The organism is Roseateles microcysteis, from assembly GCF_036880965.1.
Lineage (GTDB): Bacteria > Pseudomonadota > Gammaproteobacteria > Burkholderiales > Burkholderiaceae_C > JAUASW01.
In genome coordinates, this window is record NZ_JBAJMV010000005.1 from 453175 (window position 1) to 508708 (window position 55534).

The following is a 55534-nucleotide window of genomic DNA, read 5'->3' on the forward strand; positions in this document are numbered from 1 at the left end:
TCTTGCTCACTTCCACCAGCTTCACCAGCTTGTCTTCCTTGGCGTCGACCACGGCAATCTTGTTGCTCTGGTTGGCGGCCACCATGAAATAGCGCTTGGAGCTGTCCCAGCCGCCGTCGTGCAGGAAGCGGGCGGTGCCGATCTCGGTGGTCTTGAGCGCATTCAGGTCGGTGTAGTCGACCATCAGCGTCTTGCCGGTCTCCTTCACGTTGACAATGAACTCGGGCCGGAAGTGGCTGGCCACGATGGAGGCCACGCGCGGCTCGGGGTGGTACTCCTGCTTGTCCACGGTGTTGCCGCGGGTGGAGACGATCTTCAGCGGCTCCAGCGTGTCGCCCTTCATGATCACGTACTGCGGCGGCCAGTAGGAGCCGGCGATCACCAGCTTGTCCTCATAGCCCTTGTACTTGCTGGCCTCGACCGAGCGGGCCTCCAGGCCGACGCGGATCTCGGCCACGTTGTCGGGCTTCTCCATCCACAGGTCGATCATGTTGACCTTGGCATCGCGGCCGATCACGAACAGGTAGCGGCCCGAGGCCGAGGTGCGCGAGATGTGCACCGCATAGCCGGTCTTGACGATGCTGATGATCTGCTTGGTGTCGCCGTCGATCAGGGCCACCTCACCGGTGTCGCGCAGCGTGGTCGAGAAGATGTTCTCGATGTTGTAGCTGTTCATCTTCCTGGTCGGGCGTTTCTCGGGCGGCACCAGCACCTTCCAGGTGCCCTTCATGTCGGCCATGCCGAACTCGGGTGGCGTGGGGGCGTCATGCTGGATGTAGCGCGCCATCAGGTCGACCTGCTGCTCGCTCATCTCGCCCGAGGTCTGCCAGTTGGGCATGCCGGCCGGCGAGCCGTAGGCGATGAAGACCTTCAGGTAGTCGGTGCCCTTGCCGACGGTGATGTCGGGCGTCAGCGGCTTGCCCGTGGCGCCCTTGCGCAGCACGCCATGGCAGCCGGCGCAGCGCTCGAAATAGATCTTGCGTGCGGCGTCGAACTCGGCCTGCGTCATCGGCGGTGCCTTGGGGTTGGTGCTTTGCACCATGGGCACGTCGGTGAGAGCGGACGGCGCAGCGTGGTACTTGACGTCGCCTGGGCTGACGTCCTTCTTCTCCTGGGCCAGCGCGGCCAGCGGCAGGGCGGCCAGCAGCAATGCCAGGCGGGTGAGCCGGCGGGTGGTGGGGATGCGCTTCATGACGAACTCCTTGCTCGTGGTTTGTTCTTGGTGCTGGCTGCATGGTCCCGCCATGCGCGGGGTCAAGTCCTTGAACTGGTTCAAGGTCTTGCGCGCTGGCCGGGCTGTGCTGCGGCGAACACGAACTGGATCAAGGCGACGCGCGCCCGACTCCGGGATGCTTGATCTCAGTCACACAGCCATGGAGCAAGCAAGTGAAGAACAAGATGCATCGCGGATTCCCACCGAGCCTGCTGAGCCTGGCGCTGGCCGCCAGCGGCGGCGCCTGGGCCGAGGCCGAACCGGTGCCGGTGCCCGCACCCGCGCCTGAACAACTGCCTATGGTCGTGGTCTCGGCCACCCGCCACGCCATGCTGCTGGTGGACGCGCCGGCGGCCATCAGCGTGGTCAGCGCCCAGCAGATCGCCGCACGCGGCGCCGACAACGTGCTGGAAGCGGTGCGCGGCGAGACCGGCGTTTCCGTCTTCGGCCGCACCATCAGCGGCCGCAAGACGCTCAGCCTGCGGGGCATGGATGCGCGGCACACGCTGATCCTGGTGGACGGCAAGCGCATCGGCGCGAGCGATGGCGTCATCGGCCACAGCGACTTCCAGATCGACTGGCTGAACATGGGCGACGTGGACCGCATCGAGGTGCTGCGCGGGCCGCTCTCGGTGCTCTATGGCGCCGAGGCCCTGGGTGGCGTGGTGCAGCTGTTCAGCAAGGCACCGGCGCGCCAATGGGAGGGCAGTGCGCTGCTGGAGGGCTCGCAGGCCGCAGGCGACCGGGGTGGCGACGGGCGTCGCGCCGCGGTGCGCCTGTCCGGCCCGCTGAGTGAACAGCTGCGTGGCACGCTGAGTGCGTCGGACAGCCGGCGCGATGCGGTGGTGTCGCCGCTGGATGCCCGCATCTCCGACATCGAGGGCCGGCACAAGAAGGAAGCCAGCCTGCGCCTGCAATGGGAGCCGCTGCGCGATCAGGTGTTCGACCTCGAGCACCGCGCCGGCCGCGAGGACCGCGAGGCCTTCGCCGTCGAGAAGAGCGGCAAGAAGCGCGTCTATGAGTCCGACACCGACATCCGGCGCGAACACACGAGCTTCGGCTGGAGCGCCGATTGGGGCGGGGCGAACGAATGGCGCAGCCTTTTGCGCTACTACCAGAGCCGCTTCGAGATGCAGAACAGCCGCGGCAACGGCGTCACGGCGCTGCGCCCGAACACCCTGCTTGATCGGGTGCTGGAAACGCAGGCTTCGATGCGCTGGGACGCCGCGCAGCTGCTGAGTGCCGGCGCCGAGCTGCGCAGCGAGCGGCTCGACAACGTCGGCCTGCCCGGTGGGAGCAGCAGTGCCAGCCATCGCTCGCTGCATCTGCAGGACGAGATCGAGCTGGCGCGCTCGCTGACCCTGACCGCCGGCCTGCGCCATGACCATCACGAACGTTTCGGCAGCCACCTGAGCCCGCGGCTCTATGCCGTCTGGCATCCGGCCGAGGGCTGGACGCTCAAGGGTGGCTACTCGACCGGCTTCAAGCCACCGACCCTCAAGCAGATCACGCCGGGCTACCAGGAGGACGAGGGCCCTTACACCTATGTGTCGCAGCCGGCCCTGCGCCCCGAGACCAACCGGGCGCAGGAGCTGGGCCTGGGCTTCGAGCGCGGCGGCCGGTCGGTGCAGCTGATGGTGTTCGACAACCGGCTGCGCGACCTGATCGTGCCGCAGCTCATCGGCATCGTCGCGGGCCGCCAGACCTATCGCTTCGAGAACATCGACCGCGCGCACCTGCGTGGCGCCGAGCTCAGCGGCCGCAGCGAGCTGGGCGGAGGGTTCTCGGCGCAACTCGGCTATCAGTACCTCGATGCCAGGGATGGCAATGGCCAGCGCCTTGAGAAGCGGCCGCGTCACAGCCTGGGTGCGGCGCTGGATTGGGCCAGCGGGCCCTGGCGCGCCGGCCTGCGCGTCGATCGGGTCATGGACCAGACCATCGCCAGCCCGGTCGTCGGCCAGGCACCATTGCCCCTGCCAGACCTGACCCAGATCAGTGCCCAGCTGTCTCGCAAGCTGAGCCGGCAACTGGACTTGAGCCTGGGCGTCAACAATGCCGGAAACACCATCCTCGCCCAGAAGAGCCCGCTGTTCACCTGGGCCGAAGCGCCGCGCACCTGGCGCCTGAGCCTGCGCGGCCAGTGGTGAACATCGCCGCCAGGCCGGCGGCACTTTGAGGGCATGGCCGCGAGCCAATGAAAAAGGGCCTGACTTGCGTCAGGCCCTTCTTGCTGTTTTGGTGCCGGAGAGATGAATCGAACACCCGACCTTCTCATTACGAATGAGCTGCTCTACCGACTGAGCTACACCGGCTTTTCGAAGCAGCACTTCTGCGCCGCTGCGAGCCCGCGACTATAGCAGAGATTTTCAGCCCTTCGCAAGCGCTTCGAGGTGATAGCTGGTGACGCGCTCGACTTCGTTCTTGGAACCCAGCACCACCGCCACACGCTCATGCAGCAGCGTGGGCTGCAGGTCGAGGATGCGCTCGCGTGCATTGGTGGCCGCGCCGCCGGCCTGCTCGACCAGGAAGGCCATGGGGTTGGCTTCGTACATCAGGCGCAGCTTGCCGGCCTTGTTGGGCTCGCGCTTGTCCCAGGGGTAGAGGAATACGCCACCGCGGGTCAGGATGCGATGCACGTCGGCCACCATGGCGGCGATCCAGCGCATGTTGAAGTCTTTGCCGCGCGGGCCGGTGCTGCCGGCCAGGCATTCGTCGATATAGCGCGTGACCGGTTCGTCCCAGTGGCGCATGTTCGACATGTTGATCGCGAACTCCTTGGTGTCCTCCGGGATCTTCACCTCTTCCTGCGTCAGCACGAAGCTGCCTTGCTCGCGGTCCAGCGTGAACATGGCGACGCCGTCGCCCAGGGTCAGCACCAGCGTGGTCTGCGGGCCGTAGATGCAATAGCCGGCCGCCACCTGCTGCTTGCCGGGCTGCAGGAAATCTTCCTCGCCGACGCCGCGGTGGTTCGTGACCTTGCGCAGCACCGAGAAGATGGTGCCGATGGACACATTCACGTCGATGTTGGACGAGCCGTCGAGCGGATCGAACAGCAAGAGGTATTCGCCCTGCGGATAGCGGTTCGGCACCACATAGATGCCTTCCATCTCTTCCGAGGCCATGGCCGCCAAGTGGCCGCCCCATTCATTGGCTTCGATCAGCACCTCGTTGGCGATGATGTCCAGCTTCTTCTGGATCTCGCCCTGCACGTTCTCGCTGTGGGCCGTGCCCAGCACATCACCCAGCGCGCCCTTGTTGACGCTGATGGAGATGCGCTTGCAGGCGCGCGCCACGATCTCGATCAGCAGCCGCAGCTCCTGCGGAATGTGGCCGTGCTGGCGCTGCTGTTCGATCAGGTACTGCGTGAGGCTGACGCGGCGGGTCATGCAGGCTCCTTCTGTTCGGCCTTGTCGGAAGCCAGGGCGCGCTCGATGATCTCGCGCACATCGCTCGACAGCTCGGCCTTGGCGGCCACGCGCACGATGGCTTCGCGGGCGGCGCTGCGGTAAGGCTCGGCCAGCTTGGTCCAGCGGTCCATCACGCGGGCCAGGCGGCCAGCGATCTGCGGGTTGATCGCATCCAGCGCCAGCAACTGGTCGGCCCAGAACACGTAGCCGGCGGCGTCGGTGCGATGGAAGGCAGCCGGGTTGAACATGCACAGCGAGAAGATCAGGCTGCGCGCGCGGTTCGGGTTCTTCAAGCTGAAGTCAGGGTGCTGCAGAAGCTGGCGCACGCGCGCAAAGGTCTTGCCATCACGCTCGGCGGCGCGGCCTTGCAGCGCGAACCATTTGTCCACCACCAGCGCTTCGTCCTTGAACTGCTGATGGAAGCGGGCGAGCGCGGGCTCGGCCAGTTCGGCATGGGCATTCACGAGGGCCGAGAGGGCGCCCAGGCGGTCGGTCATGTTGCCGGCGTCCTTGAAGCGCTGGTAGGCGCGGCCCGGCCACACCGTGTCGCCACTGCGCTTGGCATCGAGCACCAGCATGGCGAGCGCCAGATTGGCCAGCGAGCGTTTGCCGCTTTGCACCGGGTCGGGCTGATAGCCGCCGCTGACCTGGTTGCCCTCGAAGGCCGCAACCCAGTCGTCGCGCAGCGCGTGGGCCAGCTGGTTCTGTGCAGCATCGACGGCAGCGTGGATCGCCTGCGGGTCGATCACTTCCAGCTGTTCGGCGATATAGGCTTCGCCCGGCAATGTGAGCGCCAGTTCCTTGAAGGCTGAATCGAGCTGGGGATGGCGCAGCAAGCTGCGCATCGCCTCGATGTAGGCGCCATCCAGCACCAGCGGCTTGCCCGAGCGCACCGCGGCGAGGATGCGGTTCAGCGACAGGCGTTGGCCGGCTTCCCAGCGGTTGAAGGCATCGGTGTCGTGCTTGAGCAGCACCAGCAGCTCGGCGTCCGTCAGACCGTCGTCCAGCAGTACCGGGGCCGAGAAACCACGCAAGAGCGAGGGCACCGGGTCGGCGGTGACGTTGACGAAGACGAAGGACTGCGCAGACTGGTCCAGCACCAGCACGCGGTCCGTGCCTGCTGGCTCGGTTTCGCCCTGCAGTTGCAAAGGCAAGACCTGGCCCTCGTGGGAGAGCAGCCCCATGGCGACCGGGATCACCTGCGCGAGCTTGCTGTCCTGGCCGGGGCTGGGCGGGTTGGTTTGCGACAGCGTCAGCGTGTAGGTTTGCGCCGTGGCGTCGTAGGTGCCGCGCGCCTTCAGGTGTGGCGTGCCGGCTTGCGAGTACCAGCGCTTGAAGGCTTCCAGGCGGGTCGCCAGGGCCGAGCCGGGGTTGGCGTCGGCAATGGCCTGCGCGAAGTCGTCGCAGGTCACGGCCTGGCCGTCATGGCGCTCGAAGTAGAGCTTCATGCCCGCCTCGAAGCCGGCGCGGCCGACCAGGGTCTGGTACATGCGCACCACTTCCGAGCCCTTGTCGTAGACCGTGGCGGTGTAGAAGTTGTTGATCTCGACGTAGGAATCGGGGCGCACCGGGTGGGCCATGGCGCCCGAGTCTTCCGGGAACTGCATGGCGCGCAGCTGGCGCACATCCTGGATGCGGCAGACGGCGCGGGCACTCGGCGCGGCCGCCATGTCCATCGAGAACTCCTGGTCGCGGAAGACGGTCAGGCCTTCCTTCAAGGAGAGCTGGAACCAGTCGCGGCAGGTCACGCGGTTGCCGGTCCAGTTGTGGAAATACTCGTGGGCCACGATGGCCTCGATGCGCGCGAAGTCGGCATCGGTCGCCGTGGCCGGCGAAGCGAGCAGGGCGCTCGTGTTGAAGATGTTGAGGCCCTTGTTCTCCATCGCGCCCATGTTGAAGTCGGACACGCCGACGATCATGAATCGCTCAAGGTCCAGCGGCAGCTTGAAGCGCGCTTCGTCCCAGACGATCGAGGCGACCAGCGAGTTCATCGCATGCTCGGTCTTCTCCAGGTCGCCGCGGCGCACGAAGACCTGCAGCAGATGGTCGCGGCCGGCGCGGGTCGTGATGCGCTGCTCGCGCGCCACCAGGTCGCCCGCCACCAGGGCGAACAGGTACGAAGGCTTGGGGAAGGGGTCGTGCCAGACGGCGAAGTGGCGGGTCGCGTCGAGCTCGCCGCTGTCTGCCAGGTTTCCGTTGGACAGCAGCACCGGGTACTTGGTCTTGTCGGCGCGCAGCGTCACGGTGTAGACCGCCATCACGTCTGGGCGGTCCAGGAAATAGGTGATGCGGCGGAAGCCCTCGGCCTCGCATTGCGTGAAGAAGCTGCCGCCCGAGGTGTAGAGGCCCGACAGCGCGGTGTTCTTCTCCGGTGCGCAGGTGTTGCGCACTTCGAGCGTGAAGTCGGCGTCCGGCGCGGCTTCGATCACCAGCTCATGGCCCTCCTGGCGGAAGGAGACGCTTTCGCCATTGATCAGCACGCGCAGCAGCTGCAGCTCCTCGCCATGCAGGCGCAGCGGGCCGTGCGGCACGGCGGTGTTGCGCTCGACCTTCATCTTGCTGATGACCAGGGTCTTGGCCGGGTCGAGGTCGAAGCTGATGTCGACCGTGCGAATCCAAAATGCGGGGGCGACATAGTCTTCGCGGCGGATCAGTGGGGCATTGCCTTCGCGCATATCCATTCCTATAGATGTCTCGTGTTTTCGCGAACCGTGCCTTCCCCAGCGGCACCCGCGGAACTGGCTTTGCCAGGCCGCTGGGTGCGCCCCCTTGAGGGGGAGCCGCGTGAGCGGCTACGGGGGTGGGCCGAATCCTAGACGCCTTGCTTCAGGCTCTCGGAGATGAACTGGTCGAGGTCGCCGTCCAGCACCTTCTGGGTGGCGGAGGTCTCGTAGTTGGTGCGCAGGTCCTTGATGCGGCTCTGGTCGAGCACATAGCTGCGGATCTGGTGGCCCCAGCCCACATCGGTCTTGGTGTCCTCGAGCTTTTGCTGCTCTTCCTGGCGCTTGCGCATCTCGTGGTCGTACAGGCGCGAGCGCAGGCGCTTCCAGGCCACGTCGCGGTTGCTGTGCTGGCTGCGGCCGTCCTGGCATTGCACGACGATGCCGGTCGGGATGTGCGTGAGGCGCACCGCCGAGTCGGTCTTGTTGATGTGCTGACCGCCGGCGCCCGAGGCGCGGAAGGTGTCGGTGCGCACGTCGGCCGGGTTGATGTCGATCTCGATCGAGTCATCGATTTCCGGGTAGACGAACAGCGAGGCAAAGCTGGTGTGGCGGCCGCCGGAGCTGTCGAAGGGGCTCTTGCGGACCAGGCGGTGCACGCCGGTTTCGGTACGCAGCAAGCCGAAGGCATACTCGCCCTCGACCTTGATCGTGGCGCTCTTGATGCCGGCCACGTCGCCGTCGCTCTGGTCTTCCAGCGTCGCCTTGAAGCCCTTGCGTTCGCAGTACTTCAGGTATTGGCGCAAGAGCATGCCGGCCCAGTCGTTCGCCTCGGTACCACCGGCACCGGCCTGGATGTCGACAAAGCAGTTCAAGGGGTCGGCCGGGTTGTTGAACATCCGGCGGAACTCGAGCTGCTCGACCGTCTCGCGCAGCTTGGCGGCATCGGCCTCGATGGCCTCCAGACCGGCGAGGTCGTCGTCGGCCTTGCTCATCTCGAACAGCTCGGTGTTGTCGGCGAGGTTGCTTTGCAGGTGGTCGATGGTCTGGACCACGTTCTCCAGCGTGCGCTTCTCCTTGCCCAGCTCCTGGGCGCGCTTGGGCTCGTTCCAGACGTTCGGGTTCTCGAGGGCGGCGTTGACCTCGTTCAGCCGCAGTGCTTTGCGGTCGTAGTCAAAGATACCCCCTTAGCGCGTCGGTACGCGCTGTCAGATCGGCGAGGGAGGTTCCGATCGCGTTGATGCGTTCGATGTCCATGGTGCGGCTGCTTCTTTTTAACGCGCGCCCAGAACAGGGCGCAATCAGTCGGGCATTTTAGCGGCCCCGCTCCCTGGGGAACTGCCGGGGGCGTATTCAGGGGCACAGGCCTTAAAGTCCCGGCCATGCTTCTTCTTGTCTCCGCGCTCAAGCTGATTGCCGAAATCGGGCTGCTCGCCTGCCTCGGCCGAGGGCTGCTTGGCCTTTTGATCGGGGCGCGGCGGCAAGGCAATTTCTTCTATGGGCTGCTGGACATCGTGGCCCGGCCATTTGACCTGCCGGCCGGCCAGCGCTGGGCCTTGCCGCTGGCTGCAGGCCTGTGGCTGGCCGTCACCGCCTGGAAGGTCCAGCTTTGCCTCGGGGGCGCCGCATGCCAGTGAAATTGCAGCAACGCCAGCGCCGCTATTGGCAGGCCAATCGCAAGCTCACGCTGTGGCTGCTGGCGGCCTGGTCCTTGGTCACCTTTGTCGTGCCCTACTTTGCGCGCGACCTGAACTTCAGCTTCTTCGGCTGGCCCTTCAGCTTCTGGGTCGCCTCGCAGGGCGCCCTGATTGCGTACCTCGCCATCAGCTGGGCCTATGCCGCGTTCATGAACCGCAATGACCGCGAAGACGAAGACGAGTCAGGCGAGGAATGAGGCCAGGTGCTCGGCAAGCGCCTCGGGCTGATCGTGATGAAGCATGTGGCCGGCGTCGCTGAGCCTGGCCTGCTTCAAGTCCTTGACCACGGCCAGCCGTGATTCGAAATCCGCCCGGGGGTAGCGGTCGCCCCACCACTTGGTGATGTCGGTGCTGTCGCCCTCGACCCAGAGCGTGGGAGCCTCAATCGCCGCCCAGGTGGCCAGGTTTTCAGCGCGGCGGTAGAGGATGGGATTGGTGCGCTTGTGGGCCGGGTCGCCGAGTATCAGCCACTGGCCGTCGAATTCATGGGCCCAATGCGGCGCCAGCCACTGGGCCTTGGCCGTGCTGAGCCGCGGGTTGGTCTTGATCAGCCGCTCCGCCACGGCTTCGAGGCTCGGGTAGGGCTTGAGCCGCTGCTCTTCCTTCAATTCATCGAGCCAGGCGACCAGGCGGCCGGGCGCCATTTCCGGCTTGGTCTCGGGCAGGCCGAAACCTTCCAGATTGATCAGGCGGCGGATGCGCTGCGGCCGCACGCCGGCATAGCTCATCACCACATTGCCACCCATGCTGTGGCCGAGCAGGTCCACAGGCGCGTTGGGGCTGACCGCGTCGAGCAGCGCGTCCAGGTCACCCAGATAGTCCGGGAACCAGTAGGCATCGCCGCCGCCATTGTCAGAGAGGCCGAAGCCGCGCCAGTCCATGGCCAGCACCGCGCGCTGATCGCCCAGGGCGTCCAGCGCGTCAACCGCGAACTGGAACGAGGCGCCCACATCCATCCAGCCATGCAGCATCACCAAGAGGGGCCTCTCAGGCGTGATGAGCGACGCATCGCCCCAGCGCAGCACATGGTGGCGCAGGCCGCGCAGGGTGATGAATTCGCTGCGCGCCATGCGCCGCTCGACATAGGCTGGTGTGTTGCTCATGGCCTCAATGTAGGCCAGCACTCAGAGCCTTGCTGTCGGTCTGGCGACAATGGGGACATGAGCACCACTGAACATCGCATCCGCAATGCCGCGCCGGCCGACGTGCCGGCCATCGTCGGCCTGATCAAGGAACTGGCTGACTTCGAGAAGCTCGGGCACCTCGCCCAGGCCACGCCGGAGAAGCTGCTGCCGCAGCTGTTCGGCGAAAGGCCGCCGGTGGAATGCTGGGTCGCAGAAGGAGAGGAGGGCGAGTTGGTCGCCTTCGCGCTCTTCTTCACCAACTTTTCGACCTTCCTGGCCCAGCCTGGCATCTACCTGGAAGACCTCTATGTGCAGCCGGCCCACCGTGGCACGGGCCTGGGCAAGGCAATGCTGAGCCGCCTGGCCGCGCTGGCCGTGGAGCGCGGCTGCGGCCGCTTCGAGTGGAGCGTGCTGGACTGGAATGTGAACGCCATCGACTTCTACAAGAAGATGGGCGCCGTCATGATGGACGACTGGCGCATCTGCCGGCTCACCGGCGAGGCGCTGGCGCAGTACGGCCGCTAGGATTCAGCCCGGCCTCTTGTATCGAGTCCGGGCCTTCACCCGCCACGAGCCCTTGCCAGGCCTCGTGCGCGGGCTCAGTCCTTCTTCGCCTTCGGCAGCTCAGGCACCGCGAAGTTCGGCAGCGGGTCCTTGAAGATCCAGTGGTTGAACCAGTCCAGGTTGTGCTGCATCTGCGCGCGCGCCGATTTGGGCTTGGTGATGCCATGGCCGAAGCCCTTGTAGACGATCATCTCGACCGGCACATTGCGGTCTTCCAGCGCCTGGCGCAGCTGGTATGCATTGGCGATGGGCACGCGCCTGTCGAGCTCGCCATGCTGGATCAGCGCTGGCGTGCGGGCTTCCTTTAGGTAGCCGGCGGGTGAGGTCTTGCGATAGATCTCCGGGTCGTCCACGGGGTTGGCGCCGAGATAATTGATCGTGAACTGCGGAATGTCGGTGTTGTAGTAGTAGGTCGCCCAGTCCGAGATGCCGGCGCCGACCGAGACCGCGACAAAGCGGTTCGTTGCCGTGCCCAGGAAGGCGGAGATGTAGCCGCCCTGGCTCCAGCCCATGCTGCCGACACGGTCCTTGTCGACCCAGCCCTTGGCCACCAGGTGGTCCACGCCCGAGACCACGTCCCACGCGTCGCCCACACCGAGGTTGCGCTCATTCAGGCGGCGGAACTTCTCGCCATAACCGGCACTGCCGCGGTAGTTGACCTTCAGGAGCAGGGCGCCGCGTGCGGCCCAGATATCGGCCGGGTAGTACCGCGTGTCCAGCAGGGTGGGGCGGTCGATGCCTGTCGGACCGCCGTGGATGATGGTCAGCAGCGGGTACTTCTTGGCCGGGTCGAAGTCTGCCGGCTTGATCAGCACGCCTTCGATCTCGGCACCGTCCTTGCTCTTCCAGCGGATCAGCTCGCGGCTGGCCATGATGAAGTCGCGGGTCTGCTCGGTGAGCTGGGTCAGCTGTTTCGGCGCAAAACCGGCGGCTTCGCTGACGAAGACCTCGGCCAGCGCTCGCGGCGTGGCTGCGCTGAAGGCGATCTTTCGGCCGTCGCGGCTCAGGGACGCACCAGCGGCCATCAAGTCGTCCGGCGATGTCATGCGCGTCACGCGGCCATTGGCAGGGTCGACGCGGAACAGATGGCCCGCCGTGCGCTGCAGGCCGCTGAAGTAGATGCCATCGGCCTTCCAGCCGATCAGCGAGGGGTTCTCGTCGAAGCTCTCGCTCACCGAGCGCGGCGTGCCGCCGTCAGCCGACACCACGGCCACGCGCTGGTTGCGCGCGAAGAAGGTGGCCTGTCCCATCGCGGAGACGAAGGCGATCTGCTTGCCATCCGGCGACCATTGAGGATTGGAGTCGGGGCCGGCCTGCATCACCAGCGGCTTGACGCTGTCGTCGGCCAGGCCGAGGCGATAGATGTCGCTCGTGCCAAGGTGGCGCGCATCGGGCGACATGCTGGCGCTGAAAGCAAGCTGGCTACCGTCCGGCGACCAGCTGAAACCTTCCACATGCAGCTTGGCATTCTTCGTGCGCTGTTTGCCGGCCTGCGGCGCGGCCAGGGCCTCGGCCACGTTCAGCGTCCAGAGCTGGGCGGCCAGCGTTTCCTTGCGCACCACTTCGTAGTCGGCATAGTGGCTCTTGCGGTCCTTAGCGGCCTGGCTCTGCGCCTCATTGGCCGTGAAGGCGATCTGTCGGCCATCGGGCGACCAGGCATAGCCGCGCACGCCAGTTTCCGATTTGCTCAGTTGCACCGCCTCGCCACCATCGGGCCGGATTGCGAACAGCTGCTCCTTGTCTTCGACGCGGCTGCTGGTGAAGGCCAGCCACGAGCCATCGGGCGACCACTGCGGATTGCCCGCCGACTTGCCGCCCTGCGTCAATGGCAGGTTGCGACCGGTCTGCGTGTCCACCAACCAGATCGAGTTGATGAAGGCGTCCTGCTTGAAGTCTGCCTGGCTGGTCATGTAAGCCACGTAGCGGCCATCCGGCGAGATCTGCGGCGCGCCAGCCAGGGTCCTGAGTTGCAGCAACTCGTCGATGCTGGCCACATGGCGCGCAGCCGGCTCGGCGGCGAATACCGGGCCGAAGGCAAGACTCAGGGCCACGGTCAGCGCGGGAAGGGCAATGTTCAGGCAGATCGCGTTCTTCATGGACATCCTTGTGAGATTGTTCTTCAGAGGAATTCGAGCAGCAGCTCGGGTGGCCGTGCAATCAAGGCGCGCTGGCCGTTCACCACAATGGGCCGCTGCAGCAGTATCGGATGGGCCGCGATGGCTGCCAGCAAGTCACCCTCGCCGAGCGCCGGGTTGTCGAGCCCGAGCCGGGCATAGGCCTCCTCGCTGCGGCGCATCAGCTCGCGCGCCGGCAGCTTCAGCAAGGCCAGCAGCTCGCGCAATTGCGCAATGCTCGGCGGCGTTTGCTGGTAGTCGATCACCAGAGGCTGCAGGCCTCTGGATTGCAGGAGGGCCAATGCTTCACGCGACTTGGAACAGGCGGGGTTGTGGAAGATCGAGAGACTCATCAGCGCAGTTTATGTGCGGGAAATCCATAGCCCGGCATGACTTCCGGCTCGCTACGCTCTGCCCCTCGCATCCTCGCGCAACAGCAGGAGTTTGGGATGGTTCCAGCCAGAACGGCACAGCAGGACCTCTACGCCGCCCTCCATGGCGCGTTCCGCTGGGCTGTGCCGGAACGCTTCAGCATCGCCGAGGCCTGCTGCACCCGCTGGGCGCATGAAACACCTGACGCGCCGGCCGTGCTGTTCGAGAGCGACGGCGGCTGCAGCGCCCACTACAGCTACGGGCAGTTGCAGCGCGCGGCCAACCGGCTCTCCAATGCCTTGCAGCGCCAGGGCGTGCAGCGCGGCGACCGCGTGGCCATCGTGCTGCCGCAGCGCTTTGAAACCGCCGTGGCGCATATTGCGATCAACCAGCTGGGCGCCGTGGCAATGCCCTTGTCCATGCTGTTCGGTCCTGAGGCGCTGGAGTACCGGCTGCAGGACAGCGCCGCCGTGGTGGCGCTGGTGGAATGCGCAGTCCTTGATGCCCTGCGCTCGGTGCGTGGCGTGTGCCCGGCCTTGCGGCATTTGATCGTCGTTGGCGATTGCATCAGCAGCCAGCCGGGCGAGATTGGCTGGATGGCGGCCTTGCAGGCTGAAGACGCGCGTTTCACGGCCGCTTCGCTGTCTGCCGACGACCCGGCCGTCCTGATCTACACCAGCGGCACCACCGGCCCGGCCAAGGGCGCCCTGATCCCGCAGCGCGCCCTTATCGGCAACCTGAGCGGCTTCATTGCCAGCCAGAACTGGTTTGGTTTTGATCCATTTCCGAGCCTCGATCAGGGTGTCGAGCCCTCTTCCCTGGGGACGAGGGCGGGGGAGATGGGGGGCAACAGTTCAGGGCCTTGGCCCAGCAAGGGGTTCCAGAAATCGCATGCGATTTTCTGGAGCCCTGCAGACTGGGCCTGGACCGGCGGGCTGATGGACGCCTTGCTGCCCACGCTCTATTTCGGCCGGCCCATCGTGGCCTACCAGGGCCGCTTCTCTCCGGAGCGGGCCTTCGAACTGATGGCGCATTACGGCGTCACCCACAGCTTCCTGTTTCCCACGGCGCTCAAGGCGATGATGAAGGCCGTGCCGCATCCGCGGGAGCGCTATGCCCTGAAGCTTGAGGCGGTCATGAGCGCCGGCGAGGCAGTGGGCGACGCGGTCTTTGCCTGGTGCGAACAGGAGCTGGGCCTGACCGTCAACGAGATGTTCGGCCAGACCGAGATCAACTACGTGGTCGGCAACTGCAGCCGGCTCTGGCCCGCGCGCGCCGGCAGCATGGGCCGTGCCTATCCGGGCCATCGCGTCGCGGTGATTGATGACCAAGGCAAGACCTGCCCCCCGGGCGTGCCGGGCGATGTGGCGGTGCACCGCCGCGATGTCCACGGCGACCCGGACCCGGTGTTCTTCCTCGGCTACTGGAACATGCCCGAAGCGACGGCTGCGAAGTTCAGCGGAAATCCCCTCGACAGCTGGTGCCGCACCGGCGACATGGCCACGATGGATGAGGACGGCTACCTCTGGTACCAAGGCCGCAGCGACGACATGTTCAAGGCTGCGGGCTACCGCATCGGGCCGAGCGAAATCGAGAACTGCCTGGTCAAGCATGCCGCTGTTGCCAATGCTGCCGTCGTGCCCAAGCCTGACGCGGAGCGCGGCGCGCTGGTCAAGGCCTATGTGGTGCTGGCGCCCGGACACACCGGCACGGCCAAGCTGGTGGCGGCCTTGCAGGCCCATGTGAAAGGGCGGCTGGCACCGTATGAATATCCGAAGGAAATCGAGTTCATCGCCAGCCTGCCGATGACCACGAGCGGCAAGGTGCAGCGCCGCGTCCTGCGGCTGCAGGAAGAAGCCCGCGCCCGCGTGGCCTGATCAGCCTTCAGTCGCGGCCAGCCGGCGCGGCAGGTCCAAGGAGAAGCGGCTGCCACGGCCGGGTTCGCTGTCCACCGCAATGCTGCCGCCCAGGCGCTTGCAGACGATGTCTTCGACGATGGGCAGCCCGAGGCCGCTGCCGCCCTGGCCGATGCGCGTGCTGTAGAAGGGCTTGAAAAGCTCGGGCAGGGCCTCAGGCGGGATGCCGCGGCCGTTGTCGGCCACGCTGAGGCAGACCCGGCTTCCATCGGCGCTGGGCGTTGCCGCGATGCGGATCTCCCCCTCGCTGCGGCCTTCGAGGCCGTGGATCAGCGCGTTGTTGATCAGGTTGATCAGCACCTGGCCGAGCGGTCCGGGCAGGCTGTCCATCTCGAGATGCGCTGGCAGCTCCAGCTTCACCTCGTGGCCGGAGCGCCGCAGCACAGGCCCCATCGAGGCCAGCACTTCGCGCACGAGTTCGTCGAGCTCGAAGTGCCGCCGCTGGCCACTCGCCTGGTCGGCTGAGAGCTGCTTGAAATCGCGCATCAGCGCATCGGCACTTGCCAGGTTCTGCTGCATCTGCACCGCACCCTGGCGCAGGTCGGTGAGCAGCCCTGTCAGGCTGGACTTGCGCACCTGCCCCTGTTCCATCTGGGTCTCGAAGTCGCGGATCCAGTGCAAAAAGGTGTCAGCCAGCAAACGGCTGTTGCCGACCGGCGATGCCAGCTCGTGAGACATCTTGGCCACCAGCACCGACAGCGTTGCGCGTGACTGCGCCTCCTGCAACTCGCGCTCTGTCTGTTCCAGCCGCTCATTGGCCTCGGCCAGTTCCGAGCTGCGCCGAACGACCCGTTCTGACAGCCTCTTGTTGAGGGCGAGCACCTCGCGCTCGGCTTCGACCTGGGCGGTCACGTCCACCAGCAAGGCGAAGATGCCGCGTACCTCGGCTCCTTCCACGTCGGGAATCAGGCTCACGTCGAGCCAGGAGACGGCGCCGGTGGCCGGGTCGCGGTTGCTGCGGCGGTAGTGGCCTGCCTGGCCGCGCAGGGCCAGCTCCCAGTGTGGCTGGATCTGCTCAAGCGCCTCGGCGGGCACGAAGTCTTCGACATGCAAGCCCAGCACCTGCGCCGGCTCTCGGCCAAACAGGCTGGCATAGCGCAGATTGCAGCGGCGTACGCGCGATTGGCTGTCGAACGAGGCCACGCTTGCTGGCACGGCATCGACCAGCTTGCTCAACTCGCGCTCCTGATCCTGCAGCTCGGCATGCCGCAGTGCCAGTTCCCTGGAGAGCTGTACGCCCTGGTTGCGGCTGCCGAGCAGGGTTCGATTGACGACGTAAACCATGCCACCGGTGATCAGCAGCACCGACGCCAGCTGCATGCTGACCAAGAGGGGCGAGGCCCGATCGGTGGGCACATGCCAGCCGCTGAGAGTGCCCAGCCCCAACATGGCGACGCTGGCGAGGCTGGCCAGCAGCACCGCGACCAACCAGCGTGAGCCCAGTACCCAGCCCGCCAGTCCGATCAGGAAGGGATAGACGATCAGGCTGCTGCTGTAGATGCCGGCGTACTGCCACATGTTCAGGCTGGCCAGCAGCCACAGCCCGACCACCAGCAGCACCGTGCTGGCCTTGGGGCCGCGCTGGCGCAGCTGCCACTGGCTGGCCCCGATCAGCAGCAGGATGCTGCCGATATGGACATAGCGTGGCCACTCGCGCACGCCGCCCAGGAGGGCGCCCAGCAGCGTGAGGCCGGCCACGGCAAGCATGGCACCGTGGATCCAGGTGACAAAGCGGCGGAACGCCGGGCTGTTGTCAACATAGCTTTGGCTGGACGCTTCGGTGCTGCTTGGCATGGGCCCAACTGTCGCATGGGATGGCCCCATGCGCCCCTACACTGAGGGTCGTTCCCGATACATCCGTCGCGTCCGATGAGCAAGAAGTCCCAGCATGTCAGCGAAACCCCGGCCACCCAGTTCCTGCGCCACCACAAGGTCGAGTTCACGGAGCATGTCTACGACTACGTCGAGCATGGCGGCACAGCGGAGAGCGCACGCCAGCTGGGCGTGGACGAGCATGCCGTGGTCAAGACCCTGGTGATGCAGGACGAGAAGGCCCAGCCCTTGATCGTTCTCATGCATGGCGACTGCCAGGTTAGCCTGAAGGAGCTGGCGCGGCAGATCCCCTGCAAGAAGGTCGAACCCTGCAAGCCCGATGTGGCGCAGCGGCACAGCGGCTACATGGTCGGTGGCACCTCGCCGTTCGGCATCCGCAAGGCCATGCCCATCTATGTGGAGGCTGGCATTCTCGAGCTGCCGAAGGTCTGCATCAATGGCGGCCGGCGCGGCTACCTGGTGGGCATCGCACCCAGGCTCCTGGTCGATTTGCTCGCCGCCCGGCCGGTGCAGTGCGCCCTTGCCGCAGAATAGCGCCCCATGCAAGACAACCTCTACCCGCTGCTGGCCGCCCTGGCTGGCTATCTCATCGGCTCGCTTTCGTTCGCCGTCATCGTCAGCAAGTTCATGGGTCTGTCCGACCCGCGCAGCTATGGCTCGGGCAACCCCGGTGCCACCAATGTGCTGCGATCAGGCAACAAGCTCGCTGCCATCCTGACGCTGCTGTTTGATGCCTTGAAGGGCTACCTTCCGGTGCTGGCCGTGCTGATCTGGGGCGAGCGCTTCGGCCTCGGCGAGAGCAGCGCCGCCCTGGTGGGCCTGGCCGCTTTCCTGGGCCACCTGTGGCCGGTGTTCTTCCGCTTCAAGGGCGGCAAGGGCGTGGCCACAGCGGCCGGCGTGATCCTGGCGATCAACCCGCTGCTGGGTGCAGCCACGCTGCTGACCTGGGTGATCATTGCCTATTTCTCGCGCTACTCGTCGCTTGCGGCCATCGTCGCCGCAATATTTGCGCCGTTCTACCAAATGCTGATCTGGGGTGCCTCGCCGACCGTGATGGCCCTGCTTGTTCTGAGCCTGCTTCTGATCTGGCGCCACGAGGCCAACATCAAGAAGCTGCTGAACGGTACCGAGAGCAAGCTGGGCCAGAAGGCCACCGCCGCCGCGCCTGCGGGCGCGAGCAAGAAACATCCGCATGGCCAGGGCTATGAGGCCCGCGGCCATTCGCACCACCATGCAAAGAATCAGTCCAAGAAGGGCAAGAAAAAATGAGCTCCATCCAACGTTTTGACGTCGGCGCACGCCTGTCGGAGATGGCCGTGCACAACGGCGTGGCCTACCTGGCCGGCCAGGTGCCGGAAGACGCTACGCAGGACATCACCAGCCAGACGGCCCAGGTGCTGGCCGCCATCGACAAGCTGCTGGCACGCGCCGGCAGCGACAAGAGCAAGATCCTGATGGCCCAGATCTTCATCACCGACCTGGCCGACTTCCCCGGCATGAACAAGGCCTGGGACGCCTGGGTCGCCGCCGGCAATGCGCCGCCGCGAGCCACCGTGGTGGCCCAGCTGGCGCGGCCGGAATGGAAGGTCGAGATTGTGGTGAAGGCCGCGGTCTAAGTCTTCGGCTTGCCCAGCAGGGTAGGGGTGATCGAGATCGAGATCATCTCGCCGCCCTCGCCCGTGCCATATCCGACCTTGTTGCCCCGCTCGATCAAGGCCTTCATGCCGTCCTTGGTGATGACGCGCGGCTTGGCGACGCTCACCAAGGGGTCGCCCTTCTTCAGGTCCAGCGAGATGTCCACCTTGCCGTCGCCGATGTCCTTGGCGACGACCTCGATCGACACCTGATCGGGCGAGGGCTTGCCCGGCGCGCCATGGAACATCACCGTGGCCGGTGTGCTGCCGTTCACTCTGACCGTGGGCTGGCTGCGCAGCGTGCGGCTTGAGCCGTTCGCGGTGTCTCTGATCTCGATCTCCATGCGCAGCTCGATCTCGCCGGATGCTGGAGCAGAAGAATCTGCATGCAGCGCATGAACCGTGCCTGTGCCGGCCACGGCCAACAATCCCAGCAGGGCCAGTCCGAGCTTGCGACGCGCGGCCGGGCCGCTGTGTTGCTTGAGCATTTCGATCCTCTCGATCAGTGGGTGGGTGGATTGCCAACTGGCCCATGGCAGGCCGGTGGCGAATTGGGAACCTTGTGCGAGCAGCAAGGCGCGGCCGTAGGCGGCCTGGCTGCCAGGATGGCGGGCCAACACGGCGGCATCGCAGGCCAGCTCCTGGTCGGCACGCATGCGCCGTAGCGCCAGCCAGGCCAGCGGGTTGAACCAGTGCAGCATGCACAGCAGGGCGGCCATCGCATTCCAGTGGTTGTCGCGCCGCTGGCGGTGCACTTCCTCATGAGCGAGCACCAGGGACTGCTGCTGTGTGTCGAAGCGCTGGCCGAAGTCGGCCGGCAAGGCCAGGCGAGGCCGCAGCAAACCGACCAGGGCCGGGCCGCTGCCGGCCGGCGAATGCCATTGCCTGCCATCGCCGCTCGGGGTCAGGTCTTGCATGAAGCGGCGTTGCAACCAGACCAGTCGACCAGCAAAGAGCAGGGCGCCGAAGGCCCAGGCAAATGCCAGTGCTGCTGGCCACCACAAGTTGGGGTCTGCCGGCAGCGCCGTGCCCGGCATGCCGATCAGCGGCTCGATGCGGGCAACGACGGTGGCGCGCAGCGCCTGCGCCGGAGCGCTGGCCGGCAGCCAGCTTGCCAGCATCAGAAGCGGCAGCAGGAGCCAGCTGGCATAGGCAACCGGGGCGCCAAAGCGGCGGAGCAGCGGCCGGCGCAGGCACAGCAGCAGCGGCAGCGCCAGGCTCAGTACCAGCGTCTGTCGACCCAGTGCCAGGAGGAGGGGCGTGGGCTCGATCATTGCTCGTTGTCCTTCAGGAGCTTCTTCAAGGCGGCAAGTTCTTCGGCTGTCAGCTTGCGCTGGCTGCTGAATTGCGCGACCAGGGGCGCCAGGCTGCCGCCGAACAAGCGGTCCAGCAGGCCGCTGGCCTGGTCGCCAATCCAGTCTTCGCGCTTCAGCACGGGCGTGTAGAGATAGCGGCGGCCGTCCTTCTCGGCGCTGAGCGCACCCTTGTTGAGAAGGCGGTTGAGCAGGGTCTTGATCGTGGCCAACTGCCACTCCTGCCGGCCCTCCAGCGCGGCGACGACGTCTTCGGTGCTCAGCGGGCCTGTGGCGGCCCACAGCACCTCCATGACCTGGGCTTCAGCCTCGGAAATCGGTGTTGGCATCTTTTTCGATTACGAATGTAAACATAAGCGAATGTTTACGTGCGTAATCGAAACTGTCAAGAGGAGAGACGCGAAAAATGAAATTGGCCGCACGAGGCGGCCAATTGGTGGATCGAGGGGCGGGCGCCGGGCGTCTGCTCGTCAATCAGTCTTCATTTCGGAACACCAGCTTGACTTCGGCGGTCTGCTTTTCACCAGTGCCTTCGTACTTCCATTCCTTCAGCGCGGCGATCACGGCCTTGTCGAAGACGCGCTTGGGTTCGGCTTCGACCACCTTGACGTCGGTGACCGTGCCATCGGGCCCGATGGTCAGCTCGGCCTTGACGCTGCCGTTGGCGATGCCCTTGTTGGCGGCTTCACGCGGGAATTCCGGCGGCACCTTCTTGATGACCTTGGGCGCAGCCAGGGCCGAGGTGACCAACAGGGCGCCGATCAGCGCGAGGGCGCAGCGCTTGGCCAGGGTGGGGCGCTTGTTGACGACGGCTTGCATGAACGGTTCTCCTAGTCCTGAACGGTATGTGGAAACAATGGGCGCAATCATGAGGCCTTTATCGGCCTCAGGCGACCCGGAAGAAGCCAACAGCCTCCAGCAGTCGTGAAGAACTGCTGGTCAATGCCTCGGTCGAGCGGTTCAGTTCGCTGACCAGGCTGGCATTTTGCTGTGTGCTCCTGTCGAGTTCGTTCATCGCCTGGTTCACCACGCCGACGCCCGAAGCCTGCTCCTGGGCCGAGTGCGAGATCTCCTCGATCAGCTGGCCCATGTTGTTGACCTCGTCGACAACGCTGGTGATCGTCTTGCCGGCGTTGTTCACGAGGCCGGTGCCGCTGTCGACCTTCTCAGAGCTCTCCTGGATCAGCACCTTGATTTCCTTGGCCGCGGCTGCCGCACGCGAGGCCAACGCGCGAACCTCGGTGGCCACCACGGCGAAGCCCTTGCCGTGCTCGCCGGCACGGGCCGCTTCAACGGCGGCGTTCAAGGCCAGGATATTGGTCTGGAAGGCGATGCCGTCGATCACGCCGATGATGTCGCCGATCTTCTTGGAGCTGGCGCTGATGTCTTCCATGGTCGAGACGACCTGGGACACCACGCGGCCGCCGGTCGAGGCCGATTGACGCGCCGTGTTGGCGATGGCAGCCGCCTTGCGGGTCAGCTCACTGGCGCCGCTCAGGTTGGCAGCGATCTGCTCCACCGAGGCGGCCGTGTTTTGCAGGCTGGCAGCAGAGCGGGCAGTGCGGTCCGACAGGTCGTTGTTGCTGTTGGCGATGACGCTGGAGCTGTCGGCCACCTCGCTGGCGGCCGAGCCCACGCTGCGCACCACGCCCACCAGCGCGTCCTGCATCTCGCGCATTGCTTGCAGCATCTGCGCCAGTTCGTCGCGGCCTTCGCTGTTGATCTCGCGGGTCAGGTCGCCCTGAGCGATGGCTTCGGCCGCTGCCTGGGCCGCACGCGCCGGCACGACGATAGAACGCGAGATAGCCAGGCCACCGACGATGCCTATCGCCACCGCGGCGATCACGAGCACCACGGTCACGGTGGTGGAGTTGCGAGCCAGCTCGCCGCCGGCCACGGCCAGGTCGCGCGCATTCTCGAACTGCAGATCGACCAGGGCCTTCAGCGCGGCCTGGTAGTCCTGCTGGGCCGGGCGCACCACGGTGATCAGGCTTTCCCGTGCTTCGTCCGGGCTGCCGTCCTGCTGCACCTTGCGGAACTTGGCAATCGAATCGAGGAACTTGTCCTGCGTGCTCTTGGCCTGGTCGATCAGCTGGGCTTCCTTGCCCGCTTCGGCGTCGGCCTTGAGCTTGGCCAACTGGTCGACGCTGGCCTGCTGCGCTTCATCCATGGCGGCCTTCTGCTTCTTGATCTGGCGGGCTTCATCAAGCAGGAGCAGGTCGCGCGATGCGCGCGCGAACACATTGACGTTTTCCGACAGCGCATTGGCCGCCGCGATCTTCACCAGGCTCTGATTGGCCGTGCGGTCCAGGTCCTTGGCCAGGCGGCTGGCGCTGTAGCCACCATAGGTCCCGATCACGATCAGCAGAATGATCAGGAGGCCGTAGCTCAGCGCCAGGCGATGGCCAATTCGAAGTTGCGTCAGCAGTCCCATAGTCGGTCCTTTTGCTGCGGCCTTGCAGCCGCATGTCTTGTTCGAGAGATCCCGGGACTTCGCCCGGTCGATACCTGCTCCCCACGGGGCCTGCGAACGGCTGCCGAACCCGCCCCCAACGCTAGCATGGCTGGGCTGTGAAATGAACCAGCAAATCCGCTCTGGCGGGCGGCCTGGCCAGCAGTCCGGTTCACCAACTCAGGGTGGGAGGCCAAGCTTGGCCGGGTCGCCGCGGCCCAGGCGCACCACGGTGGGTTCCTCGCCGCTCATGTCGATCACCGTGGTGGGCTGCATGGTGCAGGCGCCCGACTGGATGATCAGTTGCAACTGGTGGTCGTAGCGCTCGGCAATCTCGTCCGGATCGTTGAGCGGCTCGGTCTCACCGGGCGGTATCAGGGTGGTCGCCAGCAGCGGCTGACCAAAGATCGCCAGCAGTTCCTGGGTCACGCGATGGTCGGGCACGCGCAGGCCAATGGTGCGCCGCGAGGGATGGTGCAGCCGGCGCGGCACCTCCTTGGTGGCTTCGAGGATGAAGGTGAAGGGCCCTGGCGTAGCCGCCTTCAGCAGCCGGTATTGCTTGTTGTCAACCCGTGCATAGCTGGCCAGCTCGCTCAGGTCGCGGCATAGAAGCGTCAGGTGGTGCTTGTCGCTGGTCTTTTCGCTGAAGCCGCGCAGGCGCCACAGGCTCTCCGCCGCCGCCTTGTCGTCCAGATGACAGACCAGGGCGTAGCTGGAGTCGGTCGGAATCGCGGCGATGCCGCCCTTGTCGAGGATCTGCGCCGCCTGCTTGAGGAAACGGGCCTGCGGATTGTCCGGATGAACTTCGAAGCTTTGTGCCATGGCGGGAGATTCTGCTCCGCCTGGCGACGGACTTCAGTCTGCAATCGTGTCCATCGTCACTACCGACAGTGACGCCCGTTGCTTCTCCCTGACATTGAGCCAGGCTGTTGCTGCGCCACAGGCGGAAAGCACCGCCATGCCCAGCCAGGCATAGCTGTCCGGCGCATGGTCGAAAGCCAGCCAGCCGATGCCGGCGGCAAAGGCAATTTGCACATAGACGAAGGGCATCAGCGTGGCCGTGGAGGCCAGCCCGAGTGCCAGGATCAGGAGCAGGTGACCTGTGGTGCCGAGAATACCGACCACCAGAAGCAAGCCCCATTGCCAGGCCGGTGCCGCGAGCAGCGCTGGCCAGACCTGCCAGGGCCCCAGTGCCAGCAGCAGGCTCAGCAGCAGCATGCCGCACAAGCCGGTGTAGAAATGCGTGGTCAAGGGATGTTCCAGCGAGGACAGCTTGCTGGTCAGCACCTGGAAGGCCGCGTAGCAAAGGGCGCCGGCCAGCGGAAACATCACCGCCCATCCGAACAGGCCGCTGCCAGGCCGGATCACGATCAGGGCGCCGCCGAAACCGCCCAGCACCAGTGCCCAGCGCAGCCGTGACACCGGCTCATGCAGCAGCAGGGCAGCCAGGAGCGTGACGACAACGGGCGTCAGCATGGTGATCGAGGTGAACTCGGCCACCGGCATCAGCTGAACGCCGAAGAAGCTCATCGCACTGGTGGCCAGTAGCAGAAGCCCGCGCAGCAGCTGAAAGCGTGGATGGGCGGCCCGAAAGCTGCCCTTGACGGCGAGCCACACGCCCATCGAAACCGCCTGAACGCTGTAGCGCGCCCAAAGGATCAAGAGCACCGGCAGGGCCAGCGAGCCGAGGTGGCGGATCAGGCTGTCCATGCTGGCAAAGCAGGCCGCCATCAGGAACACGAGGGTGATGCCCAGGGCGGGGCGTTGCTGCGCCATCAAGCGCCCGGGTAGTGGATTCGGTGCTGCAATTCCAGCCAGACCGGGTTCAGCTTGCCCGGCAGATTGGGCAGCGAGCCGAGCTCGGTGTGGCTCTCGTCCGGGCTGTGGAAGTCCGAGCCACGCGAGGCGAGGAAATTGAACTCGAGCGCCATGTCGCCATACTTCACGGCCTCGGCCGCGGTGTGGCTGCCGGTCACCACTTCGAGCCCGCGGCCGCCATGGGCCTGGAATTCGATGAAGAGTGCGTATTCTTCGGTGGGCGTGAAGCCATAGCGGGCGGGGTGGGCGATCACCGTCATGCCACCGGCATCATGGACCCAGCGCAAGGCATCGCGCAGCGTGGCCCAGCGGTGCGGCACGAAGCCCGGCTTGCCTTCGGTCAGGAAGCGGCGGAACACCTCGGGCACATCGCTGCAATGGCCGGCATCGACCAGCCAGCGCGCGAAGTGGGTGCGCGAGATCAGCTCTGGGTTGCCCACGTAGTGCAGGGCGCCCTCAAAGGCACCCTCGATGCCGACCTTGGCCAGGCCTTCAGCCATCTCGCGGGCACGCGGTTCGCGGCCGCCGCGCGTGGCCTTGAGGCCCGCCTTCAGCGCTTCGTTGGTGTGATCGAAACCGAGCCCGACGATGTGCACGACCTTGTTGGCGAACGTCACCGAGATCTCGGTGCCGGTCAGGTAGGGCAGGCCCTGGGCGAGAGCCGCCTCCAGCGCTCTTTGCTGACCGGCGACCTCGTCATGGTCGGTCAGCGCCCACAGCTCGACGCCCTGGGCCTTGGCCCGGGCCGCCAGGGCCTCGGGCTCCAGCGTGCCATCGGAGACCTTGGAGTGGCAATGCAGGTCGGCATTGCTGAGCGCATGGATGAGGGTGCTGGATTTCACCGCTGCATTTTATCGGCCGGCCCGCGCCGCCGCGCTTCAGGGCTTTTGCGGCTTCAGTGTGCGCAGGTAGGCGATCATTGCCGCCATGTCGGCATCGCTGATCTTGGCGTAGAAGCCGAAGCCCATGGGCGGCTTGAGCTGCTGGCCGTCCGGGCGCACACCAGTGCGTATGGCCTGGGCGATCTGGACATCGGTCCAGTCCTTGAGGCCGGAGGCGTCGGGGGTCAGATTGCGCGACACGCTCACGCCCCAGGGGCCCTTGAAGCTCTCGCCACCGGCACCCAGGCGCGACATGATCAGCTGGCCCTTCTCGTCGCGTGGCGTGTGGCATTCCATGCAATGCGCGATCTCGACCAGGTACTGGCCATAGCGGCGCAGGTCCTTGGTGGGCGGTGCCGTGACCTTGCCCACGGGTGGCCCATAGGTGGGCGGAAGCGGCATGCGGTAGACCGACTTGGGCACGGCATTGGCAACCGCCGGTTGGGCCAGCATGTAGGCCACCAGGGCTGCGACGTCGGCGTCAGACAGGTGACGGTAGAACTCGATGGGCATCGGTGGCCCGATCAGGCTGCCGTCGGGGCGTATGCCCTCACGGATGGCCTTGATCAGCTGCGCTTCGGTCCAGCGCCCGATGCCGGTCTGGGTATCCGGCGTGATGTTGGAGGCGTAGGAAGTGAAGGGCGGCACGTCGAACTTGAAGCCGCCGGAAAGCCCGCGCTCGAACAGGGGCTGTCCTTGCGGCCCGCGTTGCATATGGCAGTTGCCACAGGCCACCACCGAGTCCATCAGGTATTTGCCGCGGGCCAGACGGTCCGCCGTGGCGTCCGACCAGGAAAGCTGCGGCAGGCAGGCCAGCAGGCCTGCAACAACCAAGCGCCAGAATCTGTGCATGACAACCTCGCACGAAACAGGGCCAAGGGGCGCACGAGCGTAGTCCCGATCGCGGCGCGATGGAAGCGCGCGCCCTCATGGATTGCCCTAGGCTCGCGCCAAGGCGCCGGCCCTAGAGGCTGAATGCCTGAACGGTCTGGTCCATGGTCTGCGCGCGGCCGCGCAAGCTAGCGGCCGAGGCAGCCGATTGCTCGACCAGGGCCGCGTTCTGCTGCGTCATCGCGTCGATTCTTTTCATGGCCTGGCCCAGTTCCCGTGTCTGGCCGGCCTGCTCGCTGGCTTGGCCGGCCAGGCCTCGCACCACGGCGCTAACCTCCCCCACGCGATGCACGATCCGGCGCATGGCCACGCCGGCCTCGGCGGCCAGGGCCGTACCGCCCTCGACCTGTTCGACCGACTGGCGCAGCAAGCCCCTGATGTCGCGCGCAGCCTCGGCGCTGCGCTGCGAGAGTTGCCGCACCTCGCTGGCCACCACCGCAAAGCCGCGCCCCTGCTCGCCGGCGCGGGCCGCTTCCACGGCTGCATTGAGCGCCAGCAGGTTGGTCTGAAAGGCAATGCCATCGATCAGCCCGGTGATGTCGGCGATTCGGCTCGAGCTCTGCTGGATCGCGCCCATCGTGGCCACCACGCGCTCGACCACCTGGCCGCCGTTCAGGGCCATGGTGCTGGCCTCGGCGCTCAGCTGCGTGGCCTGCAGGGCGGCCGCGCTGCTGTGGCCCACGGTCTGGTCCAGCAGGGCCACGCTGGCAGCCGTCTGCTGCAGTTGCGCGGCGGCCTGCTCGGTGCGGCGCGACAGGTCAAGGTTGCCGGTGGCGATCTCGTCGGCGGCGCTGCGAATGCTGCCCGCCCCTTCGTTGATCTGACGCACTAGGCTGCGCAGACCGCGCTGCATGTGGGCCAGCGCCTGCAGCACGCGGCCCAGCTCGTCGGAGCGGCCCTCCGGCACGGGCTGGCTGAGGTCACCGGCGGCGATGCGCTCGGTCACGTCCACCATGGCCTGCAATGGGCGCAGCACCTGGTTCATGGTGCGCAGCATCAGCCAGCCGAGCGCGGCCAGCAGCAGCGGCAGGGCGATGAGCAGCAGGTTGCGGCGCTGGCGGGTCTGGTCGGCGCGGGCCTGCAGGCTCTGGTCCAGCGTCTTGAGCACCTGGCTTGAGAGCCGGGCCTGGACCTGGGCCGCCGCGGCAAAGCCCTGCGCCAGTTGCTCGAGCGGGTAGCTGGGGTCCAGCGTGGCTGCCCGCACGACCTGCTCCAGCTGCTCGCGCTGCTGGGCGGTCTGCTCGGCGACGCTAGCAAGTGCTGCAGTCAGGCTGCCCCCAGCACGCAGGGAGCGCTGCAAGGCCTCCTGCATCGCATTGGCATGTTCGCGGTAGCGGGTCATGGCGGCGGTCAGGGCGGCCAGGTCGTCCACCGCGGCGGCGCGGGCGATGGCGCCGAGCTCGGACAGCGCTTCCTCCACGCGCGGCGCAGCCTGCAATCCAGCCAGGAGGGCCTGCTGGCTGGCCGGGTCGGGGTCGCGCGGCAGGCCGGCTTCCTCGTTCAGGTCGTCCATGGCGCGCCAGGCCGAGAGGGCAAGGTCTTGCTGGGCAGCGAGCAGGCGGCTCAGGTCCAGCGGGCCGTCGGCGAGGGACTTCTCCAGCCGGGCCAGCGCAGCGGCCTGCGCTTCGACGGCCTCACGATGGCGCGGCGTTGCCGAGACCTCGCGCAGCGCGGCGAGCGCTGGCGCCATGGCCTGCTGCACGGCGGCCAGTTCCTGGCGCGCGGCCGGGCGGCTGCCCTGCGCCTCGGCGGCCAGCTCGCGCTGCTGCCTTTGCAGGCGCAGCAGCGCTTGCCACGCCTGGTTGGCAGGCAGGGCGGCCTGCTCGCGTTGCAGGCTGGCCAGTTGCAGGCCGTCCTGGCGCAGCAACAGGGCCGTCGGCACCAGGCTCAGCACCAGGGCCATCAGGGCAGCGAGCAGCAGCCGGGTCTTCAGGGTGGGGGACAGCAGGTGACGCATGACACTCAGCTCATCAGGCGGCGGCAGGCAAGGGCTGTTCGACGGCTTCCGGGCCGCGCCGGTCCACGAAGTAGCGGCTGCCGCCGCTTCGGCTCTTGGCCACGCGCTTGGGTTCTATCAAGGCGGCCGACAGTGCCTGCGAGTTTTCGAAACAGCCGTCTCCGCGCACCGTCACCACGCCGGCACTGAACGTGGGCAGTGGATTGAAGGTGGGCTGGTTCTGGCGATTCAGCGTGGTGTAGCCGCCGCGCATGAGGTGCTCCTCGGTGAAGAAGCCGCGCACGCCTGCGTCGAAGGCATTGCAGACGTCTTGCAGCCGCTCCTGCCAGTTGGCCGATCCCAGCACCATCAGGAAGTCGTCGCCGCCGATATGGCCGACGAAGTCGAGTTCGGCATCGGCCGCCTGGGTCAGCGTGGCCGCGGTGAACTTGATCATCTCGTCGCCGGCGCGGTAGCCATAGCTGTCGTTGAAGGGCTTGAAGTTGTCGATGTCCCACATCGCCACCACGAAGGGCCGGCCCTCGGCGAGCAGGCTGTCGAGCTGGTTGTCGATGGGCACGTTGCCCGGCAAGAGCGTCAGCGGATTCGCATAGCGGGCCGAATGCACTTGCAGGTCTGAGACCGCCTTGAGCAGATCGGAGGTGCGGCCGCTGCCGAAGTACTGGCCGTTCTTGGTGACGATGAAGCCGTCCACCATCAGGCGGTCGTCCAGGTTGGCAATCGTCTCGCTCATCGCGCGCAGGGAGGTCGAGACATCGAAGAGCAGCGGCTGCGGGTCCATCAGCACCGTGCAGCTGTGCTTGCGATGGATGTCCATGAAGAAGCGCTCGGCACTTCGCTTGAGCACCTGCAGCGAGCGCAGGATGCCGATCGGCCGGTTGTCGGCGTCGAGCACGGGCAGCGAATAGAGCTGCTCGTCGCTGGTGAACATCTCGACGACCGATTGGCAGTCGATGCGGCCCGAGACCGTGTGGCCGCGCTGCGAGAGCTGGGCTGCCTGGGTGATGGCACCGGCGGGCAGGTTCAAGAGGCTGCGGGCCGTGCTGCCGTCTCGCAGCAGGCTGCTGATCTCGGCGCGCAGGGTGGCCCGGGGCGTGGCCGTGGGCCGCGCCAGCAGGTAGCCCTGGCAGACCGGCACGCCCAGCTCGCGCAGCACGCTCAGGTCGCCGTTCTGTTCCAGCCCTTCGGCGATCACCGTGCAGCCGCTGGACGCAGCCATCTCGAGGATGGAGCGCACGAACTGCTGCTTCAAGGGCTCCTGGGCGATGCCGTCGATGAAATGGCGGTCGATCTTGACGAAGTCGGGTCGGATGTCCATCCAGCGCTTGAGGCTGGCGAAGCCTTCGCCGAGATCGTCCAGCGCGACGACGAAACCGAGCGCGCGCAGGCCTTCCAGCGAGGCGCTCAGCCGCTCGGGTTCGAGGATGGGGCGGGTCTCGGTCAGCTCGATGACGATGCGCGAGGGCGGCATGTCCAGCTCGGCGAATTCATGCGCAATCTGCTCGACGCGGCCTTCCGCGGCCAGCAAGGTATCGGCCGTGAGGTTCAGGAAGATCTGGCCTGGCAGTGCCAGCTCGCGGAAGCGCCGCAAGGCCTTGCGCACCACCAGTCGCTCCAGTTCCACCAGGCGGCCTTGGCGGGCGGCCACGTCGAACAGCACGAGGGGTGAATGCAGCGAGGAATCCGCCGGGCCGCGGGTCAGCGCCTCGTAGCCGAGGATGCCGGCGCGATTCACATCGACCAGCGGCTGGAAATGGATGTCAAAACTCTGCTGGCTGATCAGGTTTGACAGCTGCAGGGCCAGCAGATCGTGGCGGGGTGAAACGGGCGTGGTCTGGTCGGGCATGGAGGAACCGGTTGCGTCAGCGTTGCAACCGATTCTTCAGGCCCGCTGTGGCAGTGATTTGACAGCTCGTCCGCGGAGCTGCCTGACGTGCATTCGTTCACGCCGAGTTCACACCAGCGGCTCGGCCGCCTCCACAACCATCTGCACCCGTTCCTGGCCGTTCCAGCTGTCCAGGCTCAGGCGGTACGCGAGTCGCACGCGCTCGGGCAGGCCTTCGGTGTGGCCGAACCAGATGGCGTCGCGCAAGACCTGGCCCTGGCCCTGACCCTGGCGGATGCGCAGCTTCAGGTGCTTCTCGCCCACGATGCGTTGCTGCATCACCTCGACCTGGTCGCAGAACAGCGGCGCCTCGAAGGCCTGGCCCCAGACCTGCGCCTCCAGCTCGCGCACCGTGGTCGGCGTGTAGGCCTCGGGCGGCAAGGCGCCATCGGTGCGCAGCGTTCGGGTCAGTGCGGCCTCGTCCAGCCATTCGCTGGCGACTTGCTGAAGTGCGCTGTCGAAGGCTGCAAACGCATCAGGGTCGACCAGCGTGCAGCCAGCCGCCATCGCGTGGCCCCCGAACTTCTTCAACAGGTCGGGCGCTCTCTTGCTGACCAGGTCCAGCGCGTCGCGCAGATGGAAACCGGGAATGGAGCGGCCCGAGCCTTTCAATTGACCATCGGCGCCCAGCGCAAAGACGAAGGTCGGTCGGTGCACCCGCTCCTTCAGGCGCGAGGCGACGATGCCGACCACGCCTTCGTGGAACTCGGGCTCGTAGATGCACAAGGCCGCTGGTGGTGTTCCTCGCAGCTGCGGGTTTTGCATCAAGGCTTCGAGCTTCTCTTCGGCCAGCTCGCGCATGCCTGCCTCGATCTCGCGGCGCTCGCGGTTGATCGCATCGAGCTGCTTGGCCAGCTCGGTGGCGCGCGTGCCGTCGTCGGTCAGCAGGCATTCGATGCCCAGCGTCATGTCGGAGAGCCGGCCCGCCGCATTGATGCGAGGGCCCAGCGCAAAGCCGAGGTCGAAGGCATTGGCCTGCGTTGCATCGCGGCCGGCGGCCGTGAACAGTGCGGCCAGCCCGGGCTGCATGCGGCCGGCGCGCATGCGGCGCAGGCCCTGCGCCACGAGGCGGCGGTTGTTGGCATCGAGCTTGACCACGTCAGCCACGGTGCCCAGCGCGACCAAGTCCAGCAGGCCGTCCAGCTTGGGTTGAGGCGCAGATTCGTACGCTCCGCGCTTGCGCAACTCGCCGCGCAAGGCCATCAGCAGGTAGAACACCACGCCGACGCCGGCCAGGTTCTTGCTCTCGAACGTGCAGCCCGGCTGGTTGGGGTTCACCAGGCCATTCGCCTCGGGCAGCACGACCGCATCGCCGACCAGGGCCGGCAGATGGTGGTCGGTCACCAGCACCTGCATGCCCAGCTCGCGTGCATGGGCGACACCGGCCAGACTGGCGATGCCGTTGTCCACCGTCATCAGCAGGTGAGGGCGCTTGGCCAGGGCCAGCTCGGCAATTGCGGGGGTCAGGCCGTAGCCGTGGATGGCGCGGTCGGGCACCACATAGTCCAGCGTACCGGCTCTTGCGCCCAGCAGCGAGAGGCCGCGCAGCGCAACGGCGCAGGCGGTGGCGCCGTCGCAGTCGTAGTCGGCCACGATGCAGATGCGCGAGCCGGCGGCAAGCGCGTCGGCCAGCAGCGCGGCTGCCTCGGCCATGCCCTTCATGCCTTCGGGCGGCAGCAGCCTGGCCAGGCCATCGTCCAGCTCGTCCGGGCTCTTGACGCCACGTGCGGCCAGCAGCCGGGCCAGCAAGGGCGAGACACCGGCCTGCTCCAGCGTCCAGGCGGCACGCGGGGGCACCTCGCGAGTGATGATTTGCGGGTTCATAGGGCGCCCAGGATCTTTGCTGCATCTGCGCTCGGCGGGCTGATGGACTGCCACAGCCGCTGCCAGCCCGAGCGTTGCTGCACCTTGTAGCGGCGCGCCTCGCGGTCGCCGCACAGCGTCAGGCTCAAGCCCGCTTGACCTTGCCTGGCGCGGGTCAGCATGTCATTGATGAGTCCCGCATCAAGCGAGCGCCAGGCGTCGCACCATGCCGCCCAGTCGCCAGCCAGCAAGGGGCCGCGCAGGCTGCGTTCAATCTGCAAGCCGGGCTCCGTCTGGGCGGGCTCAAAGCGGCCGCAGCCGCTGATCCAGACCGAGTTCACCATCAGCTCGCCGCGCGCCTCGCGCTGTGCATTGAGCGGGTGGCGATGCAGGAGCATCTGGCATTCGTTCTGCAGCGTGCGCAGGCGCCGGGCCTCGGGCATCCAGGCGTCGACCGGGCGGTTGATCACGCGCTCCAGGCTGGCACTCGCCAGGCCTAGCAGGTCTTCGTGGGCGACGTACCAGCGGTCAGCCGCGCCCCAGGCCTGGCGCCAGCCCTCGCTGGCCGGGAACAGCTCGGCTGCGAGATCAGCCAGCAGGCGGCGGGAATCGGCGTCGCCCAGTTGCAGGGCCTGCGGGTCCAGCGCCAGCACCTGATCGCTGCTGACGGAGAGATGCATGGGGCTCACGAGCGCCCAGCAGTGCTTGTCGACTTGAATGCCATCGGCGGCTGCCATCGTGGCCGCATTGACGGGCTGGCCGGCTGCACGCAGGGCCAGCTCGAAAGGCGTGTCCGGGCTCAGTTCGTCGCCGCCGAGCGGCGCGCCGTCGGGCTGCATCAGGCCGAGCAAGGCCGAGAGCCGGGGCAGGGCCAGCGTCTGCAGGGCGGCCGCGCCGGCCTCGCCGGCGGCGCTGGCATAAGGGATCATCAGGTGCATGGCGGCATTATCGAGGTCGCCTTCCACGCTACTCATACGCCTGTCATATTTGCTTCATATGCTTGCCGGCATGACCGTTCCCGCCCAGCCCACGCCACCCCTGCTCAACCGCGAGCAAGCGATCCTCGAGTTCAACCGCCGGGTGCTCGCCCAGGCGCAGCGCGAGGATGTGCCGCTGCTGGAGCGGCTGCGCTACATCTGCATCGTCTCCAGCAATCTGGACGAGTTCTTCGAAGTGCGCTTTGCCGACATGCTGGATGCGGCGCGCGACCCCGATTCGCAGGTCAGCAACCGCGACATCGAGCGCGTGGCGCGCGAGGCGCATCTCTTGATCGACGAGCAGTACGCCATCTTCAACGAGCACGTGATGACGCGGCTGCGCGATCAGCGCATCGTGGTGCTGAACCATGCCGATCGCAACGATGCGCAACGCCTGTGGGTGGCCAAGTTCTTCGAGCGCGAGGTGCGGCCGCTGCTGGTGCCGGTGGGGCTGGACCCGGCGCACCCCTTTCCGCAGGTGGCCAACAAGTCGCTGCATTTCATCGCCCGCCTCTCGGGCAAGGATGCCTTCGGCCGCGACAACCGCATCGCCATCGTCAAGGTGCCGCGCGTGCTGCCGCGAGTCATCAAGCTGCCCGCGGTGATCAGCGAAGGCCGGCAGGCGTTTGTTCTCCTGACCAGCGTGATCCGCGCGCACCTGGAGGAGCTGTTTCCGGGGCGCACGGTCGAGGCCTTCTCGCAGTTCCGCGTCACTCGCGACTCAGACCTCGAAGTGGACGAGGAAGAGATCGCCAACCTGCGCCACGCCTTGCGCTCGGGCCTGACCACGCGCCACTTCGGCCGCGCGGTGCGCCTGGAAGTGGTCAACACCTGCCCGGAAGAGCTGTCACGCTTTCTGCTGGAGCAGTTCGACCTGCCGCCGGCCGCGTTGTACCGCGTCAATGGCCCGGTGAACCTGGTCCGCCTCAACGAGCTGATCGACCAGACCGAGGCCGACGAGCTGCGCTTCCTGCCGCACGAGCCGGTCTGGCCGCAGGGGCGGCTGCCGCGCGGCAAATCGATGTTCGATCGCCTGGCCAAGGGCGATGTGATGCTGCATCACCCGTTTGAGAGCTTCGAGCCGGTGGTGCAATTGCTGCGCGAAGCGGTTGAAGACCCGGACGTGCTGGCGATCAAGCAGACGGTCTATCGCACCGGCAGCAAGTCCGAGCTGATGGACCTCCTGATCGAGGCAGCGCGGCGCGGCAAGGAAGTGATGGTGGTCGTCGAGCTGAAGGCTCGCTTTGACGAAGAAGCGAACATCAACTGGGCGGAGCGGCTGGAGGCTGTGGGCGCGCAGGTGGTGTACGGCATCGTCGGCTACAAGACGCATGCCAAGCTGCTCCTGATCACGCGCCGCGAGGGCAAGCCCGGCGGCAAGACCACGCTGCGCCGCTACGCCCACCTTTCGACCGGCAACTACAACCCCAAGACCGCGCGGCTCTATACCGACATCGGCTACATGAGTGCCGACCCGGACCTGACGGCGGACGCTGACATGGTGTTCCGTCAATTGGCATCGCTGGGCAAGTTCAAGACGCCCAAGCGCCTGCTGGTCGCGCCGTTCAACATGCATTCACGGATGGTCGAGCACCTCGCCCAGGTTGAAGCGGCTGCGCGGGCTGGTCAGACGGCGCGCGTGGTGGTGAAGATCAATGCGCTGACCGACGCCGAACTCATCGCTGCGCTGTTGAAGACGGCCCAGGCTGGCGCCAGGATCGACCTGATTGTGCGTGGCGCCTGCATGCTGCCGCCCGGGCTGCCCGGCATCAGCGACAACATCGTGATCCGCTCGGTGGTCGGCCGCTTCCTGGAGCATTCGCGCATCGCCTATTTCCGCTGGGGGTCGAGCGAGAGCGATGAAGCCTTGTACCTGTCAAGCGCCGACTGGATGAGCCGCAATATGTTCCGCCGCATCGAGGTGGCCTGGCCGGTGCTGGACGCCAAGCTGCGCCAGCGCGTCATCGACGAGGGCCTCGTGCCCTATCTGCACGACAGCCTGGATGCCTGGCAGCTTGGGCCCGATGGGCATTCGACGCTGGTCAGTGGCGCGGGCCACAGCGGCCAGCAGGCGGAGACCGGCCGCAGCGCCCAGCAGGCGGAGATCAGACACGGCGGCCAGCAGGCGGAGATCAGACACAGCGCCCAGCAGGCGCTGATGCGCCTGTTCAGTCCGTCCTGAAGTCGACCGTCAGGAGCTTGCTGCGCGACCAGGCGTCGACCTCGCCGCGCAGCAGGTAGTCGGCCAGCGGGTTGGCGAGCAGCCAACCGGGCTTGGTCTCAATGCGCAGGCGGCGCTCGCTGCGCTGCAAGCTCAGGGCGTCCAATTGAACCGGCCCGCGGGCGTGGCACTGCACCACGGCCAGACGCAGCGCCAGCAATTGCCACAGCAGGTTCTCATCCGCCTGCAACTGGTCCTGCAGCTTGCGCAGGCCGCCGCGCTGGCCCAGTGCCAGGTCGCCCAGGCGTTGCAACTGGTTCTGTGAGAAGCCGGCGGCGTCCACATGGGAGAGCAGGTAGGCGCTGTGCCGGTGGTGGTCGTGATGCGAAACCATCATGCCGATCTCGTGCAGGGCGGCCGCCCAGCCAAGTTCGCGCCTGAGTTCGGGCGTGGCTTGCGGCTGCAGTTGGCGGTAGAAGGCCTGGGCCTGGGCCTGCACACGTTTGGCTTGCGCTGTATCGATCAGGAAACGCTGCTGCAACATGCGTACCGATTGCTCGCGCAGGTCCAGTGTGGCGCGCACACCCGGGTTGATGCGTTCGGCCAGGTCGAACACCACGCCCTGGCGCAGCGCGCCCTTGGCCGGCTTCAAGGACTCGATGCCGAACTGAGTGAGCAAGGTGTAGAGGATGCACAGGCCGCCGGCCACCACGGCGCGGCGGTCTTCCTTCAGTCCGGGCAGGTCCAGCTTGTCCATGTGGCCGGCCGCCAGGCATTGCTCGATGCACCAGCGCAGCGCTTCGGTCGTGACCGTACCGTCGGTGATGCCGCTGCCGGCCAGCAATTGCGAAACGGCGCCCACGGTGCCCGATGAGCCCAGCGCCTCGGTCCAGGCCGGCTTGCTGTGCTGCCTGGAGAACTGCTTGAAGGCCTCTTCCAGCTCGGCCCCTGCGGCGATCTGTGCGGCGCGGAAGGCCTCGGGCGTGAACTCGCCGCTCGGGAAGAAGCGCATCGACAGGCTGACGCTGCCGATCTGGAATGACTCGGCCTTCAAGGGCTTGCGGCCGCGGCCGAGAATCATCTCGGTCGAGCGGCCACCGATGTCGATCACCAGTCGCGTGGCTTCCGAGGGTTGCAGGCGTGCCACGCCAGCGAAGATCAGGCGGGCTTCCTCGCGACCCGAGATCACCTCGATCGGAAAGCCCAGCGCCTTCTCGGCCCGGGCCAGGAAGTCATCGCGGTTGCGGGCTTCGCGCAGCGTCTGCGTTGCCACGGCACGCACCTGCTCGGGTGAAAACCCCTGCAACGCCGCAGCGAAGCGAGCCAGGCAGGCCAGGCCACGCTGTATCGCTTCTTCGCTGAGCGTGCCGTCGGCATCGAGGCCGCCGCCCAGTCGCACCGTTTCCTTCAGGTATTGCTGGCGCTTGTACTGGTTGCCTTCGAGACGGGCGATCTCCAGCCGGAAGCTGTTGGAGCCCATGTCGATGGCGGCCAGGGTCTGGGATGCAGGAACGGCGGCGAGATTCATGGGGCGCGATTGTCGCGGCATTCGATGACGGCGCCGCCCGCGCGCGTCCCTAGAATCCGCGCAATCCCAGTCTGGAGTGCCAACGATGCCCGCTTTTGATGCGAAAGATCCCAGCCGCCGAGATTTTGTCCGCGCGACGGTGGGCGGCAGCTTTGCCGCAGCCGTGATGCCGGTCACGGCCGAGACGATCAAGACCGACGCCAAGGACCTGCTGGTCGGCGAGGTGACGATCCCGGTCGGCAAGTTCCAGATGCCGGCCTACCGTGCGGCCCCGGCCAATGCCAGGGGCAAGCTGCCCGTGGTGCTGGTGATCAGCGAGATTTTTGGTGTGCATGAGCACATTGCCGATGTGGCCCGGCGTTTTGCCAAGCAGGGCTATCTGGCGATTGCGCCTGAGTTGTTTGTGCGCCAAGGCGACGCTGGCGAGTACGGCGAGATCACCAAGCTGATCGCCGAGGTGATCTCCAAGGTGCCAGATGCGCAGGTGCTGGGTGACCTGGACGCAACGGTTGCCTGGGCGGATGCGAATGGCGGCGACACGAAGCGCCTCGCCATCACCGGCTTTTGCTGGGGCGGCCGCATCACCTGGCTCTATGCGGCGCATCAGCCACAACTGAAGGCGGCGGTGGCCTGGTACGGCAAGCTGCGGGGCGAGCGGCACAGCATCTATCCTCGTCATCCGCTGGACCTGACGGCCGACCTGAAAGCGCCGGTGCTGGGCCTGTATGGCGGCGCGGATGCGGGCATTCCGAACGAGGATGTCGCCAGCATGCAGGAGGCATTGAAGGCGGGCAGCGTTGCCGCGCGCGCCAGCGAGATCGTGCTGTACCCGGACACGCCGCATGCCTTCAATGCCGACTACCGCCCCAGCTACCGCGAAAAGGAGGCGAAGGACGGCTGGGTGCGCTGCCTGGCCTGGTTCAAGTCGCATGGCGTCTGAACGGTGCTTGACAGCTCTGAGACAATGCCCGATCAGCGCACCTCCCGGTGCGCTTTGATTTTTGACTGCCCATGACCCTGTTCTATATCGTGCTCGCAACGCTGATCGGCGGACTTCTGTCCGTGCTGATCGCGGCCAGCCTGACCGTGAGCCTGCTCGGTCGGGTGGTCAAGCACCTGGTCAGTCTGTCCACCGGCGTGTTGCTGGGCACGGCCTTGCTGCAGGTGCTGCCCGAGGCTTTTGAGCGCGATGCCAAGCCACAGGCGCTGTTCCTGACGCTGCTGGGCGGTCTCCTGTTCTTCTTTCTCCTGGAGAAGGCCGAGCTGTACCGCCACACCCATCATCACGAGGGGGATGGGCATCACCATCATCATCACTTCGATGCGGACCAGGCAGGCCGCGGCGGGATCTCGGTGCTGGTGGGTGACAGCATCCACAACTTCTGCGACGGCGTGATCATCGCTGCCGCCTTCCTGGCCGACCATCACCTGGGCTGGGCCACGGCGTTGGCCATCATCGCCCACGAGATTCCGCAAGAGGTGGGCGACTACATCGTGCTCCTGAACGCCGGTTTGTCACGCGGCAAGGCCTTGTTCTACAACGCGGTGTCAGGTCTTGCCGCCGTGGGCGGCGGCGTGCTGGGCTACTTCGTTGTCGGGCCCTGGCAGGAGCTGTTTCCCTTCCTGCTCGTGGCGGCCTCGAGCAGCTTCATCTACGTGGCCGTGGCCGACCTGATTCCGCAACTGCAGCGCCGCCTGCCCTGGCGCGAGACCATGGCGCAACTCGGCTGGCTGGCCGCTGGCTTGGCGCTGGTGACCCTGGTGGTCAGCTTCTCCGGCCACCACTGAGTTGCCAAGCTAGCGAACGATCAGGACAGGCGTCGTGCAGTGCGTGAGCACCTTCTGGGTTTCACTGCCCAGCAAGAGCGCCTGAACGCCGCGCCGGCCGTGCGAGGCCATCACCAGCAGGTCGACCTTGTTTTGCTGGGCGTGCTCGATGATCGCCTCCCAGGGATGCAGGGCCTCGACCGTGTGTCCCTCGGCCGACACGTTGGCAGCCTCGGCCGCGGCGATCACGGCCTTCACTCTGGCGCTGGCGATGCGCTCCTGCGCGTCGAAGAATTCCTGTGGCGGCGTCGGTTGCATTTCCGACACCGCGCTGTAGGGGAAGGGTTCCTTCACGCTGATCGTGTACAGCTTGGCGCCATGGGTCTTGGCCATGGCGATGGCGGTATCGATGGCCTTGCTGGTGATCTCGGAACCGTCGGTGGGTACCAGGATGCGTTTGAACATGGCGAACCTCCTTGCTGGATTTCAGGGCCAGTGTGGCGCTCACGCGCACGGCCCATCTTGCGCCATGTCAAGGAGGCTTGCTAGCCCTTGGCGACCGGCCGCGCCGGGTCGCAGGACCATTCGCTCCAGGAGCCGGGGTAGAGCGCCGAGCCCGCCAGGCCGGCATGCTCCATTGCCAGCAGGTTGTGGCAGGCGGTCACACCCGAGCCGCATTGATGAACCACGGCCGATGGCGCATGCGGCGGCAGCAGGCGTTCGAACTCGGCACGCAACTCGGCGGCAGGCCTGAAGCGACCATCCGGCCCCAGGTTGTCCTTGAAGAAGCGGTTGCTGGCGCCGGGAATGTGGCCGGCCTGCTTGTCCAGCGGCTCAACCTCGCCACGGAAGCGCTCGGCAGCGCGCGCGTCAATCAGGCGCAAGGTGCCAAGTCTTGCCAGCAGCGCATCGGCTTCGATGGTTGGGGAGAGCGAAGGGCCGGTGACGAAATCGCCGGCGTGCGGCGTTGGCGTCTCGTGCTTGCTCAATGGCCCGCCAGCAGCCGTCCATGCGGCGAGACCACCATCCAGCACCGCGACTGCCTCATGGCCCAGCCAGCGCAGCATCCACCACAGATGGGCGCCGTAAGGACCGCCTTGGCGGTCGTAGGCCACGACCTGGGTTTCCTTGCGCAGGCCGAGTGCGCGCATGCGCGCCGCAAATGTCTCCCGGTCCGGCAACGGATGGCGGCCGTTCCTGCCGGTCATCGGGCCGCAAGTGTCGCGGTCCAGATGCAGGTAGTGGGCGCCGGGCAGGTGCTGATCGCGGTAGACGCGCTCCCCCGCATCGGTATCGGCGAGGTCGAAGCTGCATTCGATCAGCAGCAGCGCCTGAGGCTGCTTTTCGAGGGCGAGCAGTTCGGTGGCAGAAATCAGGGTGCGGTAGGTCGTGGTCATGATTCGCTCACGGCATGGGGTGAAGGCTCGACGCGGCTGCGCAAGAGGGTGGCGGCCAGGCCGGCACCGATGATCAGGGCGATGCCGGCCAGGGCGCTGAGGCTCATCCGGTCATGGAACAGCCAGGCGCCATAGATGCTGGAGAAGACGATGCCCAGGTACTGAAGGCTGGCGTTCACCAGCGTGCGGCCGCGGCCGTAGGCGCGGGTCATCATCAGCTGGGCCACGGTGGCCAGCACGCCGACGGCAAAGAGCAGGCCGAGCCCTCGTGCATCGTGGCCATGGAACTCGGTCGTGTGCCGGGCGAAGTGCAGCACGGCCGTGGTCAGGCCGCCAGCAATCGCACCGCCGAGCGAGAAGTAGAAGACGATCCGGTACTCCGGCTCACCGGCCCGGCCGAGCGCCGTGATCTGCAGATAGGCGAGGGCGGAAAGCATGCCCGAAAGCAGGCCGGCGAGGCCGTGCCAGGCTTGCTGCTGGTCAATCGTCGGCCGCAGCACCAGGGCCACGCCGACAAAGCCCAGGAGCACCGCAGCCACCAGCCGCGAATCGACCTTGGCTGTGCCCAGCATCACTGCGCCGCCGATCAGGAACAGCGCCATCCAGACGGACGACATGTAATTCAGCGTCATGGCCGTGGCGAGCGGCAACTGGCTGATCGAATAGAACCACAGCGACAGCGCACAGACGCCCGAGAGGCTGCGCCAGAAGTGCATGCCTGGCACCGAGGTGCGCAGCGAAAGGCCGTGCGCGCGCGCCATCAGGCCGATCATCAGGACGCCCACGATGCCGCGGTACATCACGATTTCGCCCGCGTCGTACTGGCTGGACGCCAGCTTCACGCACACCCCCATCGTGGCGAACAGAAAGGTGGCGGCGATCATCAAGGCGGAGGCGGGCATGGCAGGGATTCTGCCCGTCAAGCGGGCGTTAAAAAGCCGCCTCGCGGGCGGCCTTCTCTTTCAAGGGGCAATCTGCATCAGTTGCCGGTACCACTCATGGAAATGCTGCATGCCATCTTCCATCGGGCTCTGGTAGGGGCCGACCTCGTTGTCGCCGCGCTGCAACAGCGCCTTGCGGCCCGCGTCCATGCGCAGGGCAATCTCGTCGTCTTCCACGCAGGTTTCCATGTAGGCGGCCTGGTGGGCCTCGACGAAGTCGCGCTCGAAGGCGACGATTTCCTCGGGGTAGTAGAACTCGACGATATTGGTAGTCTTCTGCGGGCCCTGCGGAAACAGGGTGGACACCACCAGCACATGCGGGTACCACTCGACCATGATGTGCGGGTAATAGGTCAGCCAGATCGCGCCATGCTTGGGCGCCTCGCCGCCGCGGAAGGCGAGCACCTGCTGATGCCACTTGCTGTAGACGTCCGAGCCCGGCCGCTCCAGGTCCTTGTGGATGCCCACGGTCTGCACTGAATGGTGACGACCGAACTCCCAGCTCAGGTCTTCGCAGGTCACGAAGTTGCCCAGGCCCGGATGGAAGGGGCCGACGTGGTAGTCCTCCAGATAGACCTCGATGAAGGTCTTCCAGTTGTAGTCGCACTCGTGGACATGGACCTTGTCCAGCACATAGCCCGAGAAGTCCAGCTCGGCCGCCGGGCCGATGCTGGCCAGGTTGGCGGCCACGTCGTGGCCGTTGTCCTCGAACAGGAGGCCGTTCCATTCGCGCAGCTTGTAGCGGTTCAGGTTCAGGCAGGGGTCTTCGGCGAAATGAGGTGCGCCGACCAGCTCGCCCTTCAGGTCGTAGGTCCAGCGGTGCAGCGGGCAGACGATATTGCTGCGCGTGTTGCCACGTCCCTTGAGCATGACGGCCTGGCGGTGGCGGCAGACATTGGACAGCAGCTCGATGCCCTGCGGCGTGCGCACCAAGGCGCGGCCCTCGCCCTCCTGGGGCAGTGCGTAGTAGTCACCAACTTCGGGCACCGCGAGCGCATGCCCGAGGTAGCGCGGCCCAGGTTGGAACAACAAAGCCTGTTCCTTGCGGAACAGGGCCTCATCGAAATACGAGGTGACTTGCAGCTGTGTCTTGCTGCGCTCAAGCGCCGAGACTGGGATGCTCAGGTCGGACATGATCCAAAGGGGTCTCCAGGAAACCAATGTCAACCCCCCGGCACGGTCGCTGCAGGCTGCACCGCTGTACCGGGTTTGTGAAGAAGAGGGCAAAAAAGCCCGACGACAGCCGGGCCCGTGCGCTGTCTGAGCCGGTCGAACCGCTCGTGACCTGGCTCAGGGAATGCGCGAGGGAGGGATTGTACCCGGGGGGCGGCGCTTGGGGGCCTCACTGCACTGACAGCCACAGCACTGTCAACTGTTGCTTCCTGAAACCTCCCCCCAGCGGGTGACGCGGATTGGCGCATGGCGCTGACTACAATGTCACGTTTCGCTTATTGAAATGAGTAAGGCTCCAGATTCCTCCGCCAAAACCGCGCCAGTACCGCGCGGCCAAACCCTGCCCGCGCCGGCCAGCTATGAGCTGGCCCTGTCCGAGCTGGAGCAATTGGTGGCGGCCATGGAAGGCGGGCAGCTCCCTTTGGATCAATTGCTTGACAACTACCGGCGCGGCGCCGAGTTGCTGGGTTTTTGCCGGGAGCGCCTGGTCGCGGTGGAGCAGCAGGTCAAACTGCTGGACGCGGGCGAGCTGAAGCTCTGGGAGGATTCTTGACAGTGGACGCCGCAAGATTTGACGCCTGGGCCCAGGATGCCCTGGACCAGGTAGAGACAGCGCTGGAGCGCTGGGTTCCCGAAGATTCGCCTGCCGGTCTCGGTGAAGCCATGCGCTATGCCGTGCTGGGTGGCGGCAAGCGTTTGCGCCCGCTCCTGGTGCTCGCGGCTTGCGAAGCCGTTCATGGCCATCGCGAGGCGGCGCTGCGCGCGGCTTGCTCGGTCGAGCTGATCCATGCCTATTCGCTGGTGCATGACGACATGCCCTGCATGGACGACGACGTGCTGCGCCGCGGCAAGCCCACGGTCCATGTGGCCTTCGGTGAAGCCCAGGCCATGCTGGCGGGCGACGCGATGCAGGCCCTGGCATTTGAGGTTCTGACGCCGGAAGAGGGTGTTGATGCTTCCTTGCAGGCGCGCCTGTGCGCGCTGCTGGCGCGCTCGGCCGGCCACGCAGGCATGGCGGGCGGCCAGGCCATCGACCTGGCCAGCGTCGGCCAGCAGCTGGACGAGGCAGCCTTGTGCGATATGCATCGCCGCAAGACAGGCGTACTCTTGCAGGCCAGCGTGCTGATGGGTGCTGCCTGCGGCGAGCTGGACGAGCGTGCCTGGAATGCCCTGGCCGAGTACGGTGCGGCCATCGGCCTGGCTTTCCAGGTGGTGGACGACATTCTCGACGTGACCCAGGACTCGGAAGTGTTGGGCAAGACGGCGGGCAAGGACCAGGATGCAAACAAGCCGACCTATGTGAGCGTGCTCGGGCTGGAGCCGGCGCGCCGCTACGCGCAGGCACTGCGCGGGCAGGCGCACGCCGCCCTGGCGGCCAGCGGGCTGGTGGATACCAGCCGGCTGGCGCAGTTGGCCGACAAGGTCGTGGAGCGCGAGAGCTGAGCGGCGCCTCCTTGGCCTGCAATGAACGCCGCGAACTCGCGCTACAACCCATAAGAACAGGATCGTCATGAATTACGCCCTGCTGAGAACCGTCAACAGCCCCGCAGACCTGCGCCGCCTGCCGCGCGCCGATCTGCCGAAGCTGGCCGATGAGTTGCGGGCCTACCTGCTCGAGTCGGTCGCCAAGACCGGCGGCCACCTGTCGTCCAATCTGGGCACGGTCGAGCTGACGATCGCGCTGCACTACGTGTTCAACACGCCTGAAGACCGCCTGGTCTGGGACGTGGGTCACCAGACCTATCCGCACAAGATCCTGACCGGTCGTCGCGACCAGATGCCTGGCCTACGTCAGCTGGGCGGCATCAGCGGCTTCCCGCGCCGTGACGAAAGCGAGTACGACACCTTCGGTACCGCGCATTCGTCCACCTCCATCTCGGCCGCGCATGGCATGGCCATGGCCGCCAAGCTCAAGGGCGAAGACCGCAAGGCCGTGGCCATCATCGGCGATGGCGCCATGACGGCCGGCATGGCCTTCGAAGCGCTGAACAACGCAGGTATTCCGCATGCGGGCGTGCTCGGCGACGTGCTGGTGATCCTGAACGACAACGACATGTCGATCAGCCCGCCGGTGGGCGCGCTGAACAAGTACCTGGCCCGCCTGATGAGCGGCAAGTTCTACGCCGCGGCCCGCGAAGGTGCCAAGTCGGTGCTCAAGAACACGCCGCTCTATGAATTTGCCCGTCGCTTCGAGGAGCACACCAAGGGCATGGTCGTGCCGGGCACGATCTTCGAGGAATTCGGCTTCAACTACGTGGGCCCGATCGATGGTCACGACCTCGACGCGCTGATCCCGACGCTGGAGAACCTGCGCGACCGTGGCGGCGCCCAGTTCCTGCATGTGGTGACCAAGAAGGGCCAGGGCTACAAGCTGGCCGAGGCCGACCCGATCAAGTACCACGGCCCGTCGCCATTCAATCCGAGCGAGGGTATCAAGCCCGCGACCAAGCCGGCCAAGACCACCTTCACGCAAGTGTTCGGCGAGTGGCTGTGCGACATGGCCGACCAGGACAAGCGCCTTGTCGGTGTCACGCCCGCGATGCGAGAGGGCTCGGGCATGGTGGAGTTCCACCAGCGCTTCCCGACCCGCTACTTCGACGTCGGCATCGCCGAGCAGCATGCGGTCACCTATGCCGCAGGCCTGGCCTGCGAAGGCCTGAAGCCGGTGGTGGCGATCTACTCGACCTTCCTGCAGCGTGCCTACGACCAGCTGATTCACGACGTGGCGATCCAGAATCTGCCGGTCCTGTTCGCGCTGGACCGGGCGGGCCTGGTCGGTGCCGACGGCGCCACGCACGCCGGCAACTACGACATCGCCTTCACGCGCTGCATTCCGAACATGAGCCTCTTGACGCCGGCCGACGAGAACGAGTGCCGCCAGGCCTTGTTCACCGGCTTCGAGCATGCAGGCCCGGTGACCGTGCGCTATCCGCGTGGTGCCGGTGCTGGGGTGGCTGCTGTCAAGCAGATGACGGCCATGCCCTGGGGCAAGGGCGAGGTGCGACGCCGCGGCTCGCGCATCGCCATCCTGGCCTTTGGTACGGTGCTTTATCCGGCCCTGGGCGCTGGCGAGAAGCTGGACGCCACGGTGGCGAACATGCGCTTCGTGAAGCCGCTGGACCATGAACTGGTGGCCGAGCTGGCCCGTACCCACGAGGCCCTGGTGACCATTGAGGAAGGCTGCATCATGGGCGGCGCTGGCAGTGCCGTGCTCGAGAGCCTGCAGGCCGCCGGCATCTCGGTGCCGGTGCTGCAGCTGGGCCTGCCCGACCAGTTCGTCGAGCATGGCGATCCGGTCAAGCTGATGGCGCAATGCGGCCTGGATGCCGTGGGCATCGAGCAGGCCATCATCGAGCGCTTTGGCGCCCGCCCGGCTCTGCGGGCAGCCAACGGCTGAGCAAGGCACCCAAAGCCCTTGGCCGGCAAGGCTGCTTGCAAGCTGTCATGCTCTGGGCTCAGTATTAACCCGAGGCGTCGCTTTTGCGCCGCCGGCCTGCGATTCGCATGAACCAAGTCACCAGCGCCCACCTGCATCACATCCCCGACACCCAGAGCGAGCGCGATGAGCGCCATCTGGTGATCCAGCGCGTGGGCGTCAAGGACGTGCGCTACCCGCTGCAGGTGCTGGTGGCCGGCAAGGCCCAGCCCACCGTGGGCAACTGGACGCTGGATGTGCTGCTGCCGGCAGAGAAGAAGGGCACGCACATGTCCCGCTTCGTGGCCTGGCTCGATGCGCTGCAGGCACCGCTGGACGCCGCTTCGCTGCGCGAGTTGCACGGCCAGATGCTGACGAAGCTGGAAGCCGTGGAAGGCCGCATCGAAGTGCGCTTCACCTTCTTCCTGCGCAAGCGTGCGCCTGTGTCCGGCATCGAGAGCATGCTGGACTATCAAGGTGCCCTGATCTCCGAGACCCGCGCCGGCATCACCACCGTGTGGGCCGAGGTGGGCGTGGCCGTCAAGAGCCTGTGCCCCTGCTCCAAGGAAATCGCCGACTATGGCGCGCACAACCAGCGTTCCTTGGTGACGATACGCGCCGAGGTCAAGGACGCTTCTCTGAGCTGGCAGGAGCTGGTGCGCTTCGCGGAAGAGAGCGCCTCCAGCGAAATCTGGCCACTGCTCAAGCGCAGCGACGAGAAGTGGATCACCGAGCATGCCTACGAGAACCCCAAGTTCGTCGAGGACCTGGTGCGCGATGTGGCGCTGCGGCTGAATGCTGAAGCGCGGATCGGCCGCTATTCGGTCGATGTTGAGAACTTCGAATCCATACACAACCACTCGGCCTACGCGCGCATCGAGCGCGCCTGAAAAGCCGCGCTGACGATTGCATGAGAAGAGGCCGCATCAAGCGGCCTCTTTGCATTCAGTGCTTCAACCGTTGTTGCAGCGCTGCTGCCTCAAGCCGCAGCGCATTGCACAGCGGCTCAACGCGCGGATGCGTGGGCCTGTGCAGGGGCCGGGCCAGCCAGACCTCGTAAGGGATCGAATGGCTGAAGCGCCTCCACTGCAGCCGCGCTCCGGCGCAGGCCAGGGCAGTGAGCGGATTGACGATGGCCAGCCCCAGACCCTGTTCGACCATCGCGCATATGGCGACCGCGCTGTGTGTTTGCAAGCGCATCTGGCGCCGCACGCCCTGGGACTCGAAGACGGCGTCAATCAGGCGCCGGTAGGGGTCGTCGCTGGCCAGGCTGACGAAGGTCTGGCCGGCAAAGTCGGCCGGGTGGAGCACCGACTTGGACAGCAAGGCATGGCCAGCCGGCAGCACGCAGACCTCGTCCAGGCTCAGGAGCCGCTCGAAACCGACACCCTCGCTGCCCTGGCCCTGCTCGGTGAGGCCGAGGTCAACGCGCTGGGCGCTCAGCCAGTCGTCCAGCAAGGGTGGCTCCTGCGGCGTGATGTCGATGGCGCCGCTGTCTCCCTCAGCCTGGCCCAGGCGCGCACACGCGGCCGGCAGCAGGGCATGAGCCAGGGCTGGCAGGCTCAGCAGTTGCAGGGCGCCGGGCTCGTCTCGCGCCAGGGCGCGGGCGCGATGGGCCACGCGCTCCAGCCCTTCGAAGGAACGCTGCACCTCGTCGAACAGGGCCAGCGCCCGGGCCGTCGCCTTGAGCCGGCCACGCTGCCGTTCGAACAAGGCATAGCCGAGCAGGAATTCCAGCCGCGCCAGTTCCCGGCTGATGGTGGGCTGCGATGTGTGCAATTGCCGCGCAGCCTCGCTGACGCCGCCGGCCCGCATCACGGCGCGGAACACTTCGATGTGGCGGTGGCTGATCGCAGACATGATCAAACCATATCAGATACGGATTGATGATCGAAATGAAAGCATTTGATTGGATGGGTGGGGGCGGGCATGCTGCTGGCATTCATTGAATCCTTTGCCTTCAAGAAGAGACCCACATGCCCCAGCCCATTTCCGCCCCCTTGCTGCACTCGCTGGCCGAGCGTTTCGGCAGCCCGCTGTGGGTCTATGACGCCGCTGTCATCCGCCAGCGCATTGCCGCGCTCAAGGCCTTCGACACGGTGCGTTTCGCGCAGAAGGCCTGCTCCAACATCCACATCCTCAGGTTGATGCGGGAGCAGGGCGTCAAGGTCGATTCGGTCTCGCGCGGCGAGATCCTGCGGGCACTGGCCGCGGGCTATCAGGCCGGCGATGACGAGATCGTCTTTACGGCTGACCTGCTGGACCGAGAGACCTTGTCCACGGTGATCGAACACCGCGTGCCGGTGAACGCCGGTTCCATCGACATGCTGCGCCAGCTCGGTACGTCGTCGAAGGGCCACAAGGTCTGGCTGCGCATCAACCCCGGCTTCGGCCACGGCCACAGCAACAAGACCAACACCGGCGGCGAGCACAGCAAGCACGGCATCTGGCACACGGCGCTGGGCGAGGCGCTGGCCGTCATCAAGGCCCAGGGCCTGCAGCTCGTCGGCCTGCACATGCACATCGGCTCCGGCGTGGACTACGGCCACCTGAGCCAGGTTTGCGGCGCGATGGTCGATCTGGTGCGCCAGACGCTGGCGGCCGGCCATGACCTGCAGGCGATCTCGGCCGGTGGCGGCCTGTCGATTCCCTACCAAGAGGGCGGCGCGGTCATCGACACCGCGCACTACTTCGGCCTCTGGGACGCCGCCCGCAAGGAAGCCGAGGCGCTGCTGGGTCACAAGCTGCATCTTGAGATCGAACCGGGCCGCTTCCTGGTGGCCGAGTCGGGCGTGCTCCTGACCGAGGTGCGCGCCACCAAGAACGCCGGCAACAACCACTTCGTGCTGGTCGACGCCGGCTTCAACGAGCTGATGCGCCCGGCCATGTACGGTGCCTTCCATGCGATGACCCTGCTGCCGCGCGATGGCAGCCGGCGCGCCAGCCGCCCCACCGTGGTGGCCGGCCCGCTGTGCGAATCGGGCGACGTGTTCACGCAGGAAGATGGCGGCGTGGTCGTGCCCCGCGAGCTGATGGCGGCCGAGGTCGGCGACCTGCTGGTGATCCACGACACCGGCGCCTATGGCGCTTCCATGTCCAGCAACTACAACAGCCGGCCCTTGATTGCCGAAGTGCTGGTTGACGGCACCGATGCTGGCAGCGCCCGCCTGATCCGGCGCCGTCAGACCGTCGAAGAGTTGCTGGCCCTGGAAGCCTGATTGGATTTGCCTATGAGCTTGATTTGAGCAATCAACCCAGCCAAGGGGTTGGCGTCGATATCATTCCGTCATTCTTTCAACCCCACAGGAACTGAGTCATGTCTCTGATCAACACCCAAGTCCAGCCTTTCAAGACCGAAGCCTTCCACAACGGCAAGTTCATCACCGTCAGCGACGAGACGATGAAGGGCAAGTGGTCCGTGCTGATCTTCATGCCGGCCGCCTTCACCTTCAACTGCCCGACCGAAGTCGAAGACGCGGCCGACAACTACGCCGAATTCCAGAAGATGGGCGCCGAGGTCTACATCGTCACGACCGACACGCATTTCTCGCACAAGGTCTGGCACGAAACCTCGCCGGCCGTCGGCAAGGCCAAGTTCCCGCTGGTGGGCGACCCGACCCACACGCTGACCAACGCCTTCGGCGTGCACATCCCTGAAGAAGGCCTGGCGCTGCGCGGCACCTTCGTGATCAACCCGGACGGCGTGATCAAGACGGCTGAAATCCACTCGAACGAAATCGCCCGTGACGTCAAGGAAACGCTGCGCAAGCTGAAGGCTGCCCAGTACACCGCCGCTCACCCGGGTGAAGTCTGCCCGGCCAAGTGGAACGAAGGCGCCAAGACCATCGCTCCGTCGCTGGACCTGGTCGGCAAGATCTAAAGGGATGACCCACCCCCGGAGCGCCCTTGGCGCTCCCCCTCAAGGGGGCGAGCCCAGTGGCCCGGCAAAGCCGGTTCCACGGGCTCCGCTCGGTCAATACAGCCGAGCCACGCTGAAAGCGTCCTGATTGCGCGGGCGTTTTCAGAGTGGCTGATATCGCCACGCCTGAACCAGGAGCCCCACCATGTTGGACGACACCCTCAAATCGCAGCTCAAGTCCTACCTCGAGCGCGTGACAAAGCCCTTCGAGATCGAAGCCTCGCTGGACGATTCCGCCAGTGCGCGTGAACTGCAGGAACTGCTGGTCGAGATCGCCGGCATGTCCGACAAGATCACGCTGAAGACTGGTGGCCAGGATGCTCGCCGCCCCTCGTTCAGCCTGAAGCGCATCGGCAGCGACCAGAGCCTGCGCTTTGCTGCGATCCCGCTGGGTCATGAATTCACGTCGCTGGTGCTCGCGCTCTTGTGGACCGGCGGCCATCCGCCCAAGGTCGAGGCTGACGTGATCGAGCAGATCAAGGGCCTGGACGGTGACTTCAATTTCGAGGTCTACATGAGCCTGAGCTGCCACAACTGCCCGGACGTGGTGCAGGCGCTGAGCCTGATGTCGGTCTTGAACCCCAAGGTCAAGACGGTGGTGGTGGACGGCGCGCTGTTCCAGGACGAGGTCAATGCCCGCGAGGTCATGGCCGTGCCCAGCGTCTACTTGAACGGCAGCCATTTCGGTTCCGGCCGCATGACGGTGGAAGAGATCGTCGCCAAGCTCGACACCGGCGCTGCAACCAAGGATGCAGCCAAGCTCTCGGCCAGGGAGGCGTTCGACGTGCTCGTGGTTGGCGGTGGCCCCGCCGGCGCGGCCGCGGCCGTCTACGCCGCTCGCAAGGGCATCCGCACCGGCATTGCGGCCGAGCGCTTTGGCGGCCAGGTCAACGACACCATGGCGATCGAGAACTTCATCTCGGTGCTGGAAACCGACGGCCCCAAATTCGCGATGGGCCTTGACGCCCACGTGAAGGCGTATGGTGTGGACGTGATGAACCTGCAGCGAGGCGAGAAGCTGATTCCGCCGTCAACGCCCGGCGGCCTCGTGGAAGTGCAGCTCGCCAACGGCGGCACGCTGAAGAGCAAGACCGTGATCCTCTCCACCGGCGCGCGCTGGAGGAATGTGAACGTGCCCGGCGAGCAGGAATACAAGAACAAGGGCGTGGCCTATTGCCCGCATTGCGACGGCCCGTTGTTCAAGGGCAAGCGCGTGGCGGTGATCGGTGGCGGCAACTCCGGCGTCGAGGCGGCCATCGACCTCGCGGGCATCGTGGCCCATGTGACCTTGATCGAGTTCGGCGATGCGCTGCGGGCGGATGCGGTGCTGGTCAACAAGCTCAAGAGCCTGCCGAACGTGGTGATCCACACGCAGGCGCAGACCACCGAGCTGACCGGCGACGGCAGCAAGCTCAACGGCCTGACCTACACCGACCGTGCCAGCGGCCAGAGCCATCACATCGAGCTGGAAGGCGTGTTCGTGCAGATCGGGCTGGTGCCCAACACCGAATGGTTGAAGGGCGTGGTCGAACTGAGCAAGCACGGCGAGATCGTGGTCGATGCCAAGGGCCAGACCTCGGTCCCGGGCGTGTTCGCTGCCGGTGACGCGACGACCGTGCCGTTCAAGCAGATCATCATCGCGGCCGGCGATGGTGCGAAGGCAGCGCTGGCTGCCTTCGATCACCTGATTCGCAACTGATCGATCAGTTCGATCATCCCGATCAGGCGGGCTGCGGAGCCGTCATACGGCTGCGCAGCAGACTCTCCAGGCTGTAGACCGCCAGCGCAGCCCAGATCAGTGCGAACCCGACCAGCCGGCTCGACTGGAAGGGCTCGTGATAGAGCCAGACCCCCAGCACGAACTGGGTGGTCGGTGCGATGTATTGAAGGAGACCGAGCGTCGTCATCGGGATGCGGCGGGCGCCGGAAGCGAACAGCAGCAGGGTGATGGCGGTCAGCGGGCCGGAGAGCAGGAGCATGAAAAGGGTGAAGCTGTCGCCACTCACGAAAGCGCTATGGCCTTGCAGGCTCCACCACGCCAAGGCACCAATGGCGATGGGCGCGAGCACCAGGGTCTCGACGGTCAATCCTTCCAGCGCGCCCAGCGGGGCAATCTTGCGCAGCAGGCCATAGAAGCCGAAGCTGAAAGCCAGGCTCAGGGCCACCCAGGGCAGGCGGCCGGCCTGGACGGTCAGCCACACGACGCCTGCCGCGGCCAGGCCCACGGCCAGCCATTGCAGCTTGCGCGGCCGTTCATGCAGCACGGCAAAACCCAGCGCCACATTGACCAGCGGGTTGATGAAGTAGCCCAGGCTCGCGTCCAGCACATGGTCGTTCTGCACCGCCCAGACATAGATCAGCCAGTTCGTCGCCAGCAGCACGGCTGACAAGGCGAACGCGGCCAGCACCTTGGGCTGGCCCAGCACGGCGCGCATCCAGCTGAAATGTTTCTTGACCAGCAGCAGCGCCATCACGAACAGCAAGGACCAGACCGTGCGGTGCGCCACCACCTCCTGCGCGCCCACATGCCCCAACTGCTTGAAAAACAAGGGAAACAAGCCCCAGGCGGCATAGGCAGCGGCTGCGTACAGCACGCCCTTTGAAGATTCATTCGTCATGTGGCGATTGTGGTGGCCCGGCCCAGACCTTGCCCGCCGCGGGACTTCCACTGATGCGGACCCGGCAGGGCAGGCGCCTAATGCGCAGCCATGCCCCGTATCGTCTTCACGCCGCAATTGCGCCGTTTCGTCGACGCGCCTGATTTCGAGACAGGCGCCTTGCAGCTGCGTGCGGCGCTGGAGGAATGCTTCGCGGCACATCCCAGGCTGCGTGGCTATGTGCTGGACGACCAGTCTCACCTGCGCGCCAACGTCGTGATCTTCATCGACGGCCGGCGCCAGCGCGACCCTGTGGGCCTCAGCGATATTCTTCAAGCCGGCAGCCAGGTCCATGTGCTGCAAGCCTTGTCTGGAGGATGACAGCGTCATGAGTCAAACCGCCTGGGTCGCCACCCGCAAGGGTCTGTTCGAGCTGCGCCATGAAGGTGGCCGGGGCTGGCAGATCGCCCAACTGAATTTCATTGCCGAGCCGGTCACGATGGTGCTGCCAGCTCCTCCGGGGCAGCGCATGCTCGCCGCCTTGAACCTGGGGCACTTCGGCGTCAAGCTGCATGGCTCGGACGATGGCGGCCAGACCTGGCGAGAGCTGGCAACGCCCGGCTTCCCGGTGCAGCCCGAGGGCGCACCGGGGCCCGCCTGGAAGCTGGTGCAGATCTGGTCGCTGGAGCGCGACGCGGCTGGCCATATCTGGGCGGGCACCATTCCCGGCGGCCTGTTCCGCAGCAGCGATGGTGGCGAAAGCTGGGAGCTGATCGAATCGCTCTGGCACCGCGAGGAGCGACTGGAATGGTTTGGCGGCGGCTACGACGCGCCAGGCATCCATTCGATCTGCCCGCATCCGCAGTCGGCCGGCGAGATGCTGATCGGCATCAGCTGCGGCGGTGCCTGGCGCACGACCGATGGCGGCGCGACCTGGAGCACGCGCTCCACGGGCATGAAGGCGCTCTTCATGCCGCCGGAGCGCCAGGACGACCCCAATATCCAGGACCCGCACCGCGTCGAGCGCTGCACGGCCGCGCCCGATGTTCTGTGGACCCAGCATCACTGCGGCATCTGGCGCTCCACGGACAACGGCGCGAACTGGCAGGAGCTCAAGGCCGAGCCTTCGAGCTTCGGATTCGCGGTCGCTGCCCACCCGCTGGACCCGCAGACCGCCTGGTTTGTGCCGGCGGTGAAGGATGAGCGCCGCCTGCCCGTGGATGCCGCCCTGTGCGTGCTGCGCACCCGTGACGGCGGCAAGACTTTCGAGACATTGCGAGAAGGGCTGCCGCAGCTACATTGCTACGACCTCGTGTACCGCCACGGGTTGGCGGTTGACGGCACGGGTCGGCGGCTTTTGATGGGCAGCACCACCGGCGGCCTCTGGGCCAGCGATGATGGTGGCGACCACTGGCAGACCCTGTCGTTGAACCTGCCGCCGGTCTACGCCGTCCGCTTCTGATTCCAAACCCTGAACCTCAAGGCAAGCATGCGCACTCCGCTTCTCGCCCTGGCGACGCTGGCTTCGGCCGCCGCCCAGGCACAACCCGCACCCGCACCCGCGCCGGCTTCGGCACCGGCCTACGACACGGCGGCCAACTACACCAAGTACGAATACAAGGTCCCGGTGCGTGACGGCAAGAAGCTGTTCACCGTCGTCTACGTGCCCAAGGACGTGGCGCGCGACGCGAGCAAGACCTACCCCTTCCTGATGGTGCGCACGCCCTACAGCTGCGGCCCCTATGGCGTGGACCGTGACGGCGTGCGCCGCCTGGCGCCCAGCGAAGCCTTCCTGAAGGCCGGCTACATCTTCGTCTGCCAGGACGTGCGCGGCCGCTACATGTCCGAAGGCAAGTTCATCGAGATGACGCCGCACATCGCCAACAAGAAGAGCAAGAACGATGTGGACGAGAGCAGCGACACGCACGACAGCGTGCAATGGCTGCTCGACAACGTGAAGGGGCATAACGGCAAGCTCGGCCTGTGGGGTATTTCCTACCCAGGCTTCTATGCTGCGGCTTCGATCATCGATTCCCATCCGGCCATCAAGGCCGCCTCGCCGCAGGCACCGATTGCCGACTACTTCATGCGTGACGACGGCTACCACGGCGGCGGCCTGATGCTGGTGCACAACTACGGCTTCTTCACCAGCTACAAGCCGCTGGAGAACCCCACCACCGGCCCCCGAGGCTCGATCCCGTTCGACTACAAGGGCCGCGATGCCTACGACTACTTCCTGAAGCTCGGCAACCTGGCCAATATCCAGAAGAGCTTCGAGGTGGAAGGCAAGAAGGGCGCGCGCAACCCCTACTTCGACGAGCTGGTCGACAACGACACCTACAACGAGCACTGGAAGGCACGCGCCATTCCGCAGCACCTGAAGGGCATCAAGGCGGCCGTGCTGACGGTGGGCGGCTGGTTTGATGCCGAAGACCTGGCCGGCCCGCTGTCGGTCTACAAGCACATCAAGGCGCAGAACCCGGGCGTGAGCAACCAGCTGGTGATGGGCCCTTGGGTGCACGGCGGCTGGGTGCGTTCGGTCGGCAAGGCCCTCGGCCAGATCAGCTTCGCGCAGAACAACACCGAGTTCTTCCAGAAGAACATCGTCTTCCCGTTCTTCGAACAGCACCTGCGCGGTGCCACGGATGCCAAGCTGCCCGAGGCCTATGTGTTCGAGACCGGTACCAATGTCTGGCGCCAGTATTCGGCCTGGCCGCCTGAGCAGGCCAAGGCCAAGACGCTGTACTTCCACGCGGGTGGCAAGCTGAGCTTCACGGCGCCGGCTGCCGGGCAGGGCGGCTTCGACCAGTACATCAGCGATCCGAACAAGCCGGTGCCCTTCGTTGCCTACACGGCACTGAGCATGCCGCAGGAGTACATGGTCAGCGACCAGCGCTTTGCCGCCACGCGGCCCGACGTGCTGGTCTATGAGAGCGATGTGCTGGAAGAGGACGTGACGGTGGCCGGGCCGGTGGCTGCCCGGCTCTTTGTCTCGACCACGGGGACCGACTCGGATTGGGTGGTCAAGCTGATCGACGTGCATCCGCCCGAAGCGGGCGAGCCGCCCGCGGGGCGCATGGCCGGCGGCGCGCCAACCGACGTCGAAACGCCCAAGAGCAATTTCGGCGGCTTCCAGCAACTGGTGCGTGGCGACCCGCTGCGCGGCCGTTTCCGCAACAGCTTCGAGAAGCCAGAGGCCATGGTGCCGGGCAAGGTCGAGCAGATCGCCTACGACCTGCCGGACGTGAACCACACCTTCCGCCGCGGCCACAAGATCATGGTGCAGGTGCAGAGCAGCTGGTTCCCGCTGATCGACCGCAATCCGCAGACCTATGTGCGCATCCGTGATGCCAAGCCGGAAGACTTCAAGGCAGCCACGCAGAAGGTCTTCCGCGGCGGTGCTCAGGCTTCGGGGCTGGTGCTGCGCGTGATCGACTGAAGCTCGGTCTGAATCCCGGGCAGGCCTGACCATTCAGGCCCAGGCGGAGCGCTCATCACGAGCGCTTCGCCGTTTCCGGGGTGCCGGATCCGCAGCTCCAAGGCATGCAGCCACAAGCGCTGAACGCCCAGATGGGCGGCCACGGCGCGGTTCAGCGGGCCCTTGCCATGGGTGGCATCGCCGACTATCGGATGGGCCATGTGCTTCAGGTGTCGGCGGATCTGGTGGCGGCGGCCGGTCTCGGGGCGCAGCTCCATCAGGGCGAAGCGGCTGGTGGGGAAGCGCGCATCCGTCGCCAGTGACCATTCGGCCCGGGCCAGGCAGCGCCAATGGGTGAGCGCTTCCAGCATGGGCTGGCCGGTGGATGGCTGCTCGGGATCTCGGGCGAGCGGATGATCGATCGCGCCGGTGTCTTCTGCCGGCCAGCCGCGCACCAGGGCCAGGTAGCGCTTGCTTGGCTCGCCCCGCTCGAAGGACTGGCCGACGGCCGAAGCGGTGTCGGCGTCGAGCGCAAACAGCAGGACGCCCGAGGTGCCCTTGTCCAGCCGATGAACCGGCCAGACCGGCCGACCAAGCTGGTCGCGCAGCTTCTGCAGCGCCGCCTCTTCCTCATGCGCATCGAGCTGCGTGCGATGGACCAGCAGGCCCGGCGGCTTGTCTATTGCTACCAGGGCGTCGTCAAGGTG

Annotated in this window: 49 protein-coding genes and 1 tRNA gene (2 of these 50 running past the window's edge); 21 read left to right on the plus strand and 29 right to left on the minus strand. The window is 66.2% G+C overall.

The annotated features are described in order from the left end of the window. Positions 1–1192 carry the 5' portion of a cytochrome D1 domain-containing protein gene (locus V3596_RS16370; protein WP_334278861.1) on the minus strand. It extends 536 nt beyond the left edge of the window, so the window shows 1192 of its 1728 coding nt (coding positions 1–1192); the start codon lies at positions 1190–1192; its stop codon lies beyond the left edge, outside the window. A 194-nt stretch (positions 1193–1386) separates the two neighbouring features. Between V3596_RS16370 and V3596_RS16375 the strand changes: the two genes are divergently transcribed. Continuing rightward, complete coding sequence (locus V3596_RS16375) at positions 1387–3360, plus strand: TonB-dependent receptor plug domain-containing protein (protein ID WP_334278862.1); 1974 nt, start codon at positions 1387–1389, stop codon at positions 3358–3360. Positions 3361–3449: 89 nt separating this feature from the next. Here V3596_RS16375 and V3596_RS16380 read toward each other — a convergent pair. The 4 genes from V3596_RS16380 to prfB all read right to left on the minus strand — a co-directional run bounded on the left by V3596_RS16380 (position 3450) and on the right by prfB (position 8537). Next, a tRNA-Thr gene (locus V3596_RS16380) sits at positions 3450–3525 on the minus strand. Positions 3526–3579: 54 nt separating this feature from the next. Beyond that, a complete protein-coding gene (locus tag V3596_RS16385; RefSeq protein WP_334278863.1) occupies positions 3580–4599 on the minus strand; it encodes a class 1 fructose-bisphosphatase in 1020 nt (339 codons plus the stop codon). After that, the gene (gene pepN / locus V3596_RS16390) at positions 4596–7295 is read right to left on the minus strand and encodes an aminopeptidase N (protein WP_334278938.1); all 2700 of its coding nucleotides are present in this window, start codon (positions 7293–7295) and stop codon (positions 4596–4598) included. Before pepN ends, V3596_RS16385 begins: the two co-directional genes overlap by 4 nt. Positions 7296–7432: 137 nt before the next feature. Continuing rightward, a protein-coding gene (gene prfB, locus V3596_RS16395) for a peptide chain release factor 2 (RefSeq protein ID WP_334278864.1) occupies positions 7433–8537 on the minus strand; the annotation gives its coding sequence in 2 pieces (ribosomal slippage) (positions 7433–8455 and positions 8457–8537; 1104 coding nt in all). Positions 8538–8662: 125 nt separating this feature from the next. Between prfB and V3596_RS16400 the strand changes: the two genes are divergently transcribed. Then, the gene (locus tag V3596_RS16400; RefSeq protein WP_334278865.1) at positions 8663–8917 is read left to right on the plus strand and encodes a hypothetical protein; all 255 of its coding nucleotides are present in this window, start codon (positions 8663–8665) and stop codon (positions 8915–8917) included. Beyond that, complete coding sequence (locus tag V3596_RS16405) at positions 8908–9174, plus strand: DUF4212 domain-containing protein (RefSeq protein WP_334278866.1); 267 nt, start codon at positions 8908–8910, stop codon at positions 9172–9174. The genes V3596_RS16400 and V3596_RS16405 overlap by 10 nt, the downstream gene beginning before the upstream one ends. Here V3596_RS16405 and V3596_RS16410 read toward each other — a convergent pair. After that, the gene (locus V3596_RS16410; RefSeq protein ID WP_334278867.1) at positions 9160–10080 is read right to left on the minus strand and encodes an alpha/beta fold hydrolase; all 921 of its coding nucleotides are present in this window, start codon (positions 10078–10080) and stop codon (positions 9160–9162) included. The two genes, V3596_RS16405 and V3596_RS16410, sit on opposite strands and share 15 nt — an antisense overlap. Positions 10081–10137: 57 nt before the next feature. Here V3596_RS16410 and V3596_RS16415 point away from each other — a divergent pair, with 57 nt between their 5' ends. Continuing rightward, positions 10138–10626, plus strand: coding sequence for a GNAT family N-acetyltransferase (locus V3596_RS16415; protein WP_334278868.1), 489 nt, complete (start codon positions 10138–10140; stop codon positions 10624–10626). Positions 10627–10700: 74 nt separating this feature from the next. On the opposite strand, the gene V3596_RS16420 is transcribed toward V3596_RS16415, so the two are convergent. Beyond that, the gene (locus V3596_RS16420) at positions 10701–12761 is read right to left on the minus strand and encodes a S9 family peptidase (protein WP_334278869.1); all 2061 of its coding nucleotides are present in this window, start codon (positions 12759–12761) and stop codon (positions 10701–10703) included. Positions 12762–12784: 23 nt separating this feature from the next. After that, entirely contained in the window at positions 12785–13132 is a 348-nt protein-coding gene (arsC, locus tag V3596_RS16425; protein ID WP_334278870.1) for an arsenate reductase (glutaredoxin), read from the minus strand. Positions 13133–13228: 96 nt separating this feature from the next. Between arsC and V3596_RS16430 the strand changes: the two genes are divergently transcribed. After that, positions 13229–15028, plus strand: coding sequence for an acyl-CoA synthetase (locus V3596_RS16430; RefSeq protein ID WP_334278871.1), 1800 nt, complete (start codon positions 13229–13231; stop codon positions 15026–15028). Here V3596_RS16430 and V3596_RS16435 read toward each other — a convergent pair whose 3' ends face one another. After that, a complete protein-coding gene (locus V3596_RS16435; protein ID WP_334278872.1) occupies positions 15029–16861 on the minus strand; it encodes a sensor histidine kinase in 1833 nt (610 codons plus the stop codon). It abuts the gene before it with no gap. 75 nt (positions 16862–16936) lie between these two features. Here V3596_RS16435 and ybaK point away from each other — a divergent pair, with 75 nt between their 5' ends. From ybaK to V3596_RS16450, 3 genes are read left to right on the plus strand one after another with little or no spacing between them, the layout of a single operon-like run. Continuing rightward, a complete protein-coding gene (gene ybaK / locus V3596_RS16440) occupies positions 16937–17434 on the plus strand; it encodes a Cys-tRNA(Pro) deacylase (RefSeq protein WP_334278873.1) in 498 nt (165 codons plus the stop codon). Between the two features lie 6 nt (positions 17435–17440). Next, positions 17441–18169: a glycerol-3-phosphate 1-O-acyltransferase PlsY gene (plsY, locus tag V3596_RS16445; protein ID WP_334278874.1), complete on the plus strand. Its 729-nt coding sequence runs from the start codon at positions 17441–17443 to the stop codon at positions 18167–18169. Continuing rightward, positions 18166–18516, plus strand: a complete 351-nt coding sequence (locus tag V3596_RS16450; RefSeq protein WP_334278875.1) for a RidA family protein — start codon at positions 18166–18168, stop codon at positions 18514–18516. Before plsY ends, V3596_RS16450 begins: the two co-directional genes overlap by 4 nt. On the opposite strand, the gene V3596_RS16455 is transcribed toward V3596_RS16450, so the two are convergent. The 12 genes from V3596_RS16455 to V3596_RS16510 all read right to left on the minus strand — a co-directional run bounded on the left by V3596_RS16455 (position 18513) and on the right by V3596_RS16510 (position 32472). Further along, positions 18513–19808 (minus strand): M56 family metallopeptidase, encoded by a 1296-nt coding sequence (locus V3596_RS16455; protein ID WP_334278876.1) that lies wholly within the window; start codon positions 19806–19808, stop codon positions 18513–18515. The genes V3596_RS16450 and V3596_RS16455 overlap by 4 nt on opposite strands. Beyond that, a complete protein-coding gene (locus V3596_RS16460) occupies positions 19805–20176 on the minus strand; it encodes a BlaI/MecI/CopY family transcriptional regulator (RefSeq protein ID WP_334278878.1) in 372 nt (123 codons plus the stop codon). Before V3596_RS16460 ends, V3596_RS16455 begins: the two co-directional genes overlap by 4 nt. 145 nt (positions 20177–20321) lie before the next feature. Next, the gene (locus V3596_RS16465; protein WP_334278879.1) at positions 20322–20666 is read right to left on the minus strand and encodes an energy transducer TonB; all 345 of its coding nucleotides are present in this window, start codon (positions 20664–20666) and stop codon (positions 20322–20324) included. A 67-nt stretch (positions 20667–20733) separates the two neighbouring features. Next, on the minus strand, positions 20734–22281 hold the full coding sequence (locus V3596_RS16470; protein ID WP_334278880.1) for a methyl-accepting chemotaxis protein: 1548 nt from the start codon (positions 22279–22281) through the stop codon (positions 20734–20736). A gap of 198 nt (positions 22282–22479) precedes the next feature. Continuing rightward, complete coding sequence (locus tag V3596_RS16475; protein ID WP_334278881.1) at positions 22480–23121, minus strand: L-threonylcarbamoyladenylate synthase; 642 nt, start codon at positions 23119–23121, stop codon at positions 22480–22482. 33 nt (positions 23122–23154) lie between these two features. Continuing rightward, positions 23155–24075, minus strand: a complete 921-nt coding sequence (locus V3596_RS16480; protein ID WP_334278882.1) for a DMT family transporter — start codon at positions 24073–24075, stop codon at positions 23155–23157. Then, positions 24075–24959, minus strand: a complete 885-nt coding sequence (locus tag V3596_RS16485; protein WP_416383987.1) for a 3',5'-nucleoside bisphosphate phosphatase — start codon at positions 24957–24959, stop codon at positions 24075–24077. The genes V3596_RS16480 and V3596_RS16485 overlap by 1 nt, the downstream gene beginning before the upstream one ends. Positions 24960–24995: 36 nt before the next feature. Further along, positions 24996–25850 (minus strand): c-type cytochrome, encoded by an 855-nt coding sequence (locus V3596_RS16490; RefSeq protein WP_334278884.1) that lies wholly within the window; start codon positions 25848–25850, stop codon positions 24996–24998. Between the two features lie 112 nt (positions 25851–25962). Then, positions 25963–27846: a methyl-accepting chemotaxis protein gene (locus tag V3596_RS16495; protein ID WP_334278885.1), complete on the minus strand. Its 1884-nt coding sequence runs from the start codon at positions 27844–27846 to the stop codon at positions 25963–25965. A gap of 13 nt (positions 27847–27859) precedes the next feature. Then, positions 27860–29692 (minus strand): bifunctional diguanylate cyclase/phosphodiesterase, encoded by a 1833-nt coding sequence (locus V3596_RS16500; RefSeq protein ID WP_334278886.1) that lies wholly within the window; start codon positions 29690–29692, stop codon positions 27860–27862. A gap of 108 nt (positions 29693–29800) precedes the next feature. After that, positions 29801–31555 carry a single-stranded-DNA-specific exonuclease RecJ gene (recJ, locus tag V3596_RS16505; protein WP_334278887.1) on the minus strand — a complete coding sequence of 585 codons (1755 nt, stop codon included), beginning with the start codon at positions 31553–31555 and terminating at the stop codon, positions 29801–29803. Further along, positions 31552–32472 (minus strand): hypothetical protein, encoded by a 921-nt coding sequence (locus tag V3596_RS16510; RefSeq protein ID WP_334278888.1) that lies wholly within the window; start codon positions 32470–32472, stop codon positions 31552–31554. The genes recJ and V3596_RS16510 overlap by 4 nt, the downstream gene beginning before the upstream one ends. Positions 32473–32542: 70 nt before the next feature. Here V3596_RS16510 and ppk1 point away from each other — a divergent pair, with 70 nt between their 5' ends. Then, complete coding sequence (gene ppk1, locus V3596_RS16515) at positions 32543–34693, plus strand: polyphosphate kinase 1 (RefSeq protein WP_334278889.1); 2151 nt, start codon at positions 32543–32545, stop codon at positions 34691–34693. Here ppk1 and ppx read toward each other — a convergent pair. Further along, entirely contained in the window at positions 34680–36200 is a 1521-nt protein-coding gene (gene ppx / locus V3596_RS16520) for an exopolyphosphatase (protein WP_334278890.1), read from the minus strand. The genes ppk1 and ppx overlap by 14 nt on opposite strands. An 85-nt stretch (positions 36201–36285) precedes the next feature. Here ppx and V3596_RS16525 point away from each other — a divergent pair, with 85 nt between their 5' ends. Further along, positions 36286–37140 carry a dienelactone hydrolase family protein gene (locus V3596_RS16525; protein WP_334278891.1) on the plus strand — a complete coding sequence of 285 codons (855 nt, stop codon included), beginning with the start codon at positions 36286–36288 and terminating at the stop codon, positions 37138–37140. Positions 37141–37211: 71 nt separating this feature from the next. Further along, complete coding sequence (locus V3596_RS16530; RefSeq protein WP_334278892.1) at positions 37212–37988, plus strand: ZIP family metal transporter; 777 nt, start codon at positions 37212–37214, stop codon at positions 37986–37988. A 9-nt stretch (positions 37989–37997) separates the two neighbouring features. Here the strand turns inward: V3596_RS16530 and V3596_RS16535 are convergent, their stop codons facing one another. From V3596_RS16535 to V3596_RS16550, 4 genes are all read right to left on the minus strand, one after another. Beyond that, a complete protein-coding gene (locus V3596_RS16535; protein WP_334278893.1) occupies positions 37998–38432 on the minus strand; it encodes a universal stress protein in 435 nt (144 codons plus the stop codon). 80 nt (positions 38433–38512) lie between these two features. Then, positions 38513–39364 (minus strand): sulfurtransferase, encoded by an 852-nt coding sequence (locus V3596_RS16540; RefSeq protein ID WP_334278894.1) that lies wholly within the window; start codon positions 39362–39364, stop codon positions 38513–38515. After that, a complete protein-coding gene (locus V3596_RS16545; protein WP_334278895.1) occupies positions 39361–40266 on the minus strand; it encodes a DMT family transporter in 906 nt (301 codons plus the stop codon). The genes V3596_RS16540 and V3596_RS16545 overlap by 4 nt, the downstream gene beginning before the upstream one ends. 60 nt (positions 40267–40326) lie before the next feature. Continuing rightward, positions 40327–41439, minus strand: coding sequence for an aromatic ring-hydroxylating oxygenase subunit alpha (locus V3596_RS16550; protein ID WP_334278896.1), 1113 nt, complete (start codon positions 41437–41439; stop codon positions 40327–40329). Positions 41440–41761: 322 nt separating this feature from the next. Here V3596_RS16550 and V3596_RS16555 point away from each other — a divergent pair, with 322 nt between their 5' ends. From V3596_RS16555 to folE2, 4 genes are all read left to right on the plus strand, one after another. Continuing rightward, complete coding sequence (locus V3596_RS16555) at positions 41762–42031, plus strand: exodeoxyribonuclease VII small subunit (RefSeq protein WP_334278897.1); 270 nt, start codon at positions 41762–41764, stop codon at positions 42029–42031. 2 nt (positions 42032–42033) lie between these two features. Further along, positions 42034–42921 (plus strand): polyprenyl synthetase family protein, encoded by an 888-nt coding sequence (locus tag V3596_RS16560; RefSeq protein WP_334278898.1) that lies wholly within the window; start codon positions 42034–42036, stop codon positions 42919–42921. A 67-nt stretch (positions 42922–42988) separates the two neighbouring features. Next, entirely contained in the window at positions 42989–44875 is a 1887-nt protein-coding gene (dxs, locus tag V3596_RS16565; RefSeq protein ID WP_334278899.1) for a 1-deoxy-D-xylulose-5-phosphate synthase, read from the plus strand. Positions 44876–44982: 107 nt separating this feature from the next. Continuing rightward, complete coding sequence (gene folE2 / locus V3596_RS16570) at positions 44983–45783, plus strand: GTP cyclohydrolase FolE2 (RefSeq protein WP_334278900.1); 801 nt, start codon at positions 44983–44985, stop codon at positions 45781–45783. A gap of 55 nt (positions 45784–45838) precedes the next feature. Here folE2 and V3596_RS16575 read toward each other — a convergent pair whose 3' ends face one another. After that, a complete protein-coding gene (locus tag V3596_RS16575) occupies positions 45839–46753 on the minus strand; it encodes a LysR family transcriptional regulator (protein ID WP_334278901.1) in 915 nt (304 codons plus the stop codon). Positions 46754–46869: 116 nt separating this feature from the next. Here V3596_RS16575 and lysA point away from each other — a divergent pair, with 116 nt between their 5' ends. From lysA to ahpF, 3 genes are all read left to right on the plus strand, one after another. Beyond that, the gene (lysA, locus tag V3596_RS16580) at positions 46870–48111 is read left to right on the plus strand and encodes a diaminopimelate decarboxylase (RefSeq protein ID WP_334278902.1); all 1242 of its coding nucleotides are present in this window, start codon (positions 46870–46872) and stop codon (positions 48109–48111) included. Between the two features lie 98 nt (positions 48112–48209). Beyond that, the gene (gene ahpC / locus V3596_RS16585; RefSeq protein WP_334278903.1) at positions 48210–48773 is read left to right on the plus strand and encodes an alkyl hydroperoxide reductase subunit C; all 564 of its coding nucleotides are present in this window, start codon (positions 48210–48212) and stop codon (positions 48771–48773) included. Between the two features lie 184 nt (positions 48774–48957). Continuing rightward, complete coding sequence (gene ahpF, locus V3596_RS16590; protein ID WP_334278904.1) at positions 48958–50511, plus strand: alkyl hydroperoxide reductase subunit F; 1554 nt, start codon at positions 48958–48960, stop codon at positions 50509–50511. 22 nt (positions 50512–50533) lie between these two features. On the opposite strand, the gene rarD is transcribed toward ahpF, so the two are convergent. Then, positions 50534–51430: an EamA family transporter RarD gene (rarD, locus tag V3596_RS16595; protein WP_334278905.1), complete on the minus strand. Its 897-nt coding sequence runs from the start codon at positions 51428–51430 to the stop codon at positions 50534–50536. Positions 51431–51520: 90 nt separating this feature from the next. On the opposite strand from rarD, the gene V3596_RS16600 reads away from it, so the two are divergent. From V3596_RS16600 to V3596_RS16610, 3 genes are read left to right on the plus strand one after another with little or no spacing between them, the layout of a single operon-like run. Continuing rightward, a complete protein-coding gene (locus V3596_RS16600; protein ID WP_334278906.1) occupies positions 51521–51790 on the plus strand; it encodes a MoaD/ThiS family protein in 270 nt (89 codons plus the stop codon). Between the two features lie 7 nt (positions 51791–51797). Beyond that, positions 51798–52871 (plus strand): WD40/YVTN/BNR-like repeat-containing protein, encoded by a 1074-nt coding sequence (locus tag V3596_RS16605; RefSeq protein ID WP_334278907.1) that lies wholly within the window; start codon positions 51798–51800, stop codon positions 52869–52871. Between the two features lie 27 nt (positions 52872–52898). After that, positions 52899–54848 carry a CocE/NonD family hydrolase gene (locus V3596_RS16610; RefSeq protein ID WP_334278908.1) on the plus strand — a complete coding sequence of 650 codons (1950 nt, stop codon included), beginning with the start codon at positions 52899–52901 and terminating at the stop codon, positions 54846–54848. Here the strand turns inward: V3596_RS16610 and V3596_RS16615 are convergent. Next, a protein-coding gene (locus V3596_RS16615) for a pseudouridine synthase (RefSeq protein ID WP_334278909.1) crosses the window boundary here: on the minus strand, positions 54812–55534 show its 3' portion. The gene runs 15 nt beyond the window's last position; the window shows 723 of its 738 coding nt (coding positions 16–738); its start codon lies beyond the right edge, outside the window; it ends in the stop codon at positions 54812–54814. The genes V3596_RS16610 and V3596_RS16615 overlap by 37 nt on opposite strands.

What these genes read in the sequence shown, in the direction of transcription:
- V3596_RS16385 (WP_334278863.1), bottom strand. Translation starts at nt 4,599, where the DNA reads ATGACCCGCCGCGTCAGCCTCACGCAGTACCTGATCGAACAGCAGCGC.
- lysA (WP_334278902.1), top strand. Translation starts at nt 46,870, where the DNA reads ATGCCCCAGCCCATTTCCGCCCCCTTGCTGCACTCGCTGGCCGAGCGT.
- V3596_RS16530 (WP_334278892.1), top strand. Translation starts at nt 37,212, where the DNA reads ATGACCCTGTTCTATATCGTGCTCGCAACGCTGATCGGCGGACTTCTG.
- V3596_RS16455 (WP_334278876.1), bottom strand. Translation starts at nt 19,808, where the DNA reads ATGATCGAGCCCACGCCCCTCCTCCTGGCACTGGGTCGACAGACGCTG.
- V3596_RS16555 (WP_334278897.1), top strand. Translation starts at nt 41,762, where the DNA reads ATGAGTAAGGCTCCAGATTCCTCCGCCAAAACCGCGCCAGTACCGCGC.
- ybaK (WP_334278873.1), top strand. Translation starts at nt 16,937, where the DNA reads ATGAGCAAGAAGTCCCAGCATGTCAGCGAAACCCCGGCCACCCAGTTC.
- V3596_RS16500 (WP_334278886.1), bottom strand. Translation starts at nt 29,692, where the DNA reads ATGCCCGACCAGACCACGCCCGTTTCACCCCGCCACGATCTGCTGGCC.
- V3596_RS16545 (WP_334278895.1), bottom strand. Translation starts at nt 40,266, where the DNA reads ATGCCCGCCTCCGCCTTGATGATCGCCGCCACCTTTCTGTTCGCCACG.
- rarD (WP_334278905.1), bottom strand. Translation starts at nt 51,430, where the DNA reads ATGACGAATGAATCTTCAAAGGGCGTGCTGTACGCAGCCGCTGCCTAT.
- V3596_RS16415 (WP_334278868.1), top strand. Translation starts at nt 10,138, where the DNA reads ATGAGCACCACTGAACATCGCATCCGCAATGCCGCGCCGGCCGACGTG.
- V3596_RS16540 (WP_334278894.1), bottom strand. Translation starts at nt 39,364, where the DNA reads ATGACCACGACCTACCGCACCCTGATTTCTGCCACCGAACTGCTCGCC.
- pepN (WP_334278938.1), bottom strand. Translation starts at nt 7,295, where the DNA reads ATGCGCGAAGGCAATGCCCCACTGATCCGCCGCGAAGACTATGTCGCC.
- V3596_RS16460 (WP_334278878.1), bottom strand. Translation starts at nt 20,176, where the DNA reads ATGCCAACACCGATTTCCGAGGCTGAAGCCCAGGTCATGGAGGTGCTG.
- arsC (WP_334278870.1), bottom strand. Translation starts at nt 13,132, where the DNA reads ATGAGTCTCTCGATCTTCCACAACCCCGCCTGTTCCAAGTCGCGTGAA.
- V3596_RS16400 (WP_334278865.1), top strand. Translation starts at nt 8,663, where the DNA reads ATGCTTCTTCTTGTCTCCGCGCTCAAGCTGATTGCCGAAATCGGGCTG.
- V3596_RS16525 (WP_334278891.1), top strand. Translation starts at nt 36,286, where the DNA reads ATGCCCGCTTTTGATGCGAAAGATCCCAGCCGCCGAGATTTTGTCCGC.
- V3596_RS16575 (WP_334278901.1), bottom strand. Translation starts at nt 46,753, where the DNA reads ATGTCTGCGATCAGCCACCGCCACATCGAAGTGTTCCGCGCCGTGATG.
- V3596_RS16535 (WP_334278893.1), bottom strand. Translation starts at nt 38,432, where the DNA reads ATGTTCAAACGCATCCTGGTACCCACCGACGGTTCCGAGATCACCAGC.
- V3596_RS16410 (WP_334278867.1), bottom strand. Translation starts at nt 10,080, where the DNA reads ATGAGCAACACACCAGCCTATGTCGAGCGGCGCATGGCGCGCAGCGAA.
- V3596_RS16605 (WP_334278907.1), top strand. Translation starts at nt 51,798, where the DNA reads ATGAGTCAAACCGCCTGGGTCGCCACCCGCAAGGGTCTGTTCGAGCTG.
- dxs (WP_334278899.1), top strand. Translation starts at nt 42,989, where the DNA reads ATGAATTACGCCCTGCTGAGAACCGTCAACAGCCCCGCAGACCTGCGC.
- V3596_RS16610 (WP_334278908.1), top strand. Translation starts at nt 52,899, where the DNA reads ATGCGCACTCCGCTTCTCGCCCTGGCGACGCTGGCTTCGGCCGCCGCC.
- V3596_RS16480 (WP_334278882.1), bottom strand. Translation starts at nt 24,075, where the DNA reads ATGGCGCAGCAACGCCCCGCCCTGGGCATCACCCTCGTGTTCCTGATG.
- ahpF (WP_334278904.1), top strand. Translation starts at nt 48,958, where the DNA reads ATGTTGGACGACACCCTCAAATCGCAGCTCAAGTCCTACCTCGAGCGC.
- V3596_RS16495 (WP_334278885.1), bottom strand. Translation starts at nt 27,846, where the DNA reads ATGCGTCACCTGCTGTCCCCCACCCTGAAGACCCGGCTGCTGCTCGCT.
- V3596_RS16430 (WP_334278871.1), top strand. Translation starts at nt 13,229, where the DNA reads ATGGTTCCAGCCAGAACGGCACAGCAGGACCTCTACGCCGCCCTCCAT.
- ppx (WP_334278890.1), bottom strand. Translation starts at nt 36,200, where the DNA reads ATGAATCTCGCCGCCGTTCCTGCATCCCAGACCCTGGCCGCCATCGAC.
- V3596_RS16470 (WP_334278880.1), bottom strand. Translation starts at nt 22,281, where the DNA reads ATGGGACTGCTGACGCAACTTCGAATTGGCCATCGCCTGGCGCTGAGC.
- recJ (WP_334278887.1), bottom strand. Translation starts at nt 31,555, where the DNA reads ATGAACCCGCAAATCATCACTCGCGAGGTGCCCCCGCGTGCCGCCTGG.
- ppk1 (WP_334278889.1), top strand. Translation starts at nt 32,543, where the DNA reads ATGACCGTTCCCGCCCAGCCCACGCCACCCCTGCTCAACCGCGAGCAA.
- V3596_RS16435 (WP_334278872.1), bottom strand. Translation starts at nt 16,861, where the DNA reads ATGCCAAGCAGCACCGAAGCGTCCAGCCAAAGCTATGTTGACAACAGC.
- V3596_RS16420 (WP_334278869.1), bottom strand. Translation starts at nt 12,761, where the DNA reads ATGAAGAACGCGATCTGCCTGAACATTGCCCTTCCCGCGCTGACCGTG.
- V3596_RS16405 (WP_334278866.1), top strand. Translation starts at nt 8,908, where the DNA reads ATGCCAGTGAAATTGCAGCAACGCCAGCGCCGCTATTGGCAGGCCAAT.
- V3596_RS16490 (WP_334278884.1), bottom strand. Translation starts at nt 25,850, where the DNA reads ATGCACAGATTCTGGCGCTTGGTTGTTGCAGGCCTGCTGGCCTGCCTG.
- V3596_RS16475 (WP_334278881.1), bottom strand. Translation starts at nt 23,121, where the DNA reads ATGGCACAAAGCTTCGAAGTTCATCCGGACAATCCGCAGGCCCGTTTC.
- V3596_RS16550 (WP_334278896.1), bottom strand. Translation starts at nt 41,439, where the DNA reads ATGTCCGACCTGAGCATCCCAGTCTCGGCGCTTGAGCGCAGCAAGACA.
- V3596_RS16600 (WP_334278906.1), top strand. Translation starts at nt 51,521, where the DNA reads ATGCCCCGTATCGTCTTCACGCCGCAATTGCGCCGTTTCGTCGACGCG.
- folE2 (WP_334278900.1), top strand. Translation starts at nt 44,983, where the DNA reads ATGAACCAAGTCACCAGCGCCCACCTGCATCACATCCCCGACACCCAG.
- ahpC (WP_334278903.1), top strand. Translation starts at nt 48,210, where the DNA reads ATGTCTCTGATCAACACCCAAGTCCAGCCTTTCAAGACCGAAGCCTTC.
- V3596_RS16465 (WP_334278879.1), bottom strand. Translation starts at nt 20,666, where the DNA reads ATGCAAGCCGTCGTCAACAAGCGCCCCACCCTGGCCAAGCGCTGCGCC.
- V3596_RS16510 (WP_334278888.1), bottom strand. Translation starts at nt 32,472, where the DNA reads ATGCACCTGATGATCCCTTATGCCAGCGCCGCCGGCGAGGCCGGCGCG.
- plsY (WP_334278874.1), top strand. Translation starts at nt 17,441, where the DNA reads ATGCAAGACAACCTCTACCCGCTGCTGGCCGCCCTGGCTGGCTATCTC.
- V3596_RS16450 (WP_334278875.1), top strand. Translation starts at nt 18,166, where the DNA reads ATGAGCTCCATCCAACGTTTTGACGTCGGCGCACGCCTGTCGGAGATG.